Genomic DNA, 54,981 nt, shown 5'->3' with positions numbered 1-54,981 from the left:
GATCGGCGGGGCGCCGCTCTGCAGCGCCTGCTCGGCGTTGTACTGCGCGGTGCCGCCGAAGAGGTGCCCGACGAAGGAGCCGGCGAAGATCAGCAGCAGGGCGATGGAGAGGCTGTTCCGGTAGATCACCAGCGGTAGCCCGCCGTGGCGTACCGGCCAGGGTGAGGCCGCGGTGGCCCGGCGCTCGTCGTCCTCGGGGCGGTCGGTCTCGTCCTCCGGCTTCGACTCCGCCGACCCCCGCTGCACCAGGTACGCGGTGAGCAGGACGTAGCCGCCCATCTGCAGGAACTCCGACTCCCAGTTCTCGAAGACCGCCTCGGCGAAGTGCCCGGTGGCCAGGTACGCCGGCCAGCTCAACGGGGCGGCCCCGAACTCGGTCAACTCCTCGTTGTGGCTCTGCCAGCCGAACACGCTCTGCAGTGCCAGGAAGACGAAGAACGCGCCGAACATGGCGACTGCCAGGGCGTTCTTCCGCAACCAACGCGGCATCTCGACCTCCTCGGCGCTGCTCCGGCAACTCTCCGTTGCCCAACCGGCTCAGCGGGCAAACCGGACCAGTCCGCCCCGGCGCGGGAGCACCCGTTCGGGTGACGGCGCCGGACAGGGGCGACCGAGCGGTCGGTGGCGGCACGCGAGGCGTACCAGCGGCGTCTGCGGCGGCGCGACGTCAGCGGCGTTCGGCGGGGGCGTCCAGGCGCCCGCCGGTGCCGTACCGGTTGGAGAGCAGCAGGCCGAGGACGAGCATGCCGAAGCCGAAGCCGAGGTGCAGCCAGTTGTCGGCGTTGTTCACCGGCAGGAAGTTCGCCGCGCCGTCCTGGTTGATCGCGAAGCCGAAGAGCCAGACGCCGAGGTAGAACGTCCCGCCGCCGGCCAGGAAGAGCCGGGCGCCGGCGATGGTCCGGGCCATCACGAGGCCGAGCAGCCCGAAGAAGAGGTGTACCGCGTTGTCCAGGATCGAGATCTGGAAGACGTTGAAGAGCATGGCCTGCGAATTGCGCCCGGCGCCGGAGAGCTCGTCGTAGTTGGTGGTGACACCGGGAACGAAGCCGAACGCGCCGATGACGAGGAAGAACACGGCGACCGTCACGGCGGCCAGCTGCACGTTGGGCCTGGGCCGTGCCGGTCGGCCGGCGCGCGCGTCCCTTGCCATCGATGCCACCTCCGGAGATTCAGACCCGCCGACGGTCGGCCGGCCGCTGGCCGTGCGGACCGTTCACCTCACGATCCGAGGCGGTGACGTGACGCGGCCCAGCGATGCCCCATTTTCGAGTCGGCGTGCCCGGTGGCGCAGAGGAATGCGAGAACAGGTACGACGGTGGCGGCCGGGACGGGTGACTCGACGGGCGGCGCGGCCCCCTGCCCGTCGCTCCACAGCTCGATCGTTTCGTCGTGCCGAATCCGGTCAGGCGGTGCGGCGTACGCCGGTGATGACGAATCCGCTCGGCGGCAGGGCCGGCATCCGGCGCAGGCTCACCGCCAGGTCCTGCGGTGGTACGTCGTACCGCATCCGGCTGGTCAGGTTGGTCACCGCGCGCTTCATCAGCTCGATGGTGATCCACTCGCCGGCGCAGCGGTGTCCGGTCGCGTGGTCCCCGCCGCCCTGCGAGATCAGCGCGAACGGGTCCGGTGGCCCGCCGTCGAAGCGCTCCGGCCGGAACCGCTCCGGTTCGGGCCAGAGCGCCGGATGGTGGTTGGTGCCGTACAGGTCGAGCAGGACCCGACGGCCGCGTGGGAAGTGGTAGCCCCGCCAGACGAAGGGGCGTCGTACCCGCGCGGCGGCGGCCGGGAAGAACGGGTAGTACCGCCGCACCTCCTGGACGAACCGCTCGGTCGCCGCGTCGTCGTCGCGCACCCGTTGCCGCCACTCGGGGTGGTCGTGCAGGGCGAGCGCGGCGAAGACCACGAACCGGTCGACGGCGACGGTCGGCCGCAGCAGGTTGAGCAGTTCGACGGCGGCGATCCGGCGGGGGAGCGCCCGGCCCCGCTCGTCGCGGTGCTCGGCGACGACCCGCAGCGCGCTGCCGGCGGGGGCGGGCACTGCGCCACTGCGGGTGCGGTCGACGAGGCCGGCCAGCCAGCGTTCGCCCCGGCGTCGGGCGAGCAGCCCGCGCCAGTGTCCCGGGCCGATCGCCGCGCCGCCTCCGATCATGGCGTGCAGGTCGCCGGCGCACCGGTCGACCTGCGCGTCGGGCAGCGGCACGCCGGCCCAGGCGCAGACCGCCCGGGTGAGCATCCGGCCCAGCTCGGGGTAGAGCACGACGCGGCCGGCACCCGCCCAGCGCGAGAGGTGGGCCTGCCACTCGTCGTCGAAGAGTTGGCCCAGGCGGCGGAGCGCGGTCGGGGTCATCAGCGACAGGAGCATCTCCTTGCGGGCCCGATGCGCGGCGTCGTCGAGCCCCTGCACCCCGCCGCGCCCGGTCAGCGTCCGCTGCACGCGCATCGGCGTGGCCTTCGCGCGTTCGAAGCGGTCCGTGTCGTAGAAGAGCGCCGCGGCGTCCCGCCCGCGTAGGCAGATGGTCGGCCGCAGCAGCAGCCGGGTCTGGAAGATGTCGCCGCCGTGCCTGTCGCATCGCGAGCCGATGAACCGGTAGCCGTCGCGGAGCAGCGCGAGGGAGCTCTCCGGACTCCGGTCGGCCGGGATGCTCGCCATCGGGGCCTCCTGACGCGGGTGGCGGCGGGGCCTCCGGGCGGGTGGCCCGTCGGCCGACTGCCGTCTACCCCGGTCCGGGGCGGCTGAATCCCGCGCGGCACCCGGAGTCGGCGTCGGCCGGCCGCTTCGGCCGCGGGCCGTGCGTCGCCTTGCGGGCGCCGAGCGGCGGCGGACGGTCGGGGGGGAGGGGCCAGCGGACGACGACGTCCGCTGGCCCCTCCCAGGAGCGCGGAAACCTGGTTCGCTTCGGTGAGCGGCGCGGCCTCGCGGAGCGTCGCCCGGTGCGGCGCGGGGTGCGGCGCACCTGCGGAAGCAGGATCACGGGGAGGCGCAATGCGGGGTAGCAGCTCGTCGCGGTGGGGGCGGACGACCGGGGCGCCCGGCGGCCGGCCGGGCCCGGGGCGCGGCCCGGGCCCGCTCGGCCTCGCCCTCGGCGCGGCGGAGGCGCCGCTGATCGCTCCACCACGGCGGCCCGCGCCGCCACCCCGCCATTTCACGGTGCACCTGGGCTTCACTGCGCCGGGCCCCGCGCAGGCCCGTGAACTGGCCGTCGGCTACGCCGAGGCGTTGAGCCTGCTCCGGCCCGAGCTGGCGCTCGGTGCGGCGGCGCTCTCCCCGGCCGACGCCTGGCACCGGGCCGAACGACTCTTCTGCGGTGCGGTCGGCCCGGACGCCGAACACTGTGTCGACGTGGCCGGTCACCCCGGCTTCCACCACGCGGCAGGCCCGGGTGGCCTCGGCTGGGGCGACGGGGACTCGTGACCGGCCGTACCGCGCGGGGCCGTCGCGACGGGTCCACCCCGTCGCTCCGGCGGCCCGCGCCGGTCGCCTCCGCGCCCGGGTGTCAGGCCAGGTCGAACTCGCCGTCCTGGGCGCCGGCGACGAACGCGTCCCACTCGTCCTGGGTGAAGACCAGGACCGGCCCGTCCGGCTCGGCGGAGTTGCGCATGCCGATCAGGTCGTCGACGAAGGCGACCTCCACGGCGCCGTCGGTGGCGTCACCCTCGGCCCGCTGCCAGACCGCCCGGGACAGGTCGAAGTCTCCCTTGGGGTGCTGAGCCATGGTCAATCCTCCAGTGCACGCGTCGAAGCCGGGGAGCGCATACCGATCCCTATCGGGCAGGATAAGCGGATGCCCAGCCTTACCCGTGTAGAGGCGACCGCGCGTGGCGCGGCGATTACCGTCGAGTCCTACGAAGTGGACCTCGACCTGACCGGTGATGGGGAGCTGTTCCGTTCCCACGTGACGATCCGGTTCCGGGCGGCCGCGGGCACCGAGACCTTCGCCGAGGTCAAGCCGGCGAAGCTGCTGGCGGTACGGCTCAACGACGACGAGCTGGACCCCGCCGGGCTGACCGACAACCGGTTGCCGTTGCCGGGGCTGCGTGAACGCAACACGTTGACCGTCGAGGCCGAGATGGCGTATTCGAACACGGGCGAGGGCATCCACCGCTTCGTCGACCCGGCCGACGGCGAGACCTACCTCTACGCCATGTCGTTCCTCGACGACGTGCAGCGCATCTTCGCCGCCTTCGACCAGCCCGACCTGAAGGCGCCGTTCAGCCTCACCGTCACCGCCCCCGCGGAGTGGACGGTCGCGGCGAACGAGCGGGTCGTGGCGACCCCTCGACCCGGGCGTTGGGAGTTCGCCCCGACCCGGCCGCTCGCCACGTACCTCTTCACGCTGATCGCCGGGCCGTACCACGTCCGGCGGGACGAGCACGACGGGATCCCGCTCGCCGTCTACTGCCGTCGTTCGCTCGCCGAGCACCTCGACGCCGACGTCGAGGAGATCTTCACCGTCACCAAGCAGAGCTTCGACCGGTTCCACGAGCTCTTCGCCGAGCGCTACCCGTTCGGCAAGTACGACCAGGCGTTCGTGCCGGAGTTCAACGCGGGCGCCATGGAGAACCCCGGCCTGGTCACCTTCCGCGACGACCTCGTCTTCCGCTCCGCGGTGACCGACACCGAGCGCGAGCGGCGGGCCAACACCATCGCGCACGAGATGGCCCACATGTGGTTCGGCGACCTGGTCACCATGCGCTGGTGGGACGACCTCTGGCTCAACGAGTCCTTCGCCGACTACCTGGGCACCCGGGTGACCGCCGAGGCGACCCGGTTCGACCACGCGTGGACCACGTTCGCGCTGCGCCGCAAGGCGTGGGGATACGCGGCCGACCAGCGCCCCTCCACGCACCCCGTCGCCCCGCGCGAGGTGGCCGACGCCGCCCAGGGCCTGCTGAACTTCGACGGCATCTCGTACGCCAAGGGCGCGAGCGTGCTGCGTCAACTGGTCGCCTGGCTCGGCGACGACGCGTTCCTGGCCGGGTTGAACCGGCACTTCGCGGCGCACCGGTTCGGCAACGCGACCCTCGCCGACCTGCTCGCCAGCCTCTCCGCGGCGAGCGGTCGTGACCTCGGCGACTGGGCCGAGCGCTGGCTGCGGCAGGCCCAGGTGAACACGCTGCGCGCCGAGGTGGCCGTCGACGCGGACGGGCGCTACCAGGAGGTCGCCGTGGTGCAGACCGCCCCCGAGTCACACCCGGTGCTGCGTCCGCACCGGATCGGCGTGGGCCGGTACGCCGCCGACGGCACCGTCGACCGGATCGACGTGGACCTCGCCGCCGACGCGCCGCAGGGCCGGACGGTGCTGCCCGAGCTGACCGGCGTGCCGGCCGCCCGGCTGCTGCTGCCCAACGACGGCGATCTCACGTTCGCGAAGGTCCGCCTCGACCCCGCCTCGGCGGACGCCGTGCGGCTGCTGCTGCCTGCTCTGGCCGACCCGCTGGCTCGGGCGCTGCTCTGGCGCGAGGCGCTGGACGCGGCGACCGACGGGGAGCGGCCGGTGAGCGGCCTGGTCGCGCTGATCGCCGCAGCGCTCCCCGCCGAGACCGAGGTGATCATCGCGGAGGACCTGCTGACGCAGAGCCGTTCGCTGGTCGACCGCTACCTCGACGACACGACGCGCGAGGCGTCGCTCGCCCTGATCGCGGAGGCCTGCGCGGCTCTGCTGCACGGCGCGCCGTCCGGCGGATCGCTCCAGCTCGCCGCCGCGCGCGGGCTGATCGACGCCAGCAGCGACGCCGACCTGCTGATCGGCTGGCTCGCCGGCCGGGCGGTGCCCGCGGGGCTCGCCGTCGACGCCGAGCTGCGCTGGGCGGTGCTGCGCCGGCTGGTGGTGCTCGGCGCGGCCGGCGAATCGGAGATCGCCGCGGAGGCCGCGGCCGACCAGAGCGCGGCGGGCGCCGAGCGGGCCGCCGCGTGCCGTGCCGCGCTGCCCGACGCGGACGCCAAGCGCGCCGCCTGGGAGATCGTCGTACGCAACACGGAACTCTCCAACCGGCTGGTCGAGGCGGCCGCGGAGGGCTTCTGGCAACCCGAGCAGGCGGAGCTGACCGCGCCGTACGTCGAACGGTTCTTCGCCGACATGCCGGCCGCCGCGCGGCTGCGTACGCCCTGGACGGCCGACCGGGTGGCCGGCCGCGCCTTCCCCAGGTACGCGGTGGCGCAGCCCACCCGGGAGGCGGCCGCGGCGCTGCTGGCGCGCGACGACCTGACGCCCGGCCTGCGCCGGGTGGTCACCGACGCCGACGACGACCTGCGCCGGGCGTTGGTCGCCCGGACGGCGATCGCGGCCGCCGCCGCCTGACCGCCGCCGCCTGACCGCCGCCGCCTGACCGCCGTCGGCCGGCGCGGGGGCACCCGGCCGGCGTCGCCACGACCGGGCTGTGAGGTGTGCGACCGGCCGTAACCCGCCGGTCGCCACCCGGCCACGGCGTGGTGCGGGCCACGTCACCATCGAGGGTCTCCGTGCCGGCGTCCGGCCTACGATCACGGGGTGGAGGAAGATATCCGGCGGATCGGGATCATGGGTGGCACCTTCGACCCGATCCACCACGGACACCTGGTCGCGGCGAGCGAGGTGGCGGACCGGTTCGGGCTGGACGAGGTGGTCTTCGTGCCCACCGGTCAGCCGTGGCAGAAGGCGGACACACCGGTCAGCCCGACCGAGGACCGCTACCTGATGACGGTGATCGCCACCGCCTCCAACCCGCGCTTCCAGGTGAGCCGCGTCGACATCGACCGGGGCGGCCCGACGTACACGGTCGACACGCTCCGGGAGCTGCACGCCGAGTACGGCCCCAAGGTCCAGCTCTACTTCATCACCGGAGCGGACGCGCTGGAGAAGATCCTCTCCTGGAAGGACCTGGACGAGATCTTCGAGCTGGCGCACTTCATCGGGGTGACCCGGCCGGGCTTCGAGCTCACCGACAAGCACCTGCCCGCCGACACGGTCACCCTCGTGCGGGTGCCCGCCATGGCGATCTCCTCGACCAACTGCCGCGATCGCGTCGCCCGGGGTGAACCGGTCTGGTACCTGGTGCCCGACGGTGTGGTGCAGTACATCGCCAAGCGTGGCCTTTATCAGCGGTGATATGCCCCTCTGAGCCCCTGATCGGGTGGGTTATCCACCAGAACTGACAAGTCCGGACGACGCGACGTGTGAGACGCTTGAGGGGTCGCACGGTTGATCGAAGGAGAACGGTGACAGTTTCCGAACGCGCTTACGAGCTGGCGACCGCCGCGGCCCAGGCCGCCGCCGACAAGAAGGCACAGGACATCGTCATCATCGACGTCGGTGACCAGCTCGCCATCACCGACGCGTTCCTGATCGCCGCCGCCCCCAACGAGCGTCAGGTGCTCGCCATCGTCGACGCCATCGAGGAACGCCTGCTGGAGCTGCCCGAGAAGGCCAAGCCGGTACGGCGGGAGGGGGAGCGCGCCGGCCGTTGGGTGCTGCTCGACTACGTCGACATCGTCGTGCACATCCAGCACACCGAGGAGCGCGAGTTCTACGCCCTCGACCGGCTGTGGAAGGACTGCCCGACCATCCCGTTCGTCGACCGGGACCTGGTCGACGCCGAGTCCGGCACCGGCTCCGCCACCGAATGACCCGGCTGATCGTCTGGCGGCACGGCAACACCGACTGGAACGCCGCCGATCGGGTCCAGGGACAGACCGACGTACCCCTCAACGACCTCGGCCGCGAGCAGGCCCGAGCGTCGGCGCCGCTGCTCGCCGCACTGCGTCCGGACGTCATCGTGGCGAGCGACCTGAGCCGGGCCGCCGACACCGCTGCCGCGCTGGCCGCCGTGACCGGGCTGCCGGTGACCGCCGACGCGCGGCTGCGGGAACGCCACTTCGGGCACTGGCAGGGCCTCACCCTCACCGAGGTCGCCGAGCGCTTCCCCGACGAGTACGCCCGCTGGCGCGCCGGTGACCCGGACCCGGGCGCCGAGATCGAGACGCTGGGTGACCTCGGCGAGCGGGTCGGAGCGGCGCTGAGGGCCGCCGCGGCCGCCGCTGCGGGCGGCACCGTCGTGGTCGCCACCCACGGCGGCGGCGCCCGCCAGGGCGTGGGGCACCTGCTCGGCTGGGACGCCGCGATCCTGCGAACCGTGGGTTCCCTGCAGAACTGCCACTGGACGGAGCTGCGCCACGACGACGTGCGGGGCTGGCACCTGCGCGCGCACAACGCCGGCCTGGTGGCCGCACCCGTGGTGGCCGACGCCGTCTGAGCCGCCCCGCGCGCCAGCACCGGCCCCGCCGCCCGTCGGCCGGAGGCCCGGCCCGGCGTCGAGGCCCGGCCCCGTCGTGGCCGACGGCGCACATCGGCCGGACGCGGGGCCTCGTCCTGACGAACGCCATCGGCTAGCGTGCCGGGCATGCCCGTCGCGGTCGTCACCGACTCCACCGCCTACCTCCCGCCCGAGCTGGTACGTACGCACCGGCTGACCGTCGTCCCTCTGACCGTCGTGCTCAACGGCGCGGAAGGGCTGGAAGGGGTGGAGATCTCCCCGGTCGACGCGATCCGGGCGCTCGGCGCTCGGCGGCTCTCGGCGAGCACCTCCCGCCCCGCGCCCGAGCAGTTCGCGCAGACGTACCGCCGGCTGCTCGACGCCGGCGCCGACGGTGTGGTGTCGGTGCACCTGTCGGCGGAGCTCTCCGGCACGGTCGAGGCGGCCCAGCTCGCCGCCGCCGACCTGGGCGACCGGGTCGTCGTGGTCGACAGCCGCTCCACCGGCCTGGGCCTGGGCTTTCCGGTGCTCGCGGCCGCCACCGCCGCCGCGCAGGGCGTGGACCTCGACGGGGTACGCCGGGCGGCGGTCGACGCCGCGGAGCGGACCACCATCTACTTCTACGTGGACACCCTGGAGTTCCTCCGCCGCGGAGGGCGGATCAACGCGGCCGAGGCGCTCTTCGGCACCGCGCTCTCGGTCAAGCCGATCATGCACATGCCGGACGGAACCATCGTGCTGCGGGACAAGGTGCGCACGGCCAGCCGAGGTGTGGCGCGCCTGGTCGACCTGGCCGTCGAGTCGGCCGGGGACGCCGAGGTCGATCTGGGCGTGCATCACCTCGCCGCGCCGGAGCGGGCGGAGGCGCTGCTCGCCGCGCTGACCGAGCGCCTCGGCGACCAGGTGCGCGAGACGTACGTCTCGGAGGCCGGCGCCGTCGTCGCGGCGCACGCGGGCCCCGGCCTGGCCTGTGTCGTCGTGCACCGCCGGCCGGCCGGAGCGGGGTGACCCGCTCCGGTCCTGAGCGCCGGGCCGGCTAGCAGACGCCCGCATGATCAGGGCGTTTCCCACAGGTGGCCCCTCCGTCCACAGGTGACGGCTCGGGAACCGCGCGGAGGCGGAGCGCCACCGTAGCGTCGCGCCGTGTCACACGACGACGAGACCGTGGTACGCCGCCGCCTGCTGCGGTTGACCGCGCCACCGCCGACCGGGTCGCTGCCCGCCGGCCAGTTGCCCTTGCTCGCCCCGGCCCCGGGGCGCGGCGAGCCAACCGCTGTGGTCGACCCTGTGCCCGGAACGCACCCGCTCGGCGATCGGCCGCTCCGATCGGCCGTCGACGACGGCCGACTGGAGCCGGAGTCGACCACCACGGAGGGTGTACCTGCCGACGAGTCGTCAGTCCCGGGCGGACCGGAGCCCGCGACCGGCCGCCGGCTGCCCGGCCCAGCCGCGTTCGACCCGGGACGGCGCGGGGTGCGCGCGCTCGCCGTCGTTGCCGTACTGGTGGTGCTCGGCGCCGGGTTCTGGGCCTGGCGGGCGCGACCGCAGGCGGAGCCCGTCCCGCCGGTGGCCGACGCCACCGTGCCGGCGGCCGAGGAGGTCGCCGAGCCGGCGGCGAGCCCGAGCGCCGAACTGGTGGTCGCGGTCGCGGGCAAGGTCCGCCGCCCAGGGCTGGTGCGGCTACCGGCCGGTGCCCGCCTCGCGGACGCGGTCGAGGCGGCCGGCGGAGCACTGCCAGGGGTGGACGTCGCCCTGCTCAACCCGGCCCGCAAGGTGGCCGACGGTGAGCTGATCGTGGTCGGGGTGACGCCGCCGCCCGCCGTCGCCGGGCAGGCGGCCGGGCCCGCGGCGGGGGCCGCCCCGGCCGCCGGCGGCCCGGTCAACCTCAACACGGCGACCCTGGCGGAGCTCGACGCGTTGCCCGGGGTCGGCCCGGTGCTCGCCCAACGCATCCTCGCCCACCGTGAGCAGCACGGCGGCTTCAAGTCGGTCGGCGACCTCCGGCAGGTCGACGGGATCGGCGACGCCCGCTACGAGCAGCTCAAGGAACTGGTGACGGTGTGAGCATGCCACCGGAGGAGAGCGGGACCGGGCTCGGCGGCGGCGAGCCGGATCTGCGGCTGGCCGGGCTCGCGGTGGCGACCTGGCTCACGGCGCTGGCCGGGCTGCACGTCGGTGCGCCGACCGTGCTGCTGGTCGCGGCGGTGGCGGCCGTGTTCTGCGTGGCCGGCTCGCTGCACCTGCTCGGTCTGCTCGGGCGGCCCGGCCGGCGCGCCCGGCGGCACGGCTGGATCGCCGTCGCGGTGGGGCTCGGCGTCGTCTGCGGCGGCACGGTCGGCGCCGCCCGGCTTGCCGTACGCGACGCCGCGGCCCTGCGCACCCTGGCGGAGCAGGGGGCGAGCGTCAGCGCCGAACTGGTGGTCCGCGAGGATCCCCGGCCGATCCGCAGCACGACCGGTCGCCCCGGCACCCTGTTGGTCCCCACGGAGCTGGTCGAACTCCGCCGGCCGGGCGGTACGCGGATCACCGGGCCGGCCCAGGTGCTGGTGCTCGCCGCGAATCCGGCCTGGCAGGGGCTGCTGCCCGGGCAGCGGCTGACCGCGCAGGGACGACTCGACGTGCCGCGCGGCGGCGACCTCACCGCAGCGGTGCTCAGCGCCGACGGGCCGCCGCTGCGGCACGGTCCACCGTCCTGGGCTCAGCGCGCTGCCGGGTCGCTGCGCGCCGGGCTCCAACGCGCCTGCGCGCCGCTCCCCGACGAACAGGGCGGCCTGCTGCCCGGGCTGGTGGTGGGCGACACGAGCCGGCTGTTGCCGGCCGTCGAGGAGGACTTCCGGGCCACCGGGATGACCCATCTCAACGCGGTCTCCGGCTCCAACGTGGCGATCGTGGTCGGTGCGGTGCTGCTGCTCGCCCGTTGGTGCCGGGCGGGCCCGTGGCTCGCCGCGGGCCTCTGCGGGGTCGCCCTGGTGGGTTTCGTGATCCTGGTGCGCCCGTCGCCGAGTGTGGTCCGGGCCGCGACGATGGGGGCGATCGGGCTGGCCGCGCTGGCTGCGGGCCGGCCCCGAGCCGCCCTGCCCGCCCTGGCCGCGGCGGTGACCGTGCTGGTGCTCGTCGACCCGGCTCTGGCCGGGGACGCGGGTTTCGCGCTCTCGGTGCTGGCCACCGGTGGGCTGCTGCTGCTCGCGCCACGCTGGCGCGACGGACTGCGCCGCCGCGGAGTGCCGCCCGGTCTGGCCGAGGCGCTCGCGGTGCCCGCCGCCGCGCAGCTCGCCTGCGCGCCGGTCGTCGCCGGCATCTCCGGCACGGTCAGCCTGGTCGCCGTGCCCGCGAATCTGCTGGCGGTGCCGGCCATCGCGCCGGCCACCGTCCTCGGTGTGCTGGCGGCCATTCTGTCGCCGCTCTGGTCGGCCGGTGCCGAGTTCGCCGCCTGGCTGGCGAGCTGGCCCGCCTGGTGGCTGGTGCTGGTCGCCCGGCACGGCGCCCGGCTGCCGGCGGGCACGCTGCCCTGGCCGGACGGCGTGTGGGGTGCCCTGCTGCTGGCAGCGTCGACCGTGGCGCTGCTGGTCGCCGTCCGGCGGCCCGTGGTGCGGCGACTGGTGGCGGTGGTCAGCGTCGCGGCGGTGCTGGGTGCGCTGCCGGTACGCCTGGTCGCCCGGGGCTGGCCACCCGCAGGGTGGGTGGTGGTGGCGTGCGCGGTCGGGCAGGGCGACGCCGTGGTGCTGCCGATCTCGGCGGGGCGGGCGGTCGTTGTCGACGCCGGGCCGGAGCCGGCGGCGGTGGACGGGTGCCTACGCCGGCTGGGGGTGCGCGAGGTGCCGCTTCTCGTGGTGAGCCACTACCACGCCGACCACGTGGGCGGGGTCGCCGGAGTGTTCCGGGGACGTCGGGTGGCGGCCGTGGTCACTCCCGCCTGGGGTGAGCCGGAGGGCGGGCAGGGACTGGTACGGGCGGCGGCCGTCGCCGGGCGGGCGCGACTGTCGACGGTCTCGGCCGGCTGGGCGTATCGCGCGGGCGGGACGGAGCTCGTGGTGCTCGGCCCGCCTCATCCGCTGCGCGGCACTCGATCCGATCCGAACAACAACTCGCTCGTCGTACGCGCGACGGTGGCGGGGGTGCGGATCCTGCTCCCCGGTGACGCCGAGACCGAGGAGCAGCGCGCGCTGCTGGACCGGCTGCCGCCGGCTGCGCTACGCGCCGAGGTGTTGAAGGTCGCACACCACGGTTCGGCCTATCAGGATCCGGCGTTCCTCGACTCGGTTCGCCCGGCCGTGGCGCTGGTGCCGGTGGGTACCGGCAACACGTACGGGCATCCGCATCCGGAGCTGCTGGCCCACCTGGCCCGTGGTGGGGCGCGGGTGCTGCGGACCGACACCGACGGTGACGCGGCCGCGGTCTCCGGCGACCGTGGTCTCGCGGTGGTGGCCCGGGGTGTGCCGGCCGGTGGCCGGTAGCGACAGCCCACTGGGGCCGGCACGAACTGCCGGACCGGTAGCGATGGCCCTGAGGCCGGCGCGAACTGCTCGGACATGAAAGCGCTATTGCTGGGGAATTTGTGTCGTTTGATACATAAACAAGGCGAATGTCTGGATTTGCGCTGAGTGCAGGCTCCGCCGCCTGAGCGGCCGGTGAGCAGGCACGATCCCGCAGCGGGCCGTGCGAATATGGGCGACGTGACCCCCGCCAGCCTCGCCCCCATTCTGCTCGTCCTCGGTGATGAGGAGCTGCTCGCCACGCGCGCGGTGACCGAAGCCGTCGTCAAAGCGCGCAGCGTCGACCCCGACGTCGACGTCCGCGAGTACCAGGCCGGCGCGCTCGCCCCGGGCGAAGTGGCCGAGATGCTCAGCCCGTCGCTCTTCGGCGGCCGGCGGCTGCTGGTGCTCCGCTCCGGTCAGGACGCCCGCAAGGACCTGGTCGCCGCCCTGCTGGCGTACGCGAAGAATCCCGACCCGGAGGTGCAGCTGGTAGTACTGCACCTCGGGGCCGCCAAGGGAAAGGCATTCGCGGAGGGGCTGAAGGCGGCCGGTGCCACGGTGGTGCCGGCGGCGAAGCTCAAGGGGCACCGCGACCGGGTCGCCTTCGTCCGCGAGGAGATCCGTCGGGGCGGCGGGAAGTGCACCGAGGAGGCCGCCGAGGCGCTGATCGCGGCGATCGGCAACGACCTGCGCGAGCTGGCCGCGGCGAGCTCGCAGCTGATCGCCGACACGGACGGCCGGATCGGCGCGGACACGGTGGCCCGGTACTACCGGGGCCGGGTCGAGGTGAGCGGCTTCACGGTCGCCGACGCCGCCATGGTCGGCGACGTGCCGGCCGCGCTGGAGGCGCTGCGCTGGGCGCTGCACGTGGGGGTCGACCCGGTGCCGATCGCCGATGCGCTCGCCGACGGTGTGCGCACCGTGGCCCGGGTCGCGTCCGCCGGGCGGGGCAGCGCGTACCAGCTGGCGAGCACCCTCGGCATGCCGCCGTGGAAGATCGAGCGGGCGCAGCGGCAGAGCCGAGGCTGGACGCCGGAGGGGCTCGCCCAGGCCATGCAGGCCGCGGCCGAGTGCAACGCGGCCGTCAAGGGTGGCTCCGACGATCGGGCGTACGCCCTGGAACGGGCCGTCTTCTCGATGGCCGCCGCCCGGCAGGGCGGCGCCCGGTGACCGGATCTCCTCGTACGGCGTGGGCCACCCTGCCGGCCGACGAGGAGCAGTACCGCCCGCTCTACGCGCGAGTGCTGGGGCTGCGGTTCGTCAATCCGGGCGGGGTGCTCTGCTTCCTCTTCTTCGAGGGAGTGGTGGCGCTGGCGGTGCTGCTCGCCCTCGCCGAGCTGGTCAGCTGGTGGGCCGTGCTGATCCTGCCGGCCGCCGTCGCCGTCATGGTCAAGCTGAACGACATGGTGGCCGCGGTCGTGGTCCGGTCCGCGGCGCTCGTGCCGGAGCAGGAGCGCGACCGGTTCCGCCGACAGATGGAACCGGTGGTCGGACGGGCGCGGGTGGAATGGATCACCCACAGCGTTTCCGGCATCGTCGTCTCGGCCGAGCCGTCCGGTTCCACACCCCGACCGGACGGATCCGAGGTTCGGTCCGCCCGTCGCGAGATCGGTCCGAGCGTCGGCCCCGATCGGCACTGAACCGTCCGCCCCCGGAGCGTCCGTCCCCGGGGCCCCGCTCGACGTCCGGGCCTCAGCCCGTGATCAACCCGATCTCCCCGAGGCCGGGTGACCCGTCAGCCGGAACAGCCCGACCTCGGCGCAACTCGAGTCGACCGAGAGCGGGCGGGGCCCAGAACGCGGACAGCCGGAAGCCCCGGGCAACGCCCGGGGCTTCCGGCAATGTCTGACGCCGCGAGGGTCAGGCGGAGAACGACGCGACGCGCTTGGCGATCGCGGACTTCCGGTTCGCGGCCTGGTTGGAGTGGATCACGCCCTTGCTGACCGCCTTGTCGAGCTTGCGCGAGGCGTCCCGCATGAGGGCGGTGGCCTGCTCGACGTCGCCGGACTCGGCGGCCTCGTTGAACTTGCGGATGGCGGTCTTCAGCGACGACTTGACCGACTTGTTACGCAGCCGGCGCTTCTCGTTCTGCCGGTTGCGCTTGATCTGGGACTTGATGTTCGCCACGCGACAGCCTCGTCTTGATAGCTCGGGTTGGTCAGCTTCTCCGCACGACGAGCATGCGTCATCGCCGCGCGAAAAGCCAGGTTACCAGGTCGGCCGGGACGAGCCAAAACGGCACCCGACCGCGCCGTCGTCCCACCCGGGAGGCGGGCCCGCCTCGCGAGGGGCGCGGGCCGGGTCAGGCCCAGCCCTGCCGGGCGGCGAGCCAGGTCAGCGCCGTCTCACCGCTGAACCGGTGGTGCCGGTGGATCTGCGGAGAGGCGGTGGGCGGGGTCGCCTCGGCGGTGGTGAGAAAGTAGCCGGCCAGCGCGGCCAGCGTCACGTCCAGTGCGTCCGCGGGAGCGCCGGCGGCGGCCGGGTGCTCGGCGAAGAGGCCGTCGGCGTCCAGCCCGCTGGCGTACGCGGTGAGCAGCAGCGTGACCAGGTCGAACCAGGCCGGCCCGTGGCAGAGCCAGGTCCAGTCGCAGAACCAGGCGACGCGGTGGCTGTCGATCAGCACGTTGTCCAAGCGCAGGTCGCCGTGGATCAGCCCGGTGCGGGCCGCGGCGTAACCGGGCAGGCGTGACTCCAGCGCGACCAGCTCGGGCAGCCGCCCCTGCACCAGCGCGGGCAGCGGCGGCGCCGGTTCACGCCCGGCGGCCACCTCGCCCCACCAGAGGATGTCCTCGCGCGCCAGGTCGGCCAGGTGGGGCAGGTCGAGGGCGGTCAGCTCGGCCGGCGGGTGGGCCAGCGCGGCGGCGAGCTCGGCGTACCCGGCGAGGGCGGCCGCGAGATCGGCCGGCGACCAGGGCAGGTCGGGCGTACGGCCGTCGACGGCCTCGAGGCCCAACACGTACCAGTCGGCCGCGCTGAGGGTCCAGCGCAGTCGCGGCACCGGCAGCCCGGCCGGGAGCCGGGCGAGGACGGCGACCTCCCGGGCATACCAGTCGACCAGTCGCGGCTGGTCCGTCCTGGCCGCCGCCTTGACGAAGACCGACGAGCCGTCGGCCGTGCTCAGCAGGGCCGCGAAGCCCCGGGTGAAACCCGCTCCCGCCACGCGGGCGGCGGTGACCGGAGCGCCCAGCCGCGCGGTTATCGCCGACCGCAGCCCGGGCGGCAGGTCCGTCCAGGCCGGCCGTACGGCGGTCGCGTCGTACGGCGGAGGGGTGACCGACATGACCCCATGCTGTCCTATCCGTGCTGGCGCGGCCGGCCGCGCACGCCGACGATCCCTCGGCGATGATCGAGGCGTCGCGCCCGGTCGACGCCGTTCCGCCCGGTCGTCTGAGAGACTGCCAGGCCATGAGGACCGACGAGTTCTGGCAGTTGATCGATCGGGCCCGGGCCGGCGGCGGGGGAGAGGCCCCGGCGGTGGCCGCGCGGGCGACGGCGCTGCTGGCCGAGCACGACCCGGCGGAGATCGTCGGCTACGCGCGCCACCAGCGGCGGGTGCTCGTCGCGTCCCGCACGGTGGACCTCTGGGGGGCCGCGTACCTGATCAACGGGGGCGCCTCCGACGACGGCTTCGAGTACTTCCGTGGCTGGTTGATGACTCAGGGACGGGAGGTCTTCGCCCGGGCGGTCGCCGACCCGGACTCTCTGGCCGAGCTGCCGCAGATCCGGTCCGCCGCGCTCACCGGCGAGGAGTTCGAGTCGGAGGACATGCTAGCGGTGCCCTGGGAGGCGTACCGGAAGGCGACCGCCGCCGACCTGCCGGCCGATCCCGATCCCGCGCCCGGGCCCGCGCCGGAGCTCGACTTCTGGGACTTCGACGACGAGGAGTCGGCGCGGCGCCAGCTGCCGCGGCTCGCCGCGCTCTTCGTCGAGCCGCCGGAGGAGTGATCCGACCGCGCCGGAGACGGCGTGGGAGCATATAGGGGGCCGGCTCCGCGCCGGCCTGCTCACGTCAGCCGACCAGAACGGACAGCTGTGCCTCCGACGCTCGATTCCGGCGCGAACGCTCCTGGTGCCACCGACCCGGCCCGCATCAGGAACTTCTGCATCATCGCCCACATCGACCACGGCAAGTCGACCCTGGCCGACCGGATGTTGCAGCTCACCGGTGTGGTCGACCCGCGGCAGATGCGCGCCCAGTATCTCGACCGGATGGACATCGAGCGCGAGCGCGGCATCACGATCAAGAGTCAGGCCGTCCGGATGCCGTGGACGATCCGCGAGGGCGACCGGGCCGGCGAGCAGGCCGTGCTCAACATGATCGACACCCCGGGGCACGTCGACTTCACCTACGAGGTGTCCCGGTCGCTGGCCGCCTGCGAGGGCGCGATCCTGCTGGTGGACGCGGCGCAGGGCATCGAGGCGCAGACTCTCGCCAACCTCTACCTCGCGCTCGAGAACGACCTGCACATCATCCCGGTGCTCAACAAGATCGACCTGCCGGCGGCCCAGCCCGAGAAGTACGCCGAGGAGCTGGCTCACCTGATCGGCGGCGACCCGGCCGACTGCATCAAGGTCTCCGGCAAGACCGGCGAGGGCGTGCCGTACCTGCTCGACGAGATCGTCCGGCAGTTCCAGCCGCCGGTCGGCGACGCCGACGCGTCCGCCCGGGCGATGATCTTCGACTCGGTCTACGACGTCTACCGCGGCGTGGTCACCTACGTCCGGGTGATCGACGGTCGGATCGGCGCCCGCGACCGGATCAAGATGATGTCCACCGGCGCCACCCACGAGCTGCTGGAGATCGGCGTCATCTCCCCGGAGATGGTGAAGGCCGACGCGCTCGGCGTCGGCGAGGTGGGCTACCTGATCACCGGCGTGAAGGACGTGCGCCAGTCGCGGGTCGGTGACACGGTCACCATCAACGCCAATCCGGCGACGGAGGCGCTCGGCGGCTACAAGGATCCGAAGCCGATGGTCTACTCCGGCCTCTATCCGATCGACGGGTCCGACTACCCCAACCTCCGCGACGCCTTGGACAAGCTCAAGCTCAACGACGCCGCGTTGACGTACGAGCCGGAGACCTCCGGGGCGCTCGGCTTCGGGTTCCGCTGCGGCTTCCTCGGCCTGCTGCACCTGGAGATCATCCGGGAGCGGCTGGAGCGGGAGTTCAACCTCGACCTCATCTCCACCGCGCCGAACGTGGTCTACCGGGCCATCCAGGAGGACGCCCAGGAGATCGTGGTGACCAACCCGAGCGAGTACCCGACCGGCAAGATCGCCGAGGTGTACGAGCCGACGGTGCGGGCCACCGTGCTGACGCCGAACGACTACGTCGGTGCGGTGATGGAGCTCTGCCAGGGGCGACGGGGCACGCTGCTGGGCATGGACTACCTCTCCGCCGACCGGGTGGAGCTGCGCTACACGCTGCCACTGGCCGAGATCATCTTCGACTTCTTCGACCAGTTGAAGAGCCGGACCAAGGGCTACGCCTCGCTGGACTACGAGCCCTCCGGCGAGCAGGCGTCCGACCTGGTGAAGGTCGACATCCTCCTGCACGGCGAGCCGGTCGACGCGTTCAGCGCCATCGTGCACAAGGACAAGGCGTACAACTACGGGGTGTCGATCGCCGCGAAGCTGCGCAGTCTGATCCCCCGCCAGCAGTTCGAGGTGCCGATTCAGGCGGCGATCGGTAGTCGGGTGATCGCCCGGGAGACGATTCGCGCGATCCGCAAGGACGTGCTCGCCAAGTGCTACGGCGGTGACATCAGCCGTAAGCGGAAGCTGCTGGAGAAGCAGAAGGAGGGCAAGAAGCGGATGAAGATGGTGGGCCGGGTGGAGGTCCCCCAGGAGGCCTTCATCGCCGCGCTCTCCTCGGACTCCGCCGAGGGCAAGTCCGCCGGAAAGAAGTAGTCCGGCTCCGGTCGGTACGACGGCCGGCACCCGTACGGCGCTCCGCCGCGGGTGCCGGCCGTCGGCGTTCGAGGCCGTCTGCGTTCGAGGCCGTCGACGTTCCAGGCTGTCTCGGGGTGCCGGCCGTCGGCGTTCCGGGCCGTCGAGACGGAAATTTTCGGCGGCGGGCGCTCGGTCGGCGGATACGTCCAACCGGCTTCGACCTGGGTGGACGGTGCTCCGGCCCGACCATTCGCATCGAAGCCGGTGGACGTTCTGCGTTCGGTCCGGTTTGGCCTCTCCGCGGCTCGGGAACTCTAGCGCCCACGACAGGAAGCACACCTCGTGTGGCTCATTCTTGAAGGAGGGCGGCCATGGAGCTGACCGTTTGGGGCATCATCACTGCGCTGATCGTTGGTCTGATCGTCGGGGCGCTGGGCCGCCTGGTCGTCCCGGGCCGGCAGGACATGCCGATGTGGCTGCACATGCTGATCGGTGTGGGTGCCGCGTTGCTCGGCACCGTTCTGGCGCGGGCGTTGGGGATCGCGACGGAGACCTCGGGTGTGGACTGGGGCGAGCTGCTGGTGCAGGTCGTGCTGGCGGCGATCGCGGTGGCCCTGGTGGCCGGGGTGGGCCGACGCCGCCACGTCACCCGCTGACCATCGCGCCGGCGTACGGCCGGCGACGTGCCGCGACGGGCGTCCGACCGAACGGGTCGGGCGCCCGTCGGCGTGCGTGGGGTCGCCGCCGCTCGACGACGAACACGGGCGGCGGGGTGCTGGCGGCGAGCCCGGGACGTGGTGGTAAGCAGCCTTCTCGACCTGTCCGGCGGGCACTGTCCCGGAACGTCGGTTTGCCGATCGGGCCGATCGGGAACCTAGTCGTCGAGACAGCACGCACACGACGTGAGGGACGTTTCGAAGGAGGACGATCGTGGAGCTGACCGTTTGGGGCATCATCACTGCGCTGATCGTTGGTCTGATCGTCGGGGCGCTGGGCCGCCTGGTCGTCCCGGGCCGGCAGGACATGCCGATGTGGCTGCACATGCTGATCGGTGTGGGTGCCGCGTTGCTCGGCACCGTTCTGGCGCGGGCGTTGGGGATCGCGACGGAGACCTCGGGTGTGGACTGGGGCGAGCTGCTGGTGCAGGTCGTGCTGGCGGCGATCGCGGTGGCCCTGGTGGCCGGGGTGGGCCGACGCCGCAGCGTCACCCATCGGTAGTTCACGCATCGACTCACGAAGGGGCGTCCGACCAGCTGGTCGGACGCCCCTTCGGTTAGGTACGGCCGGATTCGTCTGTCACGACCCCTGCCCTGCGGCCCCGACCTGCGATACGGTCGCGTCGCCTCCCGACGAAGCGCCCCACTGTCGTAAAGGATTTTTTCCTACTAAGGTGCGGCGGTAAAGGTTAGTGCCAGGCGGTGCGAGGGGAGATGTGGCGTGAACAGGTGGAAGCGGCTGGCCCCGGTCACCGCCGTGGTGACTGCGGCCGCGATGGTGCTGACCGGCTGTGGCGGCTCGGGTGACGACGAGGCGGCCGACACGAGCAAGCTCACGGTCTGGATGATGGGCGAGGGCGGCGACGCGCAGACCAAGTTCCTCGACGGCGTCGAGACCGAGTTCCGGCAGAAGCACCCGGACACCGACGTGGTGGTGCAGTACATCCCGTGGCTGGAGGCGCCGAAGAAGTTCCAGGCCGCGCTCGCCGGGGGTGAGGGGCCGGACGTCACCGAGCTCGGCAACACCGAGACCCAGGGCTGGGCGGCGCAGGAGGCCCTCGCGGACCTGAGTGGACGGATGGGCGGCTGGGCGGAGGGCAAGGACCTCCTGCCGGACCTGGTGCGCAACGCCCAGCTCGACGGCAAGCAGTACGGCGTGCCGTGGTACGCCGGTGTGCGCGCCATCTACTACCGCACCGACTGGTTCGCCGAGGCGGGCGTGCAGCCGCCGAAGACCTGGGACGAGCTGGTGAGCGTGGCGAAGGCCGTGCAGGCGAAGAAGCCGAACACGTACGGCATCGCCGTTCCGGGAAACTCGGAGCTGCCTTTCTACTCCTTCCTCTGGGCGGCGGGCGGCGAGATCGCCGCCGACCAGGGCGGCAGCTGGAAGTCCGGCTACACCACGCCGGAGGCGCAGAAGGCGGTCAAGTTCTGGACCGACCTGGTGACCGTGCACAAGGTCGCCCCGCCGGCCGCCGCCGGCTGGAACGAGATCGACGCCCGGACCCAGTTCGCCACCGGCAAGGCCGCCATGGCGTTCGCCGGCAGCTGGCAGCAGGGCGCCATCAAGAAGGACAACCCGGACATCGAAAAGGTGTGGGGGACCTTCCCCATCCCCGGCCCGGACGGCAAGCCGGCGCCCGGCTTCGCCGGTGGCTCGGACATCGCCATCTGGAAGGACAGCGAGCGCCAGGATCTCGCCTGGGACTACATGACCGTGCTGCTGAACAAGAAGAACGGTCAGACCTTCGCGGACAGCCTCGGCTTCTTCCCGGTCTACCAGGATCTGGTGAGCGGTGGCACGTACGCCAATGACAAGATCATGGCGGCGTTCGCGACCACGATGCAGAACACCAAGCTCACGCCGGTCACCCCGAAGTGGGTGGAGGTCAGCCGGACCAAGACGGTGACCCAGGCGATGAACAGCTCGGTCATGAAGGGTCAGAAGACGGTCGAGAAGGCTACCGCCGACGCGGCCGCGGAGATGGAAAGCATCCTCAACGCCAAGTGACCACGCTGACCGACGCTCCGGAGACGTCCGCCGCGCGGGAGACCCCCGCGCGGCGGCGTCGGCCGGTCGACCGCCTCCCGTACCTGCTGCTCCTACCCTGCCTGGTCGTCATCGGCGGGCTGCTGCTCTGGCCGCTCGGCCAGGTGGTGGCCATGTCGTTCCACCGGCTCAACAACGTCCGGCAGCTGCGCGGGGACCGGGAGTGGCCCTGGATCGGGCTCGAGAACTACACCCAGATCCTGGGGGATCCGTTCTTCCTCACGGTGCTGCGCAACACCGTGCTCTTCGCGGCGGCGAACGTGGTGCTCACCATGATCCTGGGCACCCTGGTCGGCCTGTTGCTCAACCGGCTCGGCCGCAGGATGGCCACCTTCGTGGCCAGCTGCGTGATGCTCGCCTGGGCGACCCCGGCGCTGACCGGCACGATCGTCTGGAAGTGGATCTTCGACGACACCAGCGGGCTGGTCACCTGGCTCTTCAACGCGCTGCCGGACGGGCTGTCACAGGCGCTCTTCGGGCGCAGCGACTGGACCGGCTACGGCTGGTTCAACTCCCCGCTGCTCTTCTTCTCGATCCTGACCCTCGTCGTGGTCTGGCACTCGTTCCCGTTCATCGCGGTGAGTGTCCTGGCCGGGCTGAAGAGCGTACCGAGTGAGCTGCACGAGGCGGCCCGGGTCGACGGGGCCAACCCCTGGCGGGTCTTCTGGCGGATCACGTTTCCGCTGCTGCGCCCCGTCTTCGGGATCCTCATCGTGCTCTCCACGATCTGGGACTTCAAGGTCTTCACCCAGCAGTTCGTGCTGGCCGGCGGCACCCAGGACCGGTCGACGTTCATGCTCTCCATCTACTCGTACGCGGAGGCCTTCTCGCCCCCGCCGAAGTACGGGCTCGGCGCGGCCATCGCGGTGATCCTCACCGTGATCCTGCTCGTGGTGACCGGCCTCTACGTACGGATGGTGCTCAAGCAGGAGGACGAGTTGTGAAGCGCGTCGCGCTCAACGGCGCCGGGCTGCTGGTGGCGCTCTTCGCGGCCTTCCCGGTCTACTGGATGATCGCCACGTCGTTGAAGCCCAGCCGGGACATCTTCTCCGCCACCCCGCAGCCGGTGCCGACGCATCCGACGCTGGAGCACTACCGGGAGATCCTGACCGGCAACCTGATCCCCGGGGTCACCTTCGCCGACTTCTTCCTCAACAGCGCCCTGGTCGCGGTCGCCACCGTGGTGCTCAGCGGCCTCGTCGCGCTGCTGGCGGCGACCGCCGTGGCCCGGTTCCGGTTCCGGCTGCGGACCAGCTTCCTGATCATGCTGCTCGTGGTGCAGATGATCCCGTTGGAGGCGCTGGTCATTCCGCTCTTCCTGATGATCCAGCGGCTCGGGCTCTACAACACGCTGCCCAGCCTGATCCTCACCTACCTGGGCTTCTCGCTGCCGTTCGCGGTCTGGATGCTGCGTGGCTTCGTGGCCGCGGTGCCGAAGGAGCTGGAGGAGGCCGCCGCCATCGACGGGGCCAGCCGCGTGCAGACGTTCCGGCGGATCCTCTTCCCACTGGTCGCCCCCGGACTGGTCGCCACCAGCATCTTCTCCTTCATCACCGCGTGGAACGAGCTGATCTTCGCGCTCACCTTCATCAACGACCAGGATCGGTACACCCTGCCGGTGGCCATGACGTTCTTCTTCGGGCGGGACGACACGGCCTGGGGGCCGGTGATGGCGGCGTCCACCCTCTTCACCCTGCCGGTGATCGTCTTCTTCCTGCTGGTGCAGCGGCGGATGGTCTCCGGGCTGGTGGCCGGAGCCGTCAAGGGCTGAACCCTCGGCACCGGCTCGCACACCGGGACGGCGGTTAGGCTGACCGCCATGACGGGCAGAGTGGCATCGGTGAACGTCGGGGCGGCCACCGTGGCGGAGTGGGCGGGCGACGAGAGCGGTCGCAGCGGTATCGACAAGCGGCCGGTCGACGGCCCGGTGCTGTTCCGGGTCGACGGCGTGACCGGCGACTTCATCGGCGAGCGGGCCGTGCACGGCGGCCCCGACCAGGCGGTCTACGCGTACGCGGAGGAGGACGCGGCCTGGTGGGCGGGGGAGCTGGGCCGGCCGGTCGGGCCGGGCGGCCTGGGCGAGAACCTCACCACCTCCGGGGTGGACGTGACCGGGGCGGTGATCGGTGAACAGTGGCTGATCGGGTCGGCGCTGCTCGAGGTGACGAAGCCGCGTACGCCGTGCCGCACGTTCGCCGGTTTCTGGGGGCTGCCGGATCTGATCAAACGGTTCACCGTGCGGGCGCTGCCCGGGGCGTACCTGCGGGTGCTTCGCGCGGGGGAGGTCGGCGCGGGTGATCCCGTCCAGGTGGTGGAGCGGCCCGCGCACGGGGTGACCATCGGCGAGGTGTTCCGGGCGCTCAACCTGGAGCCGGAGCTGCTGCCGCGGCTGCTGGACGTGGCCGAGCTGCCGGAGAAGACCCGGGAGAAGGTGCGCCGCCGGGTCGCCGGACGGGCCTGACCGGGGGCGGTCGCCGGGCGGCCCGGGCCGGCGTGGTCGCCGGACGGGCCTGACGGGGTGGCCCCGGCTGCCGGCCCCGAGCCGGGTGTGCGGAAGGGCCCCCTGCTCCACCCGGAGCAGGGGGCCCTTCTCAACGGTTCAGCGGAGCCAGGGGATCTTGCGGTCGAGGAGGTTGCGCTCCTTGAGCTCCTTGCGCAGCGGGATCTCGTCGTCGACGTAGCCGTCCCAGTTGATGCCCCAGTAGTTCGCGGTGTGGGTGCCCTCACCGCAGAGCTGGCGCTGCACGGGCGTGCGGTTGGCCCACCACTGGCTGTCCTGGTCGATGTGCAGCTCGTCCAGCGGGCGGATCCACCGGTAGGTGTAGCCCACGAAGAGCATCTTGCGGGTGATGTTCGACAGGTTCGTCGACCGGGAGTGCCACTGGCGGCGGTCGAAGATGAACGCGTCGCCCGGGTTGGCGGTGATCTCCACCGTGCCCTCCGGGTCGGGGTTGTGCACCGTCACGTCGTCCGGGCGGGGCAGCGAGTTCCACAGGTGGCTGCCGGGGATGACCTTCGTCGCGCCGCGTCCGGTCTCCGAGAGGTCGGAGAGCACGTAGGCGACCTTCAGCGAGAACATCGGCCGCGGCAGGTTCGGGTCCATCGTCTCCGGGTCGGAGTTCTGCCGGTACCCGTCCTGGTGCCAGCCCCAGTACGGCTTCTCCGGCTCCAGCGCCGGCGGGGTCACGTCCAGGTGGTTGTGGTGGGAGTAGAGGTTCCACCCGGCCAGGCCCCACATGTACGGGAAGGCGATCGGGTGGGTGAGCAGGTCGCCGAAGAGCTCGTCCCGGTCGAGGAAGCCCAGCAGGTGCAGGGTGCCGTCCTTCTTGGTGTTGCCCTTCGCCTTCTCCTCGGCGTAGACGCGGTCGACCGCCTCCTCGAGCGCTGCCCGGTGCTCCTCGGTCAGGACGTTGCGCAGCAGCAGGAAGCCCTGCTCCTGGAACTCCTTGCGGTCTACGTCACTGATCGGTTCGTAACCGGTGCGGCCGTCGTAGTCGAACGCCACGTCGTACCCCTCCCCATGAGGCGAAACATTCTCTGGCACAGGGCGCCGATCGTAACGCGGTCACCCGTGAGCCGGGAGGGGCGGAAGGCGGTGATTTGCCGGATCGCGGACCATGGGGAGTGGGCCGATCACGGAGCGTGGCGATCGCAAGGTCAAAGCGGCGATTTGGGTAGTTTGCCGGATTGTGCGATAACCGACGGTAGAGAAGTCGGGATCGGCTCAACCCTCGGCGAAGACCTCGGCGACCACCCGGGCGCCGGCGTCCGAACTCCCGGACACCTCGACCCACTTGCCGTCGCGGGCGGTCCACTCCAGGTCCTCGAACCGGACGCGTTTCACCCCGTGGTCCTGGGCGTGCGAGACGAGCCAGTGCGCGTACCGCCAGCCGTCCCGCTGGCCGGTCGCGGCCAGGGTGAGCCCGGTCAGCTCCGCCGGCGCGGCGCTGCCGACCACGCCCCAGTCCAGCTCCAGGCTCCGGGTCAGCGCCGCCGCCGCGGCCGCGCCCCGCATCACCGGCGTACGCCCCACCGAGCAGGCCACCGCCCGCGTCGCGTCACCGAGCAGGGCCCGGCTCAGCACCTCCGACTCGTCGGCCCACTTCTGGTACGCCTCCGGGAAGGCGGAGCGCTGCACCCGCTGGGCGGCGTCGGTGATCCGCATCCCCTCCCAGCCGCGCACCTTCTTCAACGCCCCGTAGAACCGTTTCGCCGCGTACCGCGGGTCGCTGATCTGGGTCGGCTTGCCCCAGCCCTGGCTGGGCCGCTGCTGGAACAGGCCGATCGAGTCCCGGTCGCCGTTCGGGAGGTTGCGCAGGCCGGACTCCTGGTAGGCGGTGGCCAGCGCCACCACCACACCCCGCTCCGGCATGCCCAGCTGCGCGCCGATCGCCGCGATGGTCGCCGCGTTGGCCATCTGGTCGGCGTCGAGCACCACCCGACCGTCGGCCTGCACGGTGCAGGACTGGTTGGCCAGGGGCAGGCGCAGCTCGCTGCCGAGCTGTCGGAGGAGGACCAGGACACCCACCACGGCGAGCAGTACGAGGACGACGCCACCCGCCACCACGGTCCGAGTTCGCACCCACACCCCCAGTTCGACAGTTCGACAAGCGTACGTCCCCCGTAGCCCCGCGTGGGCCGTCCGAGCGGTTTCCGGCCCGTCCGCCCCGAAGCGGTGCCGCCGTCCCGGAGCACGTCGGCGCTCGCGTTCCCGCTCCGACCGGCCTCTCACCCGCCGGTCGCGGCGGCGCTCGCCTAGCCCGCGGAATCCTCCTCGAGCGCGGCCACCCAGCGGGGCGACCGCTTCTCCCGGAACGCCAGCACGCCCTCCCGCCCCTCCTCCGAGAGGAAGTAGCCGGTCGACAACGCGCCCAGCTCGGCGGCCTCGGCGCGCAGCTCCGTGGCCGGGGGCCGGCGCAGCAGCCCCTTGGCCCCGGCGAGCGCCGCCGGCGCGCCCCGGACCAGCGAGTCGCAGTACCGCTCGACCGCGCCGTCCAGCTCCTCGGCCGGCACCGCGGCGGTGACCAGACCGATCTCGGCGGCGCGCCGGCCGTCGAACGTGTCCCCGGTCAGGTAGAGCTCCGCCGCCGCCCGCGGAGACAGGCGGGGCAGCACGGTCGCCGAGATCACCGCGGGGATCACCCCGATCCGCACCTCGGTGAAGGCGAACGTGGCCTCCTCGGCGCAGACCGCCAGATCGGCGGCGGCGATCAGCCCCAGGCCACCGGCGCGGGCCGGCCCGGCCACCCGGGCCACCACCGGCTTCGGGCACTCCCAGACCGCCGCCAGCACGTCGCCGAGCATCCCGGCCGGCACCGACCCGCTGGCGTAGGCGGCGGCGGTCTCCTTGAGGTCCGCGCCCGAGCAGAAGACCGGCCCGGCGTGGTCGAGCACGACGACCCGAACCCCGTCGTCGGCGACCGCGTCGGCCAGGCCGGCGAGCAGCTGCGTCATCAGCGGGGTGGAGAGCGCGTTGCGGTTGTGCGGGCTGTCCAGGGTGAGGGTGGTCACCCCGCGGGCCGTGGCGACCCGCACGAGCGCGTCGGGAGAGGTCATGCCGGGCACACTAGTGGCCATGCCCGGCGTCCTTCCAGATGGCGAACCCGTACCGGCGGACGGTTCGCTGCCCGCCACCGCGACCCGCGAGGTCGGCGCGCGGGGCTTCGGCGTCTACGTCCACGTGCCGTTCTGCGCCAGCCGCTGCGGCTACTGCGACTTCAACACGTACACCTCCGCCGAACTCGGCGGCGGCGCCACCCGCGAGGGGTACGCCGACACCGTGCTGGCCGAGCTGCGGCTCGCCGCCCGGGTGCTCGGCGACGGCCCGCCCCGGCAGGTCGACACCGTCTTCGTGGGCGGGGGCACCCCGACCCTGCTGCCCGCCGACGACCTGGCCCGGATCCTGGACGCCGTCGACCGCACCTGGGGGCTCGCCGCCGACGCGGAGGTGACCACCGAGGCCAACCCGGAGTCGGTCACGCCCGAGTCGCTGAAGGCGCTGCGGGCCGCCGGTTACACCCGGATCTCGCTGGGCATGCAGTCCGCCGCGCCCGGCGTGCTGGCGATCCTGGACCGTCGGCACAGCGCCGGCCGGGCCACCGCCGCCGCCGCCGAGGCGCGGGACGCCGGATTCGACCACGTGAACCTCGACCTGATCTACGGCACGCCGGGCGAGCGGGCCGAGGACTTCGCCCGCTCGCTGGACGAGGTGATCGCCGCCGGCGCCGACCACGTCAGCGCGTACGCCCTGATCGTGGAGGACGGCACGCGGCTCGCCGCCCGGATGCGCCGCGGGGAGCTGCCGTACCCCGACGACGACGTGGCCGCGGACCGTTACCTGGCCGCGGAGGAGGCGCTCGGCGCGGCCGGCTTCTCCTGGTACGAGGTCTCCAACTGGGCCCGCACCCCGGCCGCCCGCTGCCGCCACAACTTGCTCTACTGGGCCGGCGGGGACTGGTGGGGGCTCGGCCCGGGGGCGCACAGCCACGTGGGTGGGGTGCGCTGGTGGAACGTCAAGCACCCGTCTACGTACGCCCAGCGCCTCGCCGAGGGACGGTCACCGGGGCTGGCCCGGGAGGTGCTCGGCACGGACGAGGCGCACATGGAGGACGTGATGCTGCGGCTGCGCCTCGCCAGCGGGCTGCCGCTCGACGTGCTGGACGGCACGGGGCGGGCCGGCGCCGATCGGGCGCTCGCCGCCGGTCTGCTGGCCCCGGACGAGTACGCGGCCGGCCGCGCCGTACTCACCCTGCGTGGCCGGCTGCTCGCCGACGCCGTCGTCCGGGACCTGCTGCCGTAGGCCGAAGGCCCGGCCGGTGTCCGGCCGGGCCCGGAGGTGGACCGGGGCGGCCGACCGGACGTCGGCCGGCCGGGGTCACTTGATGAAGCTCGCGGACATCGGATAGCGGTAGGCGTTGCCCTCGTTGGCCTTCATGCCGGCGATCACCCCGAACGCGATCTGGATCACCACGACGGCCACGCTGGGCAGGAAGAGCAGGCACCAGCTGACGAAGAGCAGCACGAAGGCGATGCCGGACCAGAGGATCTGGAAGTTCAGCGCCGCCAACGCCTGCGCCCGTACGGCCGGGGACTGCTGCCCGCGCGCCAGGTAGGCGATGAGCGGGGCGACGAAGCCGAGCGGCCCGAAGCTGATCAGCGCGCCGAGCGCCCCGCCGAAGTGGGCGACCAGCGCCCACGTCTTGTCCTCGTTGCTGGCGTAGCCGGCCGGCGGGCCGTAGCCGCCTCCGGTCGGATATCCGGCACCGGGCGGGTAGCCACCCGGCGGGGGATAGCCGCCCGACGGGGGTTGGCCGCCGCTGGGCGGCGGATAGCCACCGGGCGGGGGATAGCCGGCTGGTCCGGGTGACCCGGACAGTGGTGCGGTGGGCTCGTCCGGGGCGGACGGGCCGGGAGCTGCCGGCGGCGGGGTCGGATCCGGGTGGTCGCCGGGGTCAGCCGCGCCGGGAGGGCGAGGTGGTTCAGTCATGAACGTCACGGTAGGGGGCGGCAACAATGACGCGCCAGAGCGGCGTCGTCGGGTGGTTCCGGCCGGCGGGCCGAGCGCCGGTGGGCGGCCGGAGGGCCCCGGGGTGGGCGGAGACCGCACCCGTGGTCCGTCCTTGATCATCGCGCTGCCGGGTCTGCCGACGTAGACTGGCACTCGCTACAGTCGAGTGCCAGGAATGTCGCGGGTGGTGTGGAACACCGGCGGCCGATGCGCGTAGGAGGTGGGGAGGATGGGTCTCGACGACCGCAAGCTCGCCGTGCTCCGCGCCATTGTCGAGGACTACGTCGCCACGCAGGAGCCGGTCGGCAGTCGGGCGTTGGTCGAGCGGCACCAGCTCGGGGTCTCCCCGGCGACCGTCCGCAACGACATGGCGGTCCTCGAGGAGGAGGGTTACATCCGGCAGCCGCACACCAGCGCCGGCCGGGTGCCCACCGACCGCGGCTACCGCCTCTTCGTGGACCGGCTCTCCCGGGTCAAGCCGCTCAGCCCGGCCGAGCGGCGGGCGATCGAGCGCTTCCTGCTCGGCGCCGTCGACCTGGACGACGTGGTGCACCGCACGGTCCGCCTGCTGGCCCAGCTGACCCGGCAGGTCGCCGTCGTGCAGTATCCGAGCCTCGCCCGCTCGTCCGTCCGGCACCTGGAGCTGGTGCCGATCTCCACCACCCGGCTGATGCTGGTCATGATCGCCGACACCGGGCGGGTCGAGCAGCGGCTCGTGGAGATGCCCGGCCCGATCCCCGCCGACGACGTCACCGACCTGCGCCGCCTGGTCAACGAGAAGCTCGTCGACACCCGGCTGTCGGAGACCCCGCCGCTGGTGCAGGCGCTGGTCGACGAGGTCGGTCCCGACCTGCGTCCGGCCATGGCCACCCTCGCCAGCGTGCTGCTGGAGACGCTGGTCGAGCGGCACGAGGAGCGGATAGCGCTGGCCGGCACGGCGAACCTCACCCGCGGTGGCCTGCTCGACTTCCAGGGCTCGCTGCGACCGATCCTCGAGGCCCTCGAGGAGGAGGTCGTCCTGCTGAAGCTGATCGGCGAGGTCGAGGAGAGCACGATGCGGGTGCGCATCGGTGACGAGAACGAGATCGACAACCTCCGCGCCGCGTCGGTGGTGAGCACCGGCTACGGCCCGAATTCGATGATCGTCGGTGGCCTCGGCGTGCTGGGGCCGACCCGGATGGACTACCCCAGCACCATCGCCACCGTGCGGGCCGTGGCACGCTACGTGGGCGATCTGCTGGCCCAGAACTAGAGCAGTAACCGTCCGGCCGGTTCCGGCCGGCGCAACGCGACCGAACATGAGGACACGGAACGCAGTGGCCAGGGACTACTACGGCATTCTCGGTGTGAACCGGGACGCCTCCGACGACGAGATCAAGCGCGCCTACCGCAAGCTGGCGCGCCAGTTCCACCCGGACGTCAATCCGGATCCGGAGGCGCAGGAGAAGTTCAAGGACATCAACGCCGCGTACGAGGTCCTCTCGGACGACCGGAAACGGCAGATCGTCGACCTCGGCGGCGACCCGCTCGCCCCGGGCGGCGGGGGCGCCGGTGGCCCGGGCGGCCCCGGTGGAGCCGGACCGTTCGTCGGCTTCCAGGACATCATGGACGCCTTCTTCGGCGGTGCGGCCGGTGGCTCCCGGGGGCCCCGGCCACGGACCCGGCCGGGCGCCGACGCGATCCTCCGCCTCGAGCTGGACCTGCACGAGACGGCGTTCGGCGTCGAGGCGCCGATAACCGTCGACACCGCCGTGCTCTGCACCACCTGCTCGGGCGCGGGCACCGCCGCCGGCACCCACCTCGCCACCTGCGAGGCGTGCGGTGGTCGGGGCGAGGTGCAGTCGGTGCAGCGCACCTTCCTCGGCCAGGTGGTCTCCGCTCGCCCGTGCACCGTCTGCCAGGGCTACGGCACCACCATTCCGCACCCCTGCCCGACCTGCGCCGGCGACGGTCGGGTGCGTACCCGCCGCTCGCTCACGGTGAAGATCCCGGCCGGTGTCGAGGACGGCATGCGGATCCGCCTGGCCCAGCAGGGCGAGGTCGGCCCCGGCGGCGGCACCGCCGGCGACCTCTACGTGGAGATCCACGAGCGCCCGCACGACGTCTACTCCCGCAAGGGCGACGACCTGCACTGCCGGGTCACCGTGCCGATGACCGCGGCGGCGCTCGGCACCCGGCTGACCATCAAGACGCTGGACAGCGAGGAGACGGTCGACGTCAAGGCCGGCACCCAGCCGGCCAGCACGCTGCGGCTGCGCGCCCGGGGCGTGCCACACCTGCGCGGCACCGGCCGGGGTGACCTCTACGTGCACCTGGACGTACGTACGCCGAGCAAGCTCGACGCCGACCAGGAGCGGATGCTGCGGGAGTTCGCCAAGACCCGGGGCGAAGAGGTGGCCGAGCTGAGCAAGCAGGGCGGCTTCTTCTCCCGGATGCGCGACGCCTTCAACGGTCACGCCTGAGCCGACGGCTTGCCGTCCCGGCCGGGTGCCGGGGAGGTTAGCCTGTTGACCGTGTCCGCCCCGCTCTTCCTGGTCGAGTCGCTGCCCACCACTGACACGCTGACCCTCGGTGGCCCCGAGGGTCACCACGCCGCCACCGTGCAGCGGTTGCGGGTGGGCGAGGAGCTGCTGCTCGCCGACGGTCAGGGCGGTACCGCCACCGCCGTGGTCACGGCGGTCGGTCGGGGCAGCCTGGAGCTCGAGCTGACCGCACGGGGGTACGTCGACGCCTCCGTCCCGCGACTGGTCGTGGTGCAGGGCATCGCCAAGGGCGATCGCGGCGAGCTGGCCGTACAGGCGATGACCGAGGTCGGGGTGGACGAGATCGTGCCCTGGGCGGCGTCCCGCTCGGTGGCGCAGTGGCGCGGTGACCGGGGCGTACGGGCCCGGGAGAAGTGGGTGGCGACCGCCCGGGAGGCGGCCAAGCAGGCCCGCCGCCCGTGGCTGCCGGTGGTGGCCGGGTCGCCGGACGAGTCGACCGGCCGGGTCGCCGGGCGTCTCGCCGGGTCGGCCGCCGCGTTCGTGCTGCACGAGGAGGCCACCGACCGGCTCACCACCGTGGAGCTTCCCGACGCCGGCGAGATCGTGCTGGTCGTCGGCCCCGAGGGGGGAATCACGGCGGACGAGGTGGACGCGTTCGTCGCCGTGGGGGCCCGCCCCGTACGCCTCGGCCCCGCGGTCCTGCGCACCTCGACGGCGGGCGTCGCCGCCCTCACCGTCCTCGCCACCCGCCTCTCCCGCTGGTGAGTCCCCGCGATCGGTGATCCGAACCGGGGTTCGGCGCGGGTGGGTCGCCGCGGGGGGGAGCGGAACTCGGGTCAGCTGCGCAGGTACGACGCGCCGTTGAGGTCGACGATGGTGCCGGTCGCCCACTCGGCCTCGGGCGAGGCGAGCCAGTGCACCGCGGCGGCGATCTCGTCGGGGCGGGCGATCCGGTTGAACGGGCTCTGGGCGCGTACCGCGACGCCACGCTCGGCCTTGAGGTGCTCGTTGGTCATGTCGGTCTCGACGAATCCGGGCGCGACCGTGGCCACCGCGATGCCGTACGGCGCGAGCGCCACGGCCAGCGACTGGCCCATCGCGTTCATGCCTGCCTTGCTCGCCCCGTACGCCGGGTTCGCCGGCTCACCGCGGAACGCGCCCCGGGACGAGACGTTGACGATCCGGCCACCCCGATCGCGCATGTGCTGGGCGGCGCACCAGGCGGCGTTGGCCGCGCCGAAGAGGTTGGTGTCCAGCACCTCACGCCAGCGCTGCCGCCACTGCTCGTAGGTGCTCTCGAAGACCGGGTGCGGCGGGTCGGCGGGTCCGAAGGTGCCCGCGTTGTTGACCAGTACGTCCAGCCCACCGAGCCGGTCGGCCGCCTCGTCCACCATCGCCCGGACCGCGTCCGGGTCGGCGAGGTCCGCCCGGACCACCACGTGTCCCTCGCCGGGCAGCTGCGCGCGCAGCTCCTCGGCCAGCTCCGCCGAGTCCCGGTGGTGGATCGCCACCCGGTCGCCGCTCGCCGCGAAGGCCTTCGCCACCGCTCGCCCGATGCCGCGCGAGCCTCCCGTCACCAGTACCGCCCGTGAAGTCACGCGGCCATCCTGCCGCACCGGACGCCGGTGCCGAGCAGCGGTCCTTCCCCGCGCCGAAACCCCTGACAACGGGCCGTTCCTTACACTGCCCGGATGGGATCAGACTGCCTGTTCTGCCGCATCGTCGCCGGGGAGATCCCGGCCACCGTCGTCCGGGAGACCCCCAGGACCCTCGCCTTCCGCGACATCGCCCCGAAGGCGCCGGTGCACGTACTGGTGATTCCCAAGGAGCACTACGCCGACGTGGCGACGCTCGCCGAGGGTGACCCGGCGCTCGCCGGCGAGGTGCTCGCCACGGCCGCCGCGGTGGCCGAGGACGAGGGTCTGCTCGGCGACGGTTTCCGGCTGATGTTCAACACCGGGGCGTACGGCGGCCAGGAGGTCTTCCACGTGCACGGGCACCTGTTCGGTGGGGCGCCGCTCGGTCCGATGCTCGCCCGGGATCTCGCGTGAGCGCCGTGCCGGAGAAGTTGGAGCGGCTGGTGCGCCGGGCGCAGGCGCAGCACCGGATCCCGGCGGTCTCGGCGGCCCTGCACCGAGCCGACCGGCCACTGTGGGCGTTCGCGGTCGGCGGCGCCGGCAACGACACCCCGCTCGGGCCCGGGACGCAGTTCCGGATCGGCTCGGTGACCAAGACGTTCACCGCCGTACTGACCCTGCAGTGCCGCGACGACGGCCTGCTAGACCTGGACGATCCGGTGGGCCGCCACCTCGACCTGCCCGCGCACGGGGAGCTGACGGTGCGCCGGCTGCTGTCGCACACGGCGGGCCTGCAACGTGAGCCGTACGGCGACGTCTGGGACACCCTGCGCGCGCCCGACACCGAAGAGCTCCTGGCCGACCTGGCCCGGGCCGAGCGGGTACTGCCCGCGGGTCGCCGCTACCACTACTCGAACCTCGGGATGGCGCTGCTCGGTCAGCTGGTCGGCCGGCTGCGCGGCGGTACGTGGGCCGAGGTGCTCGGCGACCGGGTGCTGGCGCCGCTGGGCCTCGCCGACACGACCGTGAGCCCGGGCCCGGCCGCGGCCACCGGCTTCCTCGTCGACGCGTACTCGGACGAGGCGCGTCCGGAGCCGCCTACCGACTTCGGCGCCGTGGGGCCGGCCGCCCAGCTCTGGAGCACCGCCGGGGACATGGCTCGCTGGGCGGCCTTCCTGGCCGATCCGGCGGCGGTCGACCCGGCCGGTGCGGTGCTCGCTCCGGCCACGCTGGAGGAGATGCGCTGGCCGGTGACGGTGACCGACGAGGCGCTGTGGGGCGGAGGCTTCGGGCTCGGTCTGATCCTGGTGCCGCAGGGGGAGCGGGTGATGCACGTGGGGCACGACGGCGCGATGCCCGGCTTCCTGGCCGGCGTCTACGGCCGGCGGGGCGGGGAGGGCACCCCGGGCGCGATGGGCTGTGCCGTGCTCGTCTCCTCCGGCACCGCCTCCGAAGCCCTCGATCTGCCGCATCAGCTGCTCGCCGCCGCGGTCGAGCACGATCCGGCGGAGATCGAGCCGTGGCGACCCGGCCCGCCCGCCCCCGCCGCGCTGCGCGGTGTGCTGGGCCGTTGGTGGGGGGAGGGCTACGAGTACGTCTTCTCCTGGCACGACGGCGCGCTGCGGGCCCGGGGCGCCGGCGATCCGCCGGGCCGGCCGCCGGCGGTCTTCACGCCGCTGCCCGACCGGCCGGACGTGTTCCGCACGGTCTCCGGCCGGGAGGTCGGTGAGCTGCTCCGGCTGAGCCGGGACGACCGGGGCGCGGTGGTGCGGATGCACTGGGCGACCTACCGGTTCACCCGCAACCAGGAGACCTTCGACCGGTACGACTTCCGCGTCGGGGAGTGACCCGGTAGGGGCGCGGGGCGGGGTTCCTCCCGCTCCGCGCCGACCTGGCTTTTCGCCCTTTTTATCGCTTTTGTTGGTCAGTGCGGCCGCGCCCCGGGGGCGGGGAAATGCAGACGATGTCGCCGCTGTTGAACCGATACGATGAGTGGAACGTCCGTACGCCGCGCCACCAGGGCCGGCGCCGAAATCGAGAGCAGGTGGCACAGGGCCCCTCGGCCCGAGCTATGACCGGCACCCCACCTCCCGGCCCGCCCCAGGTGCAGACCCGGATCACCGTTCCCGATCCGAAGATCATGGTCAACCTGCTCGGTGCGGGTGACGAGATCCTGCGACTCGTCGAACGCTCGGTCAACAGCGACGTGCACGTCCGGGGCAACGAGATCACCATCTCCGGTGCGCCCGCGGACAACGCCCTCGCCGAGCGTCTCTTCACCGAGCTGCTCGAACTCATCGAGAAAGGCGAGACCCTGACCACTGACGCCGTCCGGCGTACCGTCGGCATGCTCGAGCAGGGCAGTGCCGAGCGGCCCGCCGACGTCCTGACGCTCAACATCCTCTCCCGCCGCGGCCGCACCATCCGTCCCAAGACGCTCGGGCAGAAGCGCTACGTCGACGCGATCGACTCGCACACCATCGTCTTCGGCATCGGCCCCGCCGGCACCGGCAAGACCTACCTGGCGATGGCGAAGGCCGTCCAGGCGCTCCAGGCCAAGCAGGTCAACCGGATCATCCTCACCCGGCCCGCCGTCGAGGCGGGGGAGCGGCTGGGCTTCCTGCCCGGCACGCTCAACGAGAAGATCGATCCCTACCTGCGCCCGCTCTACGACGCGCTGCACGACATGCTCGACCCGGACTCGATCCCGAAGCTGATGGCCGCGGGCACGATCGAGGTGGCGCCGCTGGCGTACATGCGCGGTCGGACGCTGAACGACGCGTTCATCATCCTCGACGAGGCGCAGAACACCACGCCCGAGCAGATGAAGATGTTCCTCACCCGGCTCGGCTTCAACTCCAAGATCGTGGTCACCGGTGACGTGACCCAGGTCGACCTGCCCGGAGGGACGACCAGCGGCCTGCGCCTGGTGCGGGAGATCCTCACGAACGTGGAGGACGTCCACTTCGCCCAGTTGTCCAGCTCCGACGTGGTTCGGCACCGGCTGGTCGGCGAGATCGTCGACGCGTACGCCCGCTGGGACGCCGAGCGGGAGAACCAGCAGGCACAGAGCGTGCACGCCGTACCGGGGCGGACCGCCCAGGGCGGCGGCCGATCCGGCCGCCGCCGCTAGATCAGGGGAAACAGTTGTCCATCGAGATCGCCAACGAGTCCGGTGTCGAGGTCGACACCGACGCCGTGCTCGCCGTCGCCCGGCACGCCCTCGACGAGATGGGGGTCAACCCCCTCGCCGAGCTCTCCGTGCTGCTGGTCGACGTCGAATACATGACCGAGCTCAACCATCGCTGGATGGGGGGCGACGGGCCGACCGACGTGCTCGCCTTCCCCATGGACGAGGGCAGCGTGGACCACGGCCCGGGCGAGAGCGCCCCGGCCGCCGGTGAGCCGGCGCTGCTCGGCGACATCGTGCTCTGCCCCGACGTCGCGGCCAAGCAGGCGGCCACGGCGGGCCACTCGGCCGCCGACGAGCTGCACCTGCTGACCGTGCACGGGGTGCTGCACCTGCTCGGGTACGACCACGCGGAACCGGAGGAGGAGCGGGAGATGTTCGCGCTCCAGGCCCGACTGCTGTCCAGTTGGCGGTCGAGCCGGTCACAGTGATGTCCGTACAGGCCTCCACAGCCGCCGCCGGCCTGCCCGACGTGCAGCTACTCGTCTTCGCCGCCGGTCTGGTGGTGCTGGCCGGGCTGATCGCGATGACCGAGGCGGCGCTCGCCGCGGTCTCGCCGGCCCGCGCCGCGGAGCTGGCCCGCGACGGCGCCCGCGGCGCCCGCACGTTGCAGACCGTCGCCGGTGACGTCGTCCGGCACCTCAACCTGCTCCTGCTGCTGCGACTGCTCGCCGAGCTGACCGCCACCACGCTGGTGGCGCTGGTCGCCGTGGACACCTTCGGCGCGGGGTGGCGGGCGGCGCTCGTCACCGCCGGCGCGATGACCGTGGTCAGCTTCGTGGTGGTCGGCGTCGCCCCACGCACTCTCGGCCGGCAGCACGCCTACGTCGTCGGTCGGGTGGTGGCCCCGCTGGTCCGCTGGCTGGGGCGCGCGCTCAACCCGCTCGCCTCGCTGCTGATCCTGATCGGCAACGCGGTGACGCCGGGGCGCGGCTTCCGCGAGGGCCCGTTCGCGACCCAGGTGGAGCTCCGCGAACTGGTCGACCTCGCGGAGCAGCGTGGGGTGGTCGAGCACGGCGAGCGGCAGATGATCCACTCGGTCTTCGCCCTCGGAGACACCATCGCCCGCGAGGTGATGGTGCCCCGTACGGAGACGGTGTGGATCGAGTCGGGCAAGACGCTCTCGCAGGCGCTCGCCCTCTTCCTCCGCTCGGGCTTCTCCCGGATCCCCGTGATAGGCGAGAACGTCGACGACGTCCTCGGCGTCCTCTATCTCAAGGACCTGATCCGCAGGGTGCGCGGCGGCGATCCGTCGGCCGAGCAGCTGCCCGTCTCCGAGCTGATGCGTCCGGCCACCTTCGTGCCGGAGTCGAAGCCCGTCGACGACCTGCTCTCCGAGATGCAGGCGGCCCGCAACCACCTGGTCATCGTCGTCGACGAGTACGGCGGCACCGGCGGCCTGGTCACCATCGAGGACATCCTCGAGGAGATCGTCGGTGAGATCACCGACGAGTACGATGTCGAACGCCCACCGGTCGAGCAGCTGGAGGACGGGTCGGTGCGGGTCACCGCCCGACTTCCCGTGGAGGACCTGGGCGAGCTGTTCGACATCGAGTTGCCCACCGACGAGGTGGAGACGGTCGGCGGCCTGCTGGCCCAGTCGCTGGGTCGGGTGCCGATCCCGGGAGCCCGGGTCGAGGTGGCCGGCCTGCGGCTGATCGCCGAGGGCACCACCGGCCGACGCAACCGGATCGACACCGTGCTGGTCAGCCGGGTCGTGCCGACCGACGAGCAGGAGAGCCCGGGGCGTGGCGAGCGCGCCGAGTCCCGGGGCAGTCACCAACCGATCGAGGAGAGGCAACCCGCCGATGCCTGAGTCGCCCACCGTGCCGGCAGCCCGGCCCACCCCGTCCGCTCCGGCGGAGCTGAGCGCCGAGGACGCCAAGTTGGTCGTCCTGGCCCGAGGCGCCCGTGGCCGGGTGGGAGCCGTGGAGGGTGCGGCGGTCCGCGACCAGGACGGTCGGACGTACGCCGCCGCCAGTGTCGCGCTGCCCTCGCTGACGCTCACCGCGCTGCAGCTGGCGGTGGCCTCGGCGGTGGCCGCCGGCGCCGGCCGGCTGGAGGCCGCCGTGGTGGTGACCGAAGCCTCGACGCTCGACGGCGCCGGGCACGCGGCGGTCCGCGACCTCGCCGCCGACGCGCCGATCCACGTGGCCGCGCCGGACGGCACCGTCCTCGGCACGGTCGTCCAGTGAAGGACCCGGAGGAGCGCCCCTACCGAGCCGGCTTCGCCTGCTTCGTGGGGCGGCCCAACGCGGGCAAGTCGACCCTGACCAACGCGATCGTCGGTCAGAAGATCGCGATCACCTCGAACAAGCCGCAGACCACCCGGCATGTCATCCGGGCCGTACTGCACCGGCCGGACTCGCAGCTCGTCCTCGTCGACACCCCGGGCCTGCACCGCCCCCGCACGCTGCTCGGCGAACGCCTCAACGACCTGGTCCGTCAGACCTGGAGCGAGGTCGACGTCATCGGGCTCTGCATCCCGGCCGACGAGCCGATCGGACGCGGAGACCGGTTCATCACCGGCGAGCTGGCCGAGCTGAAGGCGACCGTACTGGCCGTGGTCACCAAGACCGACCTCGTCGACCGCGGGCGCCTCGCCGAGCAGCTGCTCGCAGTGAGCGAGCTGGGTGAGTTCGCGGCCGTGGTGCCGGTGAGCGCCGTCTCCGGGCACCAGCTCGACACCCTGGTCGACGTGATGACCGGGTACCTGCCCGCCTCCCCGCAGCTCTACCCGGACGACATGCTCACCGAGGACCCGGAGCAGGTGCTCGTCGCGGAGCTCATCCGGGAGGCGGCACTGGAGGGGGTGCGCGACGAGCTGCCGCACTCCATCGCTGTGGTGGTGGAGGAGATGATCCCCGAGGGGCAGCTCATCCGGATCTTCGCCGACCTCTACGTCGAGCGGCCCAGCCAGAAGGCGATTGTGATCGGTCACCGGGGCAGCCGGCTCAAGGAGGTCGGCACCACCGCACGGCGGCAGATCGAGGAGCTGCTCGGCAGCCGGGTCTTCCTGGACCTGCACGTACGGGTGGCGAAGGACTGGCAGCGCGACCCGAAGCAGCTGCGCAAACTCGGCTTCTGACCGGCTCGTCCCGTTCGTTCCGTCGGTCAGCCGGACGGCCGCGCCGTCCGGCTGATCAGCATCGGTCGAACGGCCGACCGGGGCGGGCCGTACGGGGAGAGCGGCTGATCCTACTCGGTCGGGCGTATGGCTAGATTCACGTCCGGGTGGGGCGTGCGGCCGTTTACCGGGAACGCGGCGGAGGGTAGGAGACATCCGCCGCGCCCCCGAGACAGATGCAGGCTGATGCGTAACAGATACCTGGACCTGCTCCGCTTCCTCGCCATCGTTCGAGTCGTCGTCTACCACGTCACCGGCTTCGCCTCGCTCACCCTGGTCTTCCCGGCCATGGCGGTGATGTTCGCGCTGGCCGGCTCGCTGATGGCCGCCTCGCTGGAGCGATCCGGGCCAGCTGCGGTGCTGCGCCGGCTGCGCCGCCTGCTGCCGTCGCTGTGGGTGCTGGCCGCGATCTTCGTACCGGCCATGCTCCTCACCGGGCTGCCGTTCACCCCCCGCGTGCTGCTCTGGCTCTTCCCGATCGCCGATCCGCCCGCCAACGGCTGGGGGGCGATGGCCCTGAGCCCGATCTGGTACCTACGGGACTACCTGTGGTTCGTCTTCGCCTCGCCGGTCGCGCTCTGGGCGTTCCGGCGGGCGCCGCTGCCGACCCTGCTGGCCCCGTACGTCCTGCTCGTGGTGATCGAGTCGGGCATCTGGCCGAACGCCCCCGGCCCGTACCGGGAGTTCGGTCTCTACTTCGGCGCCTGGATGCTGGGCTTCGCGCACCACGCGGGCATGCTGCGCCGGCTCGCCAACCGGGTGCTGGTCCCGGCGGTGCTGGTGCTCGTCGCGGCGGGCGGCGCGTGGATCCTCACGCATCCCGGCCCACGCGGCTACGACCTCAACGACATCCACCTCGGCAACGCCCTCTGGTCGACGGCGTTCATCCTGGTCGTGCTCGGCCGGGGACCGGCCGGCGCGGCCTGGGTCGATCGCAGCGCCCTCTTCGGGCGGGTGGTCACCGTGCTGAACCGGCGGGCCCTGACGATCTACCTCTGGCACATGCCGTTCGTGGTGGCGATCACCCCGCTCTTCGACCCACTGGGCTGGACGCACGAGGACCCGCGTGGGCTGGCGATCCGGGTGGTGCTGGTCTTCGCCCTGGTCGGCGTGGTGACGCTCGCCGTGGGATGGGTGGAGGACCTCGCGGCGCAGCGGCGGCCGGAGCTGATCCCCGGCGGCCGGCGACGGACGAGGCCCGTCGGCCCGCCCACGTCGACCGGCCACCAGGTGCCCGCGCAGCGGGCCGCCCCGGAGGCGGAGGTCACCGCTGGGCGACCCTGAGGTCGCCGCTGTCGGCGCTCACCGCGAGGACCAGCTTGGCGGCCGGGTCGTCGGTGACCGCGACGTGCTCGTCTCCCGAGTTGCCGTTGGCCCGGACCCGGTACGGGCCGGGCGGAACGACGAGGTCGACGTCACCGCTGTTCGCGTGCGCCCGGACCGAGGCGGCCTTGTCCAGCTCGATCCGTACGTTGCCGGATTTGGCCTCGGCGTCCACCTCGCCCTGCAGCCGCCGGGCCGAGATGTCGCCGGAGGAGGCGCGCAGCGTGACCGGACCGGTGGCCTCGGACACCTCGATGTTGCCGGAGCTGGCCTCCAGCCGTACCGGACCACTGGCACCGGTGAGCTGAACGTCCCCCGAGTGGACCTGCAGCTCCACCGCGCCGACCCGGATCAGCTCGACGTCGCCCGAGTTGCTCTCGCCCCGCACCGCGACACCCTCGGGGGCGGTCACCTCGTACGACACGCTGCACCGGGACCCGCAGTCGGTGTCCAGCACCAGCTCGCTGCCCTTGATCTCGTACTTCGCCCGCGGCTCGGCGCCCTGGTAGCGGACCACCCGCTTGATCCGCACCTCGGTGGCGGTGCCGGTGGCCCGGACGATCACGTCACCCGAGCCGGGCAGCACCCGGATCGTGGTGATCCGGGCCGACTCGGTGTTGTCGAAGTCCAGGCGCCGGTAGGAGAGGTTGTCGCACCCGGTGAGCAGGATGAGCGCGGTGACGGCACCGAACGCGACCGGTGCCACGGCACGGCGGCGGAGCAGAGCGGCACCGGAGGAGGCGGTGCCGACGGGGCGCTGAGCGGTCATGGCGAGAACGCTACGGCCGGCACCGCCCCAGACACATCCGGGTTCCGGCGCCGCCGGACCCCGAAGGAACCCTGATTTCGTACCCCGAGGGAGAATGGTCCGATGACCGGGTACCGCCGACAGCTCTACCGCGACGACGCGGTGGTACTGCGGGTGCAGAAGCTCGGCGAGTCTGATCGGATCATCACGCTGCTCACCCGACGGCACGGCCGGATCCGTGCGGTGGCCCGGGGCGTGCGGCGCACCACCAGCAAGTTCGGTGCCCGGTTGGAGCCGTTCGGGCACGTGGACCTCCAGCTCGCCGGGGACCCGAAGGGCAACCAGGGCAGCTCGCTGCACACGGTGAGCCAGGTCGAGGGGATCGACCTCTACGGCAAGCGGTTCCTCGGCGACTACCCGCGCTACACCGCGGCCAGCGCCGTCGCCGAGACGGCCGAACGGCTCACCCCGGTCGAGCGGGAGCCGTCGCTGCGGCTGTTCCAGCTCACCCTCGGCGCGGTGCGTGCGCTCGCCGAGGGCAGCCACGCCACCACCCTCGTGCTCGACGCGTACCTGCTGCGGGGGATGGCCCTGGCGGGCTGGGCGCCGGCGTTGATGGCGTGCGCGGTCTGTGGCACGCCCGGGCGGCACCGGGCCTTCTCCGTACCGGCCGGCGGTGTGGTGTGCCCGGACTGCCGACCACCCGGCGCGGCCCATCCGGCGCCGGCCACCATCGAGCTGATGTTCGCGCTGAGTAGCGGTGACTGGCGGATCGCCGACGCCGCGGAGGCCGGCGTACGACGCGAGTGCAGCGGGCTGGTCGCGGCTCACCTGCAGTGGCACCTGGAACGCGCGCTACGCTCGCTTCCGCTGGTAGACCGGGGCGTTTCGACGCCCGGCGCCGATGGCGTGAACAGGGAGTAACGAGTGATCCGATCAATGAGGGCCGGCCGGCGGCAGCCGGTGCCACCCACGCCGCACCCGTCCGGTGCCCGTCCGCCGGCACTGCCGGCCGACGCGGTGCCTCGGCACGTCGCAGTGGTGATGGACGGCAACGGTCGGTGGGCCAAGGAGCGTGGGCTGCCCCGCACCAAGGGCCACGAAGCGGGGGAGTTCTCCCTCTTCGACACGATCGAGGGCGCCATCGAGATGGGCATCCCCTACCTGTCGGCGTACGCCTTCTCCACCGAGAACTGGCGGCGCTCGCCGGACGAGGTCCGCTTCCTGATGGGCTTCAACCGCGACGTGATCCGCCGCCGCCGTGACCAGCTGGTCGACCTCGGCGTACGGGTGGTCTGGTCGGGTCGGGCGGGGCGGCTCTGGAAGAGCGTCATCTCGGAGCTGCAGACCGCCGAGGAGATGTCCCGCGGCAACTCGACGCTCACCCTCCAGTTCTGCGTGAACTACGGCGGTCAGGCGGAGATCGCCGACGCGGCGGCGGCGATCGCCCGCGAGGTGGCCGCCGGCCGGCTCGACCCGGCCAAGGTCAACGAGAAGACCGTCGCGAAGTACCTCTACCACCCCGAGGTCCCCGAGGTGGATCTCTTCCTGCGCCCGTCCGGGGAGCAGCGGACCTCCAACTTCATGCTCTGGCAGAGCGCGTACGCCGAGCTGATCTACCTCGACACGCTCTGGCCGGACTTCGACCGCCGGCACCTCTGGTACGCCTGTGAGCTCTACGCGCAGCGCGACCGGCGCTTCGGCGGAGCCCTGCCCAACCCGGTCGCCCCGCCGACCCAGGGCTGAAACCGGCGTTCGCGGTGGTCCGCCCGTTGCCGGGCGGGCCGCCGCCCAGGCTTACCGTGCCGTCACCCTGGGTATCTGTTCTCCCAGGAGCCACTGACGGAGGTGAACCCACATGATTCAGAAGCGCATCGTCCAGTGGGCGCTGATGGCGATCGCCGTTCCGGTGGCGGCGGCCGGCGCACGCCGGCTCAGCCGCACGATCGAGGCCCGTCGCGGCCCCTCCGGAGTCAGCCGCCTGCTCGCCAAGGGCGCGGATCGCCTCCGCCCGCAGAAGGCCAAGCGGCACGCCTTCTGGTGAGCCCGACCTTCTGGTGAGCCCGACCGGTCCGCCGCGCGCCGGTCGGGCCGGGGCGTTGCCGGGGTGATGTGGCCCGGGCGCGCCTAGGATCGAGAGGCGCGGGGCGTGTCGCGGGGGTGCGTCCCTGACGCGGGGGTGGTCATGCGGGATCTCCGGTTCGAGATGACGGCCGCGCTGGCGGGCGCGAACCTGGTCGACGCCGCGCAGCGGGAGCGGGTCGCGGACGTCTGCGCCGACGTGGCCGAGCGGTACTGCGCCGAACTCGGTCACACCGTCGCCATCCGGTCCGGCGAGATCGGTGAGCTGGCCCAGGGTGAACCGGCCGCCGGATGGGCCCCGACGCCGGCGGAGGAGACCCAGCGCGCCTGGTGAGGACCGGGTCTGCTGTCGCCCCGGCCCGTCCGCGGGCCTGCTGTCGCCAGGCCCGTCCGCCTGCCCGCTCGCTGTCCGGCGTGACCGGCACAGGTGCTGCTCGCTGAGCCTGATACCTCAGCGGCATACTTGTGCCGCTGAGGTATCAGGCTCATCCTGCTCGTCGACGGGCTACCAGCCATCCGCGACCTCGCGCCGACGGCACGGGTCGGCGGGCGGTGGCCGGGACCACCGCCGACCGGGCCGCCGGCTCAGGCCTCCACTTCGGAGCGGTCGCCCGCCCAGAGGGTGTGGAACGTCCCCGCCCGGTCGACCCGGTGGTACGTGTGCGCGCCGAAGTTGTCCCGCAGCCCCTGGATCAGCGCGGCGGGCAGCCGCTCCGCGCGCAGCGCGTCGAAGTACGCCAGCGACGAGGCGAACGCCGGAACGGGTACCCCGGCCCGGGCGGCCTCCGCCACGATGCGACGCCAACCGGGCACGCCCGCGCTGACCGCCTCGGCGAAGTACGGCGCCACCAGCAGGGTGGGCAGGTCGGGCTGCTCGTCGTACGCCTCACGGATGCGGTCCAGGAACCGGGCCCGGATGATGCAGCCGCCCCGCCAGATGGTGGCGGTGCCGCCCAGGTCGATGTTCCAGTCGTACTCCCGGCTGCCCGCGCTGATGTGGTCGAAGCCCTGCGCGTAGGCGACGATCTTCGAGGCCAGCAGCGCCCGGCGGACGTCCTCGACGAACGCGTCGCGGTCCTCGACCTTCAGCTGCGCGCCGCCGCCGGGGAACGCCCGGCGGGCCGCCTCGCGCTGGTCGGCATGCCCGGAGAGGGAGCGCGCAAACGTCGCCTCGGCGATGCCGGTGATCGGGATGCCCAGGTCGAGCGCGCTCTGCACGGTCCACCGCCCGGTGCCCTTCTGCTCCGCCTGGTCGCGTACGACGTCGACGAACGGGCGGCCGGTGGCGGCGTCGGCGTGCGCCAGCACGTCACCGGTGATCTCGATGAGGAAGGACTCCAGCTCGCCGCGGTTCCACTCGCGGAAGATCTCCGCGAGCTCCGCCGGCTCCGCGCCCAGACCGGCCCGCAGCAGGTCGTACGCCTCGGCGATGAGCTGCATGTCGGCGTACTCGATGCCGTTGTGCACCATCTTCACGAAGTGGCCGGCCCCTCCCGGGCCGATGTGCCGGCAACACGGCACCCCGTCGACCTGCGCGGCGATCTTCTCGAAGATCGGCCCCAGCTTCTGGTACGACTCCGCCGAGCCGCCGGGCATGATGCTCGGCCCGTGCAGGGCACCCTCCTCGCCGCCCGACACGCCGGTGCCGACGAAGTGCAGCCCGTGCTCGCGCAGCGCCGCCTCCCGGCGTTGGGTGTCCGCGAAGTGCGCGTTGCCGCAGTCCACCACGATGTCGCCCGGCTCCAGCAGCGTGGCCAGCTCGTCGATCACCGCGTCGGTCGGCGCACCGGCCTTGACCATCACGATCACCGCGCGGGGCCGCTCCAGTGCGGCGACGAAGTCGGCCATCGACTCGGCGGCCACGAACGTGCCCTCGTCGCCGTGCTCGGCGATCAGGCTCCGGGTGCGCTCCCAGTTGCGGTTGTGCACCGCCACCCGGAACCCGTTGCGCGCCAGGTTGCGGGCCAGGTTGCGGCCCATAACGGCGAGTCCGGTAACCCCGATCTGCGCCTTCGCCTGCTCGGCCATGCGCCGCCACCTCTCACTGTCGCTGTTCGCGTTTCGAACCTATCGCGACGGACGGCGGCGGGGACCAGTGATCGTGATCCCGTCACGGTGGGTAGCGGGACGGCTTCCGGTCAGCCCTCGGCGAGCCGGGCCTCGATCCGGGCGACCTTCTCGGTCAGCGCGTCGGTCACCCCGGGGCGGACGTCGGCCTTGAGCACCACGCTGACCCGTGGCGCCTGTTGCGCGACCGCGTCGACGGCCCGCTTCACCACCGCCATCACCTCGTCCCACTCGCCCTCGATCGTGGTGAACATGGCGTCGGTCCGGTTGGGCAGGCCGGACTCGCGGACCACCCGGACGGCCTCGGCGACGAGGTCGCCCACGGAGTCACCGGCCCCGAGCGGGGTGATCGAGAACGCGATCAGCATGGGGGGATCGTAATTCGGGTGCGCGTACGTGGGCCGGTGACTACCCTCACCTCATGCGCTGATGACGCCCCAGCTCCGAGCCGGCCCGCTGCCCGTGCGCGCGGTCCGTGCGCTCCCGGGCGTTCGCATCTCCTCCCGCCGCCTTCTCGGTGTCGGGCGTGGCCGATCCCGGGACCAGTCCCAGCCCGTTCCGACCGTGGCTCACTCCAGCCCGGTCCCCGCCCAGCCGTGACCGGCCGGGGCGGTGCGGCGCCGCGATCCTCGGCGTCGGCACCTCCCGCCCGGCCGGACGCGGAGAAGGAGGCCCGGATGCCTGCCAAGCGCACCGCGAAGAAGTCCCGTACGACCCGTCCCGCCCCGAGCGTCGAAGCCCTGACGCCTGTCGACCTCGACCGGCTGTCGGTCACGCCCGCCGTGCCACCGCTGCCCGACGGTCTGGCCGAGCCGGTGTCGCGTACGGCGTCACCGAAGGCCGGTCCCCCGGTCGTACCGGGCCGTTCGGGGTCGGGCCGCGGCAGCCAGCGGGCCGGCCAGCCCCGCCGGTACGCCTTCCGCCGCAGCTGACCGGTCCCGGGTGCGGTCCACCGTCGCGGCGGTGGGCCGCACCCGGCCGTACCCGCCCGGGTTTAGCGGGCCAGCGCGCCGGGGCCGGGGCCAGCGGGCCGAGGCCGGGCGGCCCGGTCAGCCGATCAGCGGGCGGAACGTCCCGAGCACGATGCTGGTGGTGAGCGCGGCCGCGGCCACCGCCACCGCACCGGCCACGAGCAGCGCGTCGGCGGCGGTGAACCGCTGCCGTCGGGCGACGGTGCGCGCGATGCCGGCGTCGAATCCCCGGGCGTCCATCGCGACCGCGAGCCGGGTGCCGCGCCGGATCGCCCCGACCAGCAGGGCGAACGCGGTCGAGACGAAGAGCCGCAGCTTCGCCACCGGGTTGCGTCCCGCGTCCACTCCGCGGGCCCGGCGGGCCATGCTGATCGCCTGCCACTCCTGCCCGAGCAGCGGCACGAGGCGGAACGCGGCGAGTGCGCCGATGGCGAACCGCGCCGGTGCCTTCGCGTTCTGGACCAGGGCGTCGGCCAGGTCGGTGGGGTCGGTGGTGGCGAACACGATCACGCCGGGCAGCGCCACCGCGAACATCCGCAGCACCAGGCCGAGCGCGGTCAGCAGCACACCCGAGGTGACCACGACCGGGCCGGCCTCGACCAGCAGCCGGCCCGAGCGCTCGGCCGCGAAGAGGACCAGGGTGACCACGATGCCGACCGCGCTCACCAGCAGCGGCCAGGCCCGCCGGGCGAGCACCCGGTAGCGGACCCCGAAGAGCGGCAGCACCGCCAGTTCGACGGCGATGGCGATCGCCGGGGCCACCGGGTCGAGCGTGGCGACCAGGACGAAGGAGAAGAGCAGAGCGGCGAGGAGCTTCGCGACCGGGTTGCGTCGGGCCAGCGGCGCTCCGGGGGCGGCGACCGGTTCGAGGCTGATCACGAGGACTCCCCGGCCCGAGCCGCCGGCCCGTCACCGGGCGGCGCGGGGCGGGTCAGCGTGACCTGCCGGTCGGCCAGCGCGGCGACGAACTCCGCGTCGTGGGTCACCGCGACGACACCGTGCCCGGCGTCGCGCAGGTCGGCGAAGAGGTCGACCAGCTCCAGCCAGGTCCGCCGGTCCTGACCGAAGGTGGGCTCGTCGCAGATCAACAGCCGGGGCGCGGTGGCCAGGGCGGTCGCCACGCTCAGCCGCCGCGCCTCACCGCCGGAGAGGGTGTACGGGTTGGCGCGCGCCAGCGCGGTCAGCCGTAGCCGGTCGAGCAGGTCGTCCACGGTGGAGTCGACCTCCGCCTCGGTGCGACCGGTGCGGCGCGGGCCGAGGGCCAGCTCGTCGAAGACCGTGCCGGTGACGAACTGGTGCTCCGGATCCTGGAAGACCGAGCCGATCCGGGTGGCCAGCGCCGGGGCGCGCCAGCGGTGCGGGGGAGCGGAGGCGTCCCGACCGGCCAGCTCCGTGCTCGCCGTGACCGTGCCGGTGCCGGGCTTGAGCAAGCCGCCGAGGAGCAACGCCAGGGTGGATTTGCCCGCCCCGTTCGGACCGAGCACGGCGAGTGCCTCGCCCGCGCGTACGGTCAGGTCGGTCGCGGCCAGGCGGGGGCGCAGGCCCAGCCGGTCCGCGGTGAGCAGCGCCGCGCCGGCGGTGGTGGCGGCGCGGCGCGGCGGCACGGTCCGGCCCGGCACCCAGACGCCTTCGGCGGCGAGCGCGTCACCGTACGCGTCGAAGACCGCCTCCGGCGTTCCGTCGGCCCGTACGCCGCCACCGGCCTCCAGGACCACCACCCGGTCGACCAGCGGCAGCGCCTCGGCCACCCGGTGCTCGACCAGGATCAGCGTCGTGTCGGCGTCCAGCGCGCCGGCGATCGCCGAGCGCACCAGGGCGGCGCCGGCCGGATCGAGGTTGGCGGTCGGCTCGTCGAGCAGGAGCAGCCCCGGGCGCAGTGCGAGCGCCCCGGCCAGCGCCAGCCGCTGCTGTTCGCCGCCGGAGAGCGCGGCGGTGGGCCGGTCCCGGTGGTACGGGAAGCCGACCCGGTGCAGCGCCTCGTCGACCCGCGGCCAGATCTCGTCGCTCGGTACGCCCCGGTTCTCCAGCCCGAAGGCGACGTCGTCGCCGCAGCGGGCCATGACCAGCTGGCTCTCCGGATCCTGGAAGACGATGCCGACGCGCTCCCGGGCCTTGCGCGGGTCGAGTCCGTCGATCTCGACGGTGCCGCTCTGCTCGCCCGAGTCCTCGGGCAGCAGCCCGGCGAGCGCGGCGAGCAGGGTGCTCTTGCCGGCGCCCGAGGGGCCGAGCAGCAGCACCCGTTCGCCGCGCTCGACGCGCAGGTCCACGCCCTGCACGGCCCAGCGTTTCCGCCCGGCGTGCCGCCACCCGAATCCCCGCAACGTGACACCGCTCACCACCCTCACCTCCTTCCGGCCCACGAACCAGCAGCGTTGATCAAGAGGTTTGCGTCAGAATCGCGATCCCCGTTGACGCAAACCTCTTGATCAACGGGGTCGAGGCCCGGGGTGGGGGCTAGATGGCGGCGCGTTCGCGGCCGGCGGGGAAGCGGTCCAGGGCACCGGTGTTCGCGAGCGCGCGGGTCAACGCCCAGCCGCCGACGCCGGCCACGATCGTCGAGCTGACGACGGTGAGCAGGGCGTACGGGAGCCGGTAGCTCGCCAGGTCGGTCGCCGTGTTCCAGTAGACGAAGTCGAAGATCGCCGCGCTGACGCCGGTGAGCGCGCCCGCCAGCACCGAGGCCGGGAGGCGGAACGAGTGGTACCGGAACGCCGCGAAGGCCAGTTCGGCGCCGAGGCCCTGCATAACGCCCTGGACGATCGTGATGCTCGCCCACTGGCTGCCCAGCAGCGCGGAGAGGATCGCGGCCACCGTCTCGCAGTAGAGCGCGGCGCCGGGCTTACGGATGACCAGACCACCGAGCACGGCCGGGACCAGCCAGACGCCGTAGATCAGCGTCTGCGCCGGCGGGAAGAAGGCGAACGCCGCGTCGGTGGCGCTCCAGACCAGGTTCCAGGCCCAGAAGATGACGCCGAAGGCGACGGCGATCACGGACGCGACCACGATGTCGATGGTGCGCCAGCGATTGGTGTCGGTGCTTTTCATCTGTTTACTCCCAGTTCGGCAGAGGGAACCAGGAGAAGACGCACGCCGCGCCCGGTATCACCGGACGGCGACGCGGCTGGAGGTCGACCGAACTCCCTGCGCTGGCATTACCCAGATCAGGTTCGAGGGTCTGCGGGCGTGCCCGCACTCTCAGCGCTGTGCGCTCCCCTGTCGGATGTGAAATTGATACGGAGACGCTAGCACCGTGGGCAGGGGCCGGGCCACGCCGCCCGACCTGGGTAGGCTGCCGATCATGCGCATCGACGCCCGTGGTCTGGAGTTCGTGGTACGCGCCGGCGGCCCGGAGGGCGGCGAGCCCGTCCTGCTGCTGCACGGCTTCCCGCAACACGGCGGAGAGTTCGACGAGGTGGTACCCGCCCTGCACGACGCGGGGCTGCGCACCTACGCGCCGGACCAGCGCGGCTACTCACCCGGTGCCCGGCCGACCGACGTCGAGGCGTACCAGCTGCCGGAGCTGGTGGCCGACGCGGCGGCGCTGCTCGACGCGCTGGGCGTCGAGGCAGCGCACCTCGTCGGGCACGACTGGGGTGCCGCCGTCGCCTGGGCGCTCGCCGCGGCGCACCCCGAGCGGGTCCGGACGCTCACCGCCGTGTCGGTACCGCACCCGGCCGCCATGGCGCACGCGCTCGCGCACGACCCGAAGCAGAAGGCCCGCTCGTCGTACATGGCGCTCTTCCGCCAGGCCGGGACGGCGGAGAAGATGCTGCTGGGAATGCGGGCGGCCGGGCTGCGCCGGGTGCTGAGCGGCGTCGGAGACAGCGCCCGGGTGGCCGCGTACGCGGAGCCGATGCGTGAGCCCGGCGCGCTGACCGGGGCGCTGAACTGGTACCGGGCGATGTCGGGGGCCGCGCTGGGAGCCGTCGGGCCGGTGACGGTGCCCACCACGTACGTCTGGAGCGACGGCGACACCGCGATCGGTCGCGGCGCCGCCGAGGAGTGCGCGCGGCACGTGACCGGCGACTACCGCTTCGTGGAGCTGCCCGGGGTGAGCCACTGGATCCCGGACGAGGCGCCCGCGCCGCTGGCCGAGGTGATCCTGGCCCGAGTCGCCGGCGATGCACGTACGGATGGGACGGAGGAGCTGTGACGTTGAACGCCGAGGGTTACCTGGCGATGGTGACCGAGACGATGAACCGGGTGGCCGAGAGCCAGCGGGAGGCGGTCGGCCGCGCGGCCGACCTGATCGCCGAGTCGATCGGCGCCGACGGCGTGGTGCACGCCTTCGGCACCGGCCACTCCGAGGCGCTCGCCATGGAGCTCGCCGGTCGGGCCGGCGGGCTGGTGCCCACCAACCGGATCGCGCTGCGGGACCTGGTGCTGCTCGGCGGCGCACCCGTCGACCTGCTCGGCCCGACCCTGGAGCGGGACCCGACGGTCGCGCACCGCCTCTACGCGCTGGCCCCGGTACGCCCGCAGGACGTCTTCGTGCTCGCCTCGAACTCGGGGGTCAACGGCGCGATGGTGGAGTTCGCCTCCGTGGTCAAGGAGAACGGCCATGCCCTGGTGGCGATCACCTCGGCGCAGCACTCCGCCCGGATGACGTCCCGCCACCCGTCCGGGCGCAAGCTCGCCGACTTCGCCGACGTGGTGCTCGACAACGGCGCCCCGTACGGCGACGCGACGCTGCCGCTGCCCGGTGGCGGCGCGGTCGGCGCGGTCTCCTCGATCACCGCCGCCCTGCTCGCGCAGCAGATCACGGTCGAGGTGGTGGCCCGGCTGCTCGCCGCGGGGCAGCAGCCCCCGGTCTACCTGTCGGCCAACATCGCCGGCGGCGACGAGCACAACAACGCCCTCGAGGCCCGCTACGCCGGCCGGATCCGCCGGGGCGCCTGACCCGGCTCCCGCGTTCGGCGTGGCACGTCGGCCTGTCATGAGTCGGTTTCAGATGACGGGCCATCGGGCACTGGCGTTCCTGCCGGCGGCGCCCTCCGTCGGCATTAGCGTCGGAGCGGGAGGTAGCGCGTGTCCAAGGAGACGGAGCGGCAACGCTGGCAGCGCAACTTCGCCGATCTGCTCCAGGAGCTGCGGGTGGCGCAGACCGGGGTGCAGATCCTGTTCGCCTTTCTGTTGACGCTGCCGTTCAGCAACGGCTTCACCCGGACGACCGACTTCCAGAAGGACGTCTACGTCGTCTCGCTGCTCGCCGCGGCGGCCGCCACGGCGCTGATCATCTCTCCGGTGGCGTTCCACCGGGCGCTGTTCCGGCAGGGGCGCAAGCCGGAGCTGGTCCGGTTCGCCCACCGGATGGCCTCCGGTGGGCTCGCCTTCATGCTGGTCTCGATGGTCAGCGCGGTACTGCTGATCACCGATTTCGTCCTCGACCGTCCGCTCGCGTTCGTGCTCAGCGCGCTGACCGCGCTCTGGTTCCTCGGCTTCTGGGCGTTGCTGCCGTTCGCCCGCCGCAACTGGGGCGAGGACGACATCGACGACGAGGACGACGACCCTCGTACGCTCACCGGCGACTGACCCCCGCCCTGGTGACCGGGCCCGGCCGGCTCACCGGCTTACCCCACGCCATCGCCGAAAATCGATCTTTACGCAGCGCTACCCCTGGGTAACAACCGGGGGTAGCGTGGCGTTTGTCGAGCACGTTGACGCAGCGGACCGAGGTTCGAGGGGGCAGCCGTGACCACGACGCAGGACAGCCGACCCGAGCCGGGCTCCTCCGGCGGCGCTCCGGAGCGACCCGACACCAGTGGCGGCACCGCGGCCCCGCTGCCGAGCGAGGCGGGGCAGGTCTCCGAGAAGGAGGCCCGCCAGGTCGCCGAGGCGGCCCGAGAATCCACCTGGGACCGACCGAGCTTCGGCAAGTCGCTCTTCCTCGGCCGGTTCCGACTCGACCTGATCAACCCGTGGCCGAGCTCCGACGCGGACGAGGACGCCCGGGCCGAGGAGTTCCTCGGCCGGCTCCGGGAGTACCTCGCCACCGAGGTGGACGGCGCGGCGATCGAGCGGGACGCGCGCATCCCCGACGAGGTGTTCCAGGGTCTCGGTCGCCTCGGCGCGTTCGGCATGAAGATCGACCGGGCGTACGGCGGGCTCGGGCTGAGCAACCTCCAGTACTGCCGGGCGTTGATGCTCGCCGGCTCGGTCAGCCCGGCGATCGGCGCGCTGCTCTCCGCACACCAGTCCATCGGTGTGCCGCAGCCGCTGAAGATGTTCGGTACGCCGGAGCAGAAGCAGCGTTTCCTGCCCCGGCTGGCGGCCGGCGAGGTCTCCGCGTTCCTGCTGACCGAGCCGGACGTCGGCTCGGACCCGGCCCGGTTGGCGACCACCGCCGAGCCGACCGAGGACGGCGCCGGCTACCGGCTCAACGGTGTGAAGCTCTGGGCGACCAACGGCACCGTGGCGACGCTGCTCGTCGTGATGGCCCGGGTGCCGGCCGCCGAGGGGCGCCGCGGCGGCATCACCGCCTTCGTCGTGGAGGGCGACGCCGAGGGCATCACGGTGGAGCGGCGCAACAGCTTCCTCGGCCTGCGGGGCCTGGAGAACAGCGTCACCCGGTTCCACGACGTCTTCGTGCCGACGGAGAACGTCATCGGGGGCGAGGGTAAGGGGCTGAAGATCGCCTTGACCACGCTCAACACCGGTCGCCTCTCACTGCCGGCGATGTGCGTGGGCGCCGGCAAGTGGTCGTTGAACGTGGCGCGGCAGTGGGCCGCCGAACGGGTGCAGTGGGGCCGGGCGGTCGGTGAGCACGAGGCGGTCGCCCAGAAGCTCGCCTTCATGGCCGCGACGACGTACGGCATGGAGACCATGCTGGAGATCTGCTGCCGGCTCGCCGACGACGACCGCAACGACATCCGGATCGAGGCGGCGCTGGTCAAGCTCTACGCCAGCGAGATGGCCTGGCGGATCGTCGACGACCTGATCCAGATCCGTGGCGGTCGTGGCTACGAGACGGCGGATTCGTTGGCCGCTCGCGGCGAGCGGCCGGCCCCCGTCGAGCAGATCCTTCGTGACCTGCGGATCAACCGGATCTTCGAGGGGTCGACGGAGATCATGCATCTGCTGATCGCCCGCGAGGCGGTCGACGCGCACCTCGCGGTCGCCGGGGACATCATCGACCCGGACGCGGGCCTGGGGCGCAAGGCGAAGTCGGGGGCCCGGGCCGGGGTCTTCTACGCGAAGTGGCTGCCCACGCTCGCGGTCGGGCGGGGTCAGAGCCCCCGGGCGTACGCCGAGTTCGGGCCGCTCGCCCGCCACCTGCGGCAGGTGGAGCGGGTGTCGCGCAAGCTCGCCCGGTCGACGTTCTACGCGATGTCGCGCTGGCAGGGGCGGATGGAGCGCAAGCAGGCGTTCCTGGGGCGGATCGTGGACATCGGGGCGGAGTTGTCCGCGATGGCCGCGGTCTGCGTCCGCGCCCACGCCGAGCGGGACGCCCGGCCGGAGAACCTCGAACTGGCCGACCTCTTCTGCCGGCAGGCCCGGGTCCGGGTCGACGCGCTCCTCACGTCGCTCTGGGAGAACACCGACTCGGTCGACGTCGCGGCGGCGAAGCGGATCCTCGCCGGCCGATACACCGATCTGGAGTCCGGTGTGATCACCCCGTCCGACGAGCTGCCCTGGGTGGCCCCCTGGTCGGCAGGCCCGTCGACCGCCACCGACGCCCGCCGGAGGATCCCGCCACCCCAGTGACCTCCGCCACTGTCCGCACCGCCCCGGGGCGCCGTCCGCCAGGTCTCGGCCTGGCCCGTGGCGGAGCCCGCCGAGATGGCGGCCGGCGGCGGAGCCCGCCGAGGTGGCGGCGGTCAAGACGGCCAAGCGCCCCGCCCACCTGCCGCGCGAGGCACCAGGTGGGGAGGGGCGCTTTGCTGACCGAAGCGGCGCGGGCCGCGTGGTTGAAAGTCAGCTCAACGCGAGCCGTTCGCCGTCGAACACGGCCACGAAGTCGGCTCGCCCGTCCAGCGCCTCGATGTAGCGCTGCACGGTGCCGACCTCTGTCCGTGGCAACTCGCCGTTCTCGATCGCGGCGACGCGGGGCTGTGTGACCTGCATCCGGTCGGCGACCTGCTGCTGCGTCATGCCGCGTCCCTCGCGAAGCTCACGCAGCCGGGCGCCGCGCTGCTCGGCGCGCATGCGCTCCCTGATCTGCGCGATCTTCTCTTCGTCGAGGTTCATGCGGGAGCGGACGTCCCGCCAGCTACGTGCCATCACTGCCTTCCCTTCAGCTCTCGCAGGTGTTCGGCGAACTTCTGGTCTGCGGCGAGGATGCTCTTCTCGTACCAGCCCTTCCAGTTGCCCGACTTGTCTCCGGCGACCAGGAGAATGGCTTCCCGCTGGGGATCGAAGGCAAACAGGATCCGCATTTCGGTCGTTCCCGCCGAACCCGGGCGGAGTTCTTTCATGTTGCGGTAGGTGGATCCCTTGACCTGGTCGACCAGCGGTCGACCCAGCGCAGGCCCTTCGGCCTCTAGCATGTCGATGGCGGCGGCCACCTGGTTGGCCGAGTCGGGATCGCTCTTCGAGAGATCAAGC

Annotated in this window: 58 protein-coding genes and 1 riboswitch (2 of these 59 running past the window's edge); of the genes, 39 read left to right on the top strand and 19 right to left on the bottom strand. The window is 72.8% G+C overall.

What is annotated here, in order from left to right:
• The 3 genes from D7147_RS17370 to D7147_RS17360 all read right to left on the bottom strand — a co-directional run.
• Positions 1 to 489: the 5' portion of a DUF6766 family protein gene (locus tag D7147_RS17370; RefSeq protein WP_120678831.1), read on the bottom strand. Its footprint begins 171 nt before the window's first position; 489 of the gene's 660 nt are visible here — the first part of the coding sequence; its start codon is at positions 487 to 489; its stop codon lies beyond the left edge, outside the window.
• A 178-nt stretch (positions 490 to 667) separates the two neighbouring features.
• Positions 668 to 1,150 (bottom strand): DUF4383 domain-containing protein, encoded by a 483-nt coding sequence (locus D7147_RS17365; RefSeq protein WP_120678829.1) that lies wholly within the window; start codon positions 1,148 to 1,150, stop codon positions 668 to 670.
• A gap of 252 nt (positions 1,151 to 1,402) precedes the next feature.
• Entirely contained in the window at positions 1,403 to 2,650 is a 1,248-nt protein-coding gene (locus D7147_RS17360; RefSeq protein ID WP_120678827.1) for a cytochrome P450, read from the bottom strand.
• A gap of 333 nt (positions 2,651 to 2,983) precedes the next feature.
• Between D7147_RS17360 and D7147_RS17355 the strand changes: the two genes are divergently transcribed.
• Positions 2,984 to 3,412, top strand: a complete 429-nt coding sequence (locus D7147_RS17355) for a hypothetical protein (RefSeq protein ID WP_233563174.1) — start codon at positions 2,984 to 2,986, stop codon at positions 3,410 to 3,412.
• An 82-nt stretch (positions 3,413 to 3,494) separates the two neighbouring features.
• Here the strand turns inward: D7147_RS17355 and D7147_RS17350 are convergent, their stop codons facing one another.
• The gene (locus D7147_RS17350; RefSeq protein ID WP_120678825.1) at positions 3,495 to 3,713 is read right to left on the bottom strand and encodes a DUF397 domain-containing protein; all 219 of its coding nucleotides are present in this window, start codon (positions 3,711 to 3,713) and stop codon (positions 3,495 to 3,497) included.
• Positions 3,714 to 3,782: 69 nt separating this feature from the next.
• Here D7147_RS17350 and pepN point away from each other — a divergent pair, with 69 nt between their 5' ends.
• The 9 genes from pepN (at position 3,783) to D7147_RS17305 (ending at position 14,344) form a co-directional block, all read left to right on the top strand.
• Positions 3,783 to 6,299 carry an aminopeptidase N gene (gene pepN, locus D7147_RS17345; RefSeq protein WP_120678823.1) on the top strand — a complete coding sequence of 839 codons (2,517 nt, stop codon included), beginning with the start codon at positions 3,783 to 3,785 and terminating at the stop codon, positions 6,297 to 6,299.
• A gap of 189 nt (positions 6,300 to 6,488) precedes the next feature.
• The gene (gene nadD, locus D7147_RS17340; protein ID WP_120678821.1) at positions 6,489 to 7,085 is read left to right on the top strand and encodes a nicotinate-nucleotide adenylyltransferase; all 597 of its coding nucleotides are present in this window, start codon (positions 6,489 to 6,491) and stop codon (positions 7,083 to 7,085) included.
• Positions 7,086 to 7,195: 110 nt separating this feature from the next.
• Positions 7,196 to 7,603 carry a ribosome silencing factor gene (gene rsfS, locus D7147_RS17335; RefSeq protein WP_120678819.1) on the top strand — a complete coding sequence of 136 codons (408 nt, stop codon included), beginning with the start codon at positions 7,196 to 7,198 and terminating at the stop codon, positions 7,601 to 7,603.
• Complete coding sequence (locus tag D7147_RS17330) at positions 7,600 to 8,229, top strand: histidine phosphatase family protein (RefSeq protein ID WP_120678817.1); 630 nt, start codon at positions 7,600 to 7,602, stop codon at positions 8,227 to 8,229. The genes rsfS and D7147_RS17330 overlap by 4 nt, the downstream gene beginning before the upstream one ends.
• A gap of 147 nt (positions 8,230 to 8,376) precedes the next feature.
• Positions 8,377 to 9,237, top strand: coding sequence for a DegV family protein (locus D7147_RS17325; RefSeq protein WP_120678815.1), 861 nt, complete (start codon positions 8,377 to 8,379; stop codon positions 9,235 to 9,237).
• A 135-nt stretch (positions 9,238 to 9,372) separates the two neighbouring features.
• Positions 9,373 to 10,293, top strand: a complete 921-nt coding sequence (locus D7147_RS33390; protein ID WP_120678813.1) for a ComEA family DNA-binding protein — start codon at positions 9,373 to 9,375, stop codon at positions 10,291 to 10,293.
• A 2-nt stretch (positions 10,294 to 10,295) separates the two neighbouring features.
• A complete protein-coding gene (locus D7147_RS17315; protein WP_120678811.1) occupies positions 10,296 to 12,683 on the top strand; it encodes a ComEC/Rec2 family competence protein in 2,388 nt (795 codons plus the stop codon).
• A 210-nt stretch (positions 12,684 to 12,893) separates the two neighbouring features.
• Complete coding sequence (holA, locus tag D7147_RS17310) at positions 12,894 to 13,874, top strand: DNA polymerase III subunit delta (RefSeq protein ID WP_120678808.1); 981 nt, start codon at positions 12,894 to 12,896, stop codon at positions 13,872 to 13,874.
• On the top strand, positions 13,871 to 14,344 hold the full coding sequence (locus D7147_RS17305) for a hypothetical protein (RefSeq protein WP_120678806.1): 474 nt from the start codon (positions 13,871 to 13,873) through the stop codon (positions 14,342 to 14,344). The genes holA and D7147_RS17305 overlap by 4 nt, the downstream gene beginning before the upstream one ends.
• Before the next feature lie 220 nt (positions 14,345 to 14,564).
• Here D7147_RS17305 and rpsT read toward each other — a convergent pair whose 3' ends face one another.
• Both rpsT and D7147_RS17295 read right to left on the bottom strand, forming a co-directional pair.
• Complete coding sequence (gene rpsT, locus D7147_RS17300) at positions 14,565 to 14,831, bottom strand: 30S ribosomal protein S20 (protein ID WP_120678804.1); 267 nt, start codon at positions 14,829 to 14,831, stop codon at positions 14,565 to 14,567.
• A 175-nt stretch (positions 14,832 to 15,006) separates the two neighbouring features.
• Positions 15,007 to 15,984: a phosphotransferase gene (locus D7147_RS17295; RefSeq protein WP_120678802.1), complete on the bottom strand. Its 978-nt coding sequence runs from the start codon at positions 15,982 to 15,984 to the stop codon at positions 15,007 to 15,009.
• 125 nt (positions 15,985 to 16,109) lie between these two features.
• On the opposite strand from D7147_RS17295, the gene D7147_RS17290 reads away from it, so the two are divergent.
• The 8 genes from D7147_RS17290 (at position 16,110) to D7147_RS17255 (ending at position 23,823) form a co-directional block, all read left to right on the top strand.
• Complete coding sequence (locus D7147_RS17290) at positions 16,110 to 16,649, top strand: DUF4240 domain-containing protein (protein WP_120678973.1); 540 nt, start codon at positions 16,110 to 16,112, stop codon at positions 16,647 to 16,649.
• An 87-nt stretch (positions 16,650 to 16,736) separates the two neighbouring features.
• Positions 16,737 to 18,614 (top strand): translation elongation factor 4, encoded by a 1,878-nt coding sequence (lepA, locus tag D7147_RS17285; RefSeq protein WP_120678800.1) that lies wholly within the window; start codon positions 16,737 to 16,739, stop codon positions 18,612 to 18,614.
• A gap of 353 nt (positions 18,615 to 18,967) precedes the next feature.
• A complete protein-coding gene (locus tag D7147_RS17280; protein WP_120678798.1) occupies positions 18,968 to 19,252 on the top strand; it encodes a GlsB/YeaQ/YmgE family stress response membrane protein in 285 nt (94 codons plus the stop codon).
• Positions 19,253 to 19,526: 274 nt separating this feature from the next.
• Entirely contained in the window at positions 19,527 to 19,814 is a 288-nt protein-coding gene (locus D7147_RS17275) for a GlsB/YeaQ/YmgE family stress response membrane protein (protein ID WP_120678796.1), read from the top strand.
• A gap of 219 nt (positions 19,815 to 20,033) precedes the next feature.
• Positions 20,034 to 21,323, top strand: a complete 1,290-nt coding sequence (locus D7147_RS17270; protein ID WP_120678794.1) for a sugar ABC transporter substrate-binding protein — start codon at positions 20,034 to 20,036, stop codon at positions 21,321 to 21,323.
• Positions 21,320 to 22,306 (top strand): carbohydrate ABC transporter permease, encoded by a 987-nt coding sequence (locus tag D7147_RS17265; RefSeq protein ID WP_120678792.1) that lies wholly within the window; start codon positions 21,320 to 21,322, stop codon positions 22,304 to 22,306. The genes D7147_RS17270 and D7147_RS17265 overlap by 4 nt, the downstream gene beginning before the upstream one ends.
• Positions 22,303 to 23,133 (top strand): carbohydrate ABC transporter permease, encoded by an 831-nt coding sequence (locus D7147_RS17260; protein ID WP_120678790.1) that lies wholly within the window; start codon positions 22,303 to 22,305, stop codon positions 23,131 to 23,133. The genes D7147_RS17265 and D7147_RS17260 overlap by 4 nt, the downstream gene beginning before the upstream one ends.
• A 48-nt stretch (positions 23,134 to 23,181) precedes the next feature.
• Positions 23,182 to 23,823 carry an MOSC domain-containing protein gene (locus tag D7147_RS17255; RefSeq protein ID WP_120678788.1) on the top strand — a complete coding sequence of 214 codons (642 nt, stop codon included), beginning with the start codon at positions 23,182 to 23,184 and terminating at the stop codon, positions 23,821 to 23,823.
• 138 nt (positions 23,824 to 23,961) lie between these two features.
• On the opposite strand, the gene D7147_RS17250 is transcribed toward D7147_RS17255, so the two are convergent.
• The 3 genes from D7147_RS17250 to D7147_RS17240 all read right to left on the bottom strand — a co-directional run bounded on the left by D7147_RS17250 (position 23,962) and on the right by D7147_RS17240 (position 26,918).
• A complete protein-coding gene (locus D7147_RS17250) occupies positions 23,962 to 24,906 on the bottom strand; it encodes a phytanoyl-CoA dioxygenase family protein (RefSeq protein ID WP_233563173.1) in 945 nt (314 codons plus the stop codon).
• Between the two features lie 180 nt (positions 24,907 to 25,086).
• Positions 25,087 to 25,950: a hypothetical protein gene (locus D7147_RS17245; RefSeq protein WP_120678784.1), complete on the bottom strand. Its 864-nt coding sequence runs from the start codon at positions 25,948 to 25,950 to the stop codon at positions 25,087 to 25,089.
• A 167-nt stretch (positions 25,951 to 26,117) separates the two neighbouring features.
• On the bottom strand, positions 26,118 to 26,918 hold the full coding sequence (locus D7147_RS17240) for an enoyl-CoA hydratase family protein (RefSeq protein WP_120678971.1): 801 nt from the start codon (positions 26,916 to 26,918) through the stop codon (positions 26,118 to 26,120).
• A gap of 19 nt (positions 26,919 to 26,937) precedes the next feature.
• Between D7147_RS17240 and hemW the strand changes: the two genes are divergently transcribed.
• On the top strand, positions 26,938 to 28,161 hold the full coding sequence (hemW, locus tag D7147_RS17235) for a radical SAM family heme chaperone HemW (protein WP_199734197.1): 1,224 nt from the start codon (positions 26,938 to 26,940) through the stop codon (positions 28,159 to 28,161).
• Between the two features lie 75 nt (positions 28,162 to 28,236).
• Here the strand turns inward: hemW and D7147_RS17230 are convergent, their stop codons facing one another.
• Positions 28,237 to 28,848, bottom strand: coding sequence for a DUF4870 domain-containing protein (locus tag D7147_RS17230; protein ID WP_120678779.1), 612 nt, complete (start codon positions 28,846 to 28,848; stop codon positions 28,237 to 28,239).
• 250 nt (positions 28,849 to 29,098) lie between these two features.
• On the opposite strand from D7147_RS17230, the gene hrcA reads away from it, so the two are divergent.
• From hrcA to D7147_RS17215, 3 genes are all read left to right on the top strand, one after another.
• Complete coding sequence (gene hrcA / locus D7147_RS17225) at positions 29,099 to 30,121, top strand: heat-inducible transcriptional repressor HrcA (RefSeq protein ID WP_120678777.1); 1,023 nt, start codon at positions 29,099 to 29,101, stop codon at positions 30,119 to 30,121.
• Positions 30,122 to 30,185: 64 nt separating this feature from the next.
• Complete coding sequence (gene dnaJ, locus D7147_RS17220) at positions 30,186 to 31,331, top strand: molecular chaperone DnaJ (protein WP_187398848.1); 1,146 nt, start codon at positions 30,186 to 30,188, stop codon at positions 31,329 to 31,331.
• Positions 31,332 to 31,382: 51 nt separating this feature from the next.
• Positions 31,383 to 32,117: a 16S rRNA (uracil(1498)-N(3))-methyltransferase gene (locus D7147_RS17215; RefSeq protein WP_120678773.1), complete on the top strand. Its 735-nt coding sequence runs from the start codon at positions 31,383 to 31,385 to the stop codon at positions 32,115 to 32,117.
• A 71-nt stretch (positions 32,118 to 32,188) separates the two neighbouring features.
• Here the strand turns inward: D7147_RS17215 and D7147_RS17210 are convergent, their stop codons facing one another.
• Positions 32,189 to 32,950 (bottom strand): SDR family NAD(P)-dependent oxidoreductase, encoded by a 762-nt coding sequence (locus D7147_RS17210; RefSeq protein ID WP_120678771.1) that lies wholly within the window; start codon positions 32,948 to 32,950, stop codon positions 32,189 to 32,191.
• Positions 32,951 to 33,043: 93 nt separating this feature from the next.
• On the opposite strand from D7147_RS17210, the gene D7147_RS17205 reads away from it, so the two are divergent.
• The 8 genes from D7147_RS17205 to D7147_RS17170 all read left to right on the top strand — a co-directional run bounded on the left by D7147_RS17205 (position 33,044) and on the right by D7147_RS17170 (position 40,530).
• Positions 33,044 to 33,403 (top strand): histidine triad nucleotide-binding protein, encoded by a 360-nt coding sequence (locus D7147_RS17205; protein ID WP_120678769.1) that lies wholly within the window; start codon positions 33,044 to 33,046, stop codon positions 33,401 to 33,403.
• On the top strand, positions 33,400 to 34,776 hold the full coding sequence (locus D7147_RS17200; protein ID WP_120678767.1) for a serine hydrolase domain-containing protein: 1,377 nt from the start codon (positions 33,400 to 33,402) through the stop codon (positions 34,774 to 34,776). Before D7147_RS17205 ends, D7147_RS17200 begins: the two co-directional genes overlap by 4 nt.
• 224 nt (positions 34,777 to 35,000) lie before the next feature.
• Positions 35,001 to 36,062, top strand: a complete 1,062-nt coding sequence (locus tag D7147_RS17195) for a PhoH family protein (protein ID WP_120678765.1) — start codon at positions 35,001 to 35,003, stop codon at positions 36,060 to 36,062.
• A gap of 14 nt (positions 36,063 to 36,076) precedes the next feature.
• Positions 36,077 to 36,550 carry an rRNA maturation RNase YbeY gene (gene ybeY / locus D7147_RS17190; protein WP_120678763.1) on the top strand — a complete coding sequence of 158 codons (474 nt, stop codon included), beginning with the start codon at positions 36,077 to 36,079 and terminating at the stop codon, positions 36,548 to 36,550.
• Positions 36,526 to 37,935, top strand: a complete 1,410-nt coding sequence (locus tag D7147_RS17185) for a hemolysin family protein (protein WP_120678761.1) — start codon at positions 36,526 to 36,528, stop codon at positions 37,933 to 37,935. The genes ybeY and D7147_RS17185 overlap by 25 nt, the downstream gene beginning before the upstream one ends.
• Positions 37,928 to 38,314: a cytidine deaminase gene (locus D7147_RS17180; protein WP_120678758.1), complete on the top strand. Its 387-nt coding sequence runs from the start codon at positions 37,928 to 37,930 to the stop codon at positions 38,312 to 38,314. Before D7147_RS17185 ends, D7147_RS17180 begins: the two co-directional genes overlap by 8 nt.
• Positions 38,311 to 39,207 (top strand): GTPase Era, encoded by an 897-nt coding sequence (gene era, locus D7147_RS17175; protein WP_120678756.1) that lies wholly within the window; start codon positions 38,311 to 38,313, stop codon positions 39,205 to 39,207. Before D7147_RS17180 ends, era begins: the two co-directional genes overlap by 4 nt.
• 225 nt (positions 39,208 to 39,432) lie before the next feature.
• Complete coding sequence (locus tag D7147_RS17170) at positions 39,433 to 40,530, top strand: acyltransferase family protein (protein WP_120678754.1); 1,098 nt, start codon at positions 39,433 to 39,435, stop codon at positions 40,528 to 40,530.
• Here the strand turns inward: D7147_RS17170 and D7147_RS17165 are convergent.
• Positions 40,511 to 41,338 (bottom strand): DUF4097 family beta strand repeat-containing protein, encoded by an 828-nt coding sequence (locus tag D7147_RS17165; RefSeq protein WP_120678752.1) that lies wholly within the window; start codon positions 41,336 to 41,338, stop codon positions 40,511 to 40,513. The genes D7147_RS17170 and D7147_RS17165 overlap by 20 nt on opposite strands.
• 102 nt (positions 41,339 to 41,440) lie before the next feature.
• On the opposite strand from D7147_RS17165, the gene recO reads away from it, so the two are divergent.
• The 4 genes from recO to D7147_RS17145 all read left to right on the top strand — a co-directional run bounded on the left by recO (position 41,441) and on the right by D7147_RS17145 (position 43,733).
• Positions 41,441 to 42,241 carry a DNA repair protein RecO gene (gene recO / locus D7147_RS17160; RefSeq protein WP_120678750.1) on the top strand — a complete coding sequence of 267 codons (801 nt, stop codon included), beginning with the start codon at positions 41,441 to 41,443 and terminating at the stop codon, positions 42,239 to 42,241.
• A gap of 15 nt (positions 42,242 to 42,256) precedes the next feature.
• Positions 42,257 to 43,063 carry an isoprenyl transferase gene (locus tag D7147_RS17155; RefSeq protein ID WP_120678748.1) on the top strand — a complete coding sequence of 269 codons (807 nt, stop codon included), beginning with the start codon at positions 42,257 to 42,259 and terminating at the stop codon, positions 43,061 to 43,063.
• 112 nt (positions 43,064 to 43,175) lie between these two features.
• Positions 43,176 to 43,361 carry a hypothetical protein gene (locus D7147_RS17150; RefSeq protein ID WP_120678746.1) on the top strand — a complete coding sequence of 62 codons (186 nt, stop codon included), beginning with the start codon at positions 43,176 to 43,178 and terminating at the stop codon, positions 43,359 to 43,361.
• Positions 43,362 to 43,502: 141 nt separating this feature from the next.
• Entirely contained in the window at positions 43,503 to 43,733 is a 231-nt protein-coding gene (locus tag D7147_RS17145; protein ID WP_120678969.1) for a thioredoxin reductase, read from the top strand.
• 251 nt (positions 43,734 to 43,984) lie between these two features.
• Here the strand turns inward: D7147_RS17145 and gndA are convergent, their stop codons facing one another.
• The gene (gene gndA / locus D7147_RS17140) at positions 43,985 to 45,427 is read right to left on the bottom strand and encodes an NADP-dependent phosphogluconate dehydrogenase (protein WP_120678744.1); all 1,443 of its coding nucleotides are present in this window, start codon (positions 45,425 to 45,427) and stop codon (positions 43,985 to 43,987) included.
• Positions 45,428 to 45,537: 110 nt separating this feature from the next.
• Complete coding sequence (locus D7147_RS17135; protein WP_120678742.1) at positions 45,538 to 45,834, bottom strand: MTH1187 family thiamine-binding protein; 297 nt, start codon at positions 45,832 to 45,834, stop codon at positions 45,538 to 45,540.
• Between the two features lie 309 nt (positions 45,835 to 46,143).
• Between D7147_RS17135 and D7147_RS17130 the strand changes: the two genes are divergently transcribed.
• Entirely contained in the window at positions 46,144 to 46,398 is a 255-nt protein-coding gene (locus tag D7147_RS17130; RefSeq protein WP_120678740.1) for a hypothetical protein, read from the top strand.
• 117 nt (positions 46,399 to 46,515) lie between these two features.
• Here D7147_RS17130 and D7147_RS17125 read toward each other — a convergent pair whose 3' ends face one another.
• The 3 genes from D7147_RS17125 to D7147_RS17115 form a co-directional block, all read right to left on the bottom strand.
• The gene (locus D7147_RS17125; protein ID WP_120678738.1) at positions 46,516 to 47,316 is read right to left on the bottom strand and encodes an energy-coupling factor transporter transmembrane component T family protein; all 801 of its coding nucleotides are present in this window, start codon (positions 47,314 to 47,316) and stop codon (positions 46,516 to 46,518) included.
• Complete coding sequence (locus D7147_RS17120) at positions 47,313 to 48,773, bottom strand: ABC transporter ATP-binding protein (protein WP_120678967.1); 1,461 nt, start codon at positions 48,771 to 48,773, stop codon at positions 47,313 to 47,315. Before D7147_RS17120 ends, D7147_RS17125 begins: the two co-directional genes overlap by 4 nt.
• 118 nt (positions 48,774 to 48,891) lie before the next feature.
• A complete protein-coding gene (locus tag D7147_RS17115; protein WP_120678736.1) occupies positions 48,892 to 49,482 on the bottom strand; it encodes an ECF transporter S component in 591 nt (196 codons plus the stop codon).
• A gap of 75 nt (positions 49,483 to 49,557) precedes the next feature.
• Positions 49,558 to 49,662: riboswitch (TPP riboswitch) on the bottom strand.
• A gap of 73 nt (positions 49,663 to 49,735) precedes the next feature.
• Here D7147_RS17115 and D7147_RS17110 point away from each other — a divergent pair.
• The 4 genes from D7147_RS17110 to D7147_RS17095 all read left to right on the top strand — a co-directional run bounded on the left by D7147_RS17110 (position 49,736) and on the right by D7147_RS17095 (position 54,141).
• Positions 49,736 to 50,590, top strand: a complete 855-nt coding sequence (locus tag D7147_RS17110) for an alpha/beta fold hydrolase (protein WP_120678734.1) — start codon at positions 49,736 to 49,738, stop codon at positions 50,588 to 50,590.
• Positions 50,587 to 51,336, top strand: coding sequence for a sugar isomerase domain-containing protein (locus tag D7147_RS17105; protein WP_120678732.1), 750 nt, complete (start codon positions 50,587 to 50,589; stop codon positions 51,334 to 51,336). Before D7147_RS17110 ends, D7147_RS17105 begins: the two co-directional genes overlap by 4 nt.
• 129 nt (positions 51,337 to 51,465) lie before the next feature.
• A complete protein-coding gene (locus tag D7147_RS17100) occupies positions 51,466 to 51,969 on the top strand; it encodes a DUF6328 family protein (protein ID WP_120678730.1) in 504 nt (167 codons plus the stop codon).
• A gap of 159 nt (positions 51,970 to 52,128) precedes the next feature.
• On the top strand, positions 52,129 to 54,141 hold the full coding sequence (locus D7147_RS17095) for an acyl-CoA dehydrogenase family protein (RefSeq protein WP_120678728.1): 2,013 nt from the start codon (positions 52,129 to 52,131) through the stop codon (positions 54,139 to 54,141).
• A gap of 210 nt (positions 54,142 to 54,351) precedes the next feature.
• Here the strand turns inward: D7147_RS17095 and D7147_RS17090 are convergent, their stop codons facing one another.
• Complete coding sequence (locus D7147_RS17090; RefSeq protein ID WP_120678726.1) at positions 54,352 to 54,657, bottom strand: helix-turn-helix domain-containing protein; 306 nt, start codon at positions 54,655 to 54,657, stop codon at positions 54,352 to 54,354.
• A protein-coding gene (locus tag D7147_RS17085; protein WP_120678724.1) for a type II toxin-antitoxin system RelE/ParE family toxin crosses the window boundary here: on the bottom strand, positions 54,657 to 54,981 show its 3' portion. 47 nt of this gene lie beyond the right edge of the window; the window shows 325 of its 372 coding nt (coding positions 48-372); its start codon lies off the right edge, out of view; it ends in the stop codon at positions 54,657 to 54,659. Before D7147_RS17085 ends, D7147_RS17090 begins: the two co-directional genes overlap by 1 nt.

The sequence above is a fragment of the Micromonospora musae genome (assembly GCF_003626545.1).
Lineage (GTDB): Bacteria > Actinomycetota > Actinomycetes > Mycobacteriales > Micromonosporaceae > Micromonospora > Micromonospora musae.
Note: the sequence above shows the minus strand (reverse complement) of the source record. Positions and strands in the feature narration are given on the sequence as shown.

Excerpts from the sequence above, each read along its gene's own strand:
- D7147_RS17365 (WP_120678829.1), bottom strand. The coding sequence starts at position 1,150 with ATGGCAAGGGACGCGCGCGCCGGCCGACCGGCACGGCCCAGGCCCAAC.
- D7147_RS17360 (WP_120678827.1), bottom strand. The coding sequence starts at position 2,650 with ATGGCGAGCATCCCGGCCGACCGGAGTCCGGAGAGCTCCCTCGCGCTG.
- D7147_RS17355 (WP_233563174.1), top strand. The coding sequence starts at position 2,984 with ATGCGGGGTAGCAGCTCGTCGCGGTGGGGGCGGACGACCGGGGCGCCC.
- D7147_RS17350 (WP_120678825.1), bottom strand. The coding sequence starts at position 3,713 with ATGGCTCAGCACCCCAAGGGAGACTTCGACCTGTCCCGGGCGGTCTGG.
- pepN (WP_120678823.1), top strand. The coding sequence starts at position 3,783 with ATGCCCAGCCTTACCCGTGTAGAGGCGACCGCGCGTGGCGCGGCGATT.
- D7147_RS17330 (WP_120678817.1), top strand. The coding sequence starts at position 7,600 with ATGACCCGGCTGATCGTCTGGCGGCACGGCAACACCGACTGGAACGCC.
- D7147_RS17325 (WP_120678815.1), top strand. The coding sequence starts at position 8,377 with ATGCCCGTCGCGGTCGTCACCGACTCCACCGCCTACCTCCCGCCCGAG.
- D7147_RS17315 (WP_120678811.1), top strand. The coding sequence starts at position 10,296 with ATGCCACCGGAGGAGAGCGGGACCGGGCTCGGCGGCGGCGAGCCGGAT.
- holA (WP_120678808.1), top strand. The coding sequence starts at position 12,894 with ATGGGCGACGTGACCCCCGCCAGCCTCGCCCCCATTCTGCTCGTCCTC.
- D7147_RS17295 (WP_120678802.1), bottom strand. The coding sequence starts at position 15,984 with ATGTCGGTCACCCCTCCGCCGTACGACGCGACCGCCGTACGGCCGGCC.
- D7147_RS17290 (WP_120678973.1), top strand. The coding sequence starts at position 16,110 with ATGAGGACCGACGAGTTCTGGCAGTTGATCGATCGGGCCCGGGCCGGC.
- D7147_RS17280 (WP_120678798.1), top strand. The coding sequence starts at position 18,968 with ATGGAGCTGACCGTTTGGGGCATCATCACTGCGCTGATCGTTGGTCTG.
- D7147_RS17255 (WP_120678788.1), top strand. The coding sequence starts at position 23,182 with ATGACGGGCAGAGTGGCATCGGTGAACGTCGGGGCGGCCACCGTGGCG.
- D7147_RS17240 (WP_120678971.1), bottom strand. The coding sequence starts at position 26,918 with ATGACCTCTCCCGACGCGCTCGTGCGGGTCGCCACGGCCCGCGGGGTG.
- hemW (WP_199734197.1), top strand. The coding sequence starts at position 26,938 with ATGCCCGGCGTCCTTCCAGATGGCGAACCCGTACCGGCGGACGGTTCG.
- D7147_RS17230 (WP_120678779.1), bottom strand. The coding sequence starts at position 28,848 with ATGACTGAACCACCTCGCCCTCCCGGCGCGGCTGACCCCGGCGACCAC.
- hrcA (WP_120678777.1), top strand. The coding sequence starts at position 29,099 with ATGGGTCTCGACGACCGCAAGCTCGCCGTGCTCCGCGCCATTGTCGAG.
- D7147_RS17205 (WP_120678769.1), top strand. The coding sequence starts at position 33,044 with ATGGGATCAGACTGCCTGTTCTGCCGCATCGTCGCCGGGGAGATCCCG.
- D7147_RS17195 (WP_120678765.1), top strand. The coding sequence starts at position 35,001 with ATGACCGGCACCCCACCTCCCGGCCCGCCCCAGGTGCAGACCCGGATC.
- D7147_RS17180 (WP_120678758.1), top strand. The coding sequence starts at position 37,928 with ATGCCTGAGTCGCCCACCGTGCCGGCAGCCCGGCCCACCCCGTCCGCT.
- D7147_RS17170 (WP_120678754.1), top strand. The coding sequence starts at position 39,433 with ATGCGTAACAGATACCTGGACCTGCTCCGCTTCCTCGCCATCGTTCGA.
- D7147_RS17165 (WP_120678752.1), bottom strand. The coding sequence starts at position 41,338 with ATGACCGCTCAGCGCCCCGTCGGCACCGCCTCCTCCGGTGCCGCTCTG.
- recO (WP_120678750.1), top strand. The coding sequence starts at position 41,441 with ATGACCGGGTACCGCCGACAGCTCTACCGCGACGACGCGGTGGTACTG.
- D7147_RS17155 (WP_120678748.1), top strand. The coding sequence starts at position 42,257 with ATGAGGGCCGGCCGGCGGCAGCCGGTGCCACCCACGCCGCACCCGTCC.
- D7147_RS17150 (WP_120678746.1), top strand. The coding sequence starts at position 43,176 with ATGATTCAGAAGCGCATCGTCCAGTGGGCGCTGATGGCGATCGCCGTT.
- D7147_RS17145 (WP_120678969.1), top strand. The coding sequence starts at position 43,503 with ATGCGGGATCTCCGGTTCGAGATGACGGCCGCGCTGGCGGGCGCGAAC.
- gndA (WP_120678744.1), bottom strand. The coding sequence starts at position 45,427 with ATGGCCGAGCAGGCGAAGGCGCAGATCGGGGTTACCGGACTCGCCGTT.
- D7147_RS17135 (WP_120678742.1), bottom strand. The coding sequence starts at position 45,834 with ATGCTGATCGCGTTCTCGATCACCCCGCTCGGGGCCGGTGACTCCGTG.
- D7147_RS17130 (WP_120678740.1), top strand. The coding sequence starts at position 46,144 with ATGCCTGCCAAGCGCACCGCGAAGAAGTCCCGTACGACCCGTCCCGCC.
- D7147_RS17115 (WP_120678736.1), bottom strand. The coding sequence starts at position 49,482 with ATGAAAAGCACCGACACCAATCGCTGGCGCACCATCGACATCGTGGTC.
- D7147_RS17110 (WP_120678734.1), top strand. The coding sequence starts at position 49,736 with ATGCGCATCGACGCCCGTGGTCTGGAGTTCGTGGTACGCGCCGGCGGC.
- D7147_RS17090 (WP_120678726.1), bottom strand. The coding sequence starts at position 54,657 with ATGGCACGTAGCTGGCGGGACGTCCGCTCCCGCATGAACCTCGACGAA.